This window comes from Tardiphaga robiniae (assembly GCF_013359755.1).
In the GTDB taxonomy this organism is placed as follows: Bacteria; Pseudomonadota; Alphaproteobacteria; order Rhizobiales; family Xanthobacteraceae; genus Tardiphaga; species Tardiphaga robiniae.
The window spans coordinates 1-54,400 of record NZ_JABMCJ010000091.1 but is presented as its reverse complement, the minus strand read 5'-3'; the positions used below and the strand labels follow the sequence as shown (position 1 = coordinate 54,400).

Genomic DNA, 54,400 nt, shown 5'->3' with positions numbered 1-54,400 from the left:
ACCACAACCGCCTGATCGGCAGTGTCGAAGGCGTCGACGGCATCAAGACCGGCTACACCCGCGCCTCCGGCTTCAACCTCGTCTCGTCGATGAAGCGCGGCAACCGCCATCTGGTCGGCGTCGTGCTTGGCGGCCGCAGCGGCGGCGCCCGTGACGCCGCCATGCGCAACCTGCTTGCCGAGAACCTGGACAAGGGCGCCACCCGCCGCACCGTGGCCGCGATCACCGAGCGCAATCCGTCCGAATCCGCAACCGAGGTCGCCGAAGCCGAGGCTCAGGCGCGTCCGATCGACACCAAACAGGTCAACGGCGCCATTCAGGTGGCTGCTGCAACGCCGGTGGCCGCTGAACCGCTCTCCGAGCCCCCGGCTCGTCCCGCTGCGCCAGCGGCGCGCCCGTCGGTCTTCGCCGCCGCCACCGCAGCGCTGCCCCCGGCAGCGCCGATGCCGCAGCCCCGCAAGCCCGAGCCCGGCCCGCTCAACAGCGGCGTCATCCAGTCCGAGCCCATCTCGACCATTCCAGGCTCGTCAGAGCCGATGAAGCCGGTTCGGGTCCGTACCGTTCAGGTCAAGTCCGGTCAGTACAAGCTGGCCTCCGCCGGCGGCGAGCAGCCCGCCCCTCCCGCCGCCACGAATGCCATCACGGCGCGCTCTGAGCCCACCGCCCGCTCGCCCGAGACCACCAATTCGCTCTATGCCCGCTCGGAGATGCCGCGTCAGCCGGCGGGCTTCGGGACCGGCAATGGGCTTCTCGGCGTCTTGCCGGCCCAGGGAAGCGCTCAGGGCGGCACCCAGATGGCCTATGCCGACCCTGCCCCGCGTAACGTGCCAGCCCCTCAGGCTCCCGCTCCGCAGACGGTACAACAGGGCGGCGCTATCAAACCCGCCGCGATCCACACCGGCTGGATCATTCAGGTCGGCGCACTGGAGAGCGAGAGCGAAGCACGGATCCGCCTCGACGCCGCGCGTGAACAAGCCCGCGGCCTGCTCGGCAAGGCCGACCCGTTCACTGAAGCCGTCGTCGGCAAGGGCGACAGGAAACTCTACCGCGCCCGCTTCGCCGGCCTCGACCGCGAAAAAGCCGAAGCCGTCTGCAAGACGCTGAAGCGTTCCGAGATTTCCTGCATCACTATCAAGAACTGATCGATTGATACCGTCGGATACGCATCGGATACGCAAATGGCCGGGACATTGTCCCGGCCATTTTGCTTTTGGTCACCATAAATCCCCGTGGTGACAACTTCTCGTCAAGACTTAGCCAGTACAAAATACAGACGGGGATTGATCGACCACGCCGGGCAACGGTGGGCGATGGGGCGTTCTCAGAGAAACGGAAGCTGCTCGCAGTTGTAGCGTAAAAGCGTGCTGGAGTTAGCTGCGATGCGTGCGAAGCAGAGTGTCCTTGGCCTCGTTGACTCGGGCCGCCAGGTACGTCGAGCCCCCCTGGTCGGGATGCAGTTTCTTCATGAGGGATCGGTGCGCGCGGCTGATCTCGTCGCGGGTCGCACCCGGCTTCACGCCAAGGATCTGATAAGCCTCCTCTTCCGTCATTTTACTGCTCGACGCCGGGCGGTCGTGCCGCCCTGCCGTATCGCCCTGCGCGTTCTGACGCCAGGCGGGAAACCGGCGGTCAAGATAACTTTCAAGTAACGCCACGCTCTCCGCGTCGAAGCCGGCCATCATCGCCGCCAGTTGCGGCAGGTCGAATGCATCGAGCGATTGCCCGGCATAGGGGCCGGCGACGATCTTTCCGCTGAGCTGGCCACTGTCATGATCGAGGGTCATGTCGAGAAACGCCGAGCGGACCTGCGAGGTCTGGCCGGACGATTTGGTCCCGCCCCCGAACATGCCGCCGATATTGCTGAAGCCCGCGGTGCCGAACGGCGCCCAGCCCAAGAGGCCCGCCCCGAAGATTCCGAGCGGGATCGCCACCGCCAGCTCGCCCTTGATCCCGGTGAACGCCGCCACCGCCAGCGCCAGCACACCGCCGGCCAGTTTGATGCCGCGCGCCAGCAGCGCCGGGTTGGCCGAGCGGAACATCTGCAGCAGCATGTAGAGCACAAAGACGGCGAGCGCGCCGGCGATCAAAGTAGGCATGAGGGATAGATAGTCGGTTGCCGCGATCCGCGAAACGGTTTTGCAGACCGTTTATCGCATCTGGCCGAGCAGCTTTGCCGCACCCGGTGCCGACGCCGCCAGCCGTGTCAGCGCCTCACGTCCGCCCGCGGCATAGGCGGCTACCGCACGCAGCAATTCGCGGAGCTGCGCAGCGGCTCCCGGATCGAACCGGCACCAGGCGCCACCGGTCAGCCGGGCAATCTCGCGAAATGCCTGTTCGGCCGCCGGGTCTTGCCCTTCCTGGAACATGAAGACCGGTACTTTCAGCAGGCCGAGCTCGCCGGCACGTGCACAGAGCTCGTCAACGGACTCCTCCATGGCGTCGCCCACGAACACCAATGCACGCACGCCTGAGGCCACCGCCTCGCGCCGCGTCTCCGACAGCACCTTGCCGATCTGGGTCTGACCGCCCTGGCAAGCGATCTTGCCCATCAGCCGCGCCAATTGTGCGGTGTCCGAAATCCAGCCGGTCGCGCGGCACTCACTGAGACCACGGAAATAGACGAGACGGATATCGAGACTGCCGATCGACGCCGCCTCGCGAAACATGTCGGCCTGCAGCGTGCAGGCCATATCCCAGGTCGGCTGCCGGCTCATGGTGGCATCGAGTGCGAACACCAGCCGCCCACGCCCGCCCGCTGCATGCGGCGCCATGGCCTTCGCTTTTGCTACAAATGCTGCGATGTCAGCCGACGCCGACGGCTGCGCCAGCGCATCGGTTTTCGATTTGGGGATCGTGGGATCGCTGGCCATTTGAACTCGCGCTTGCTGCAAGCTTCATGTGGCGAGCATAGGCCGCGCGGTCAACCGCGCAGCGCGGAACTCAATTCACGCTCGGCGTATACTGCGCGATCTTGTTCGGGTCAGCCGCATTGCTCTGCTGCGCAGGCTGCTCGATGATCTTCGGCTTGCCGGTGACCGGCGACAGCTTGCTGTCGTCGTCGAGGAACTTGTCGAGCAGCCCCTGAATCTTGGTCTTCAGCGTTTCCGGACCGCGATCGCTCATGTCGGTGTGCTGCGCGCCGGTGTTGACGACCGTGATACCGGCCTTCTCGCAGATCTCGTCATCCGGCACGACACCGGGATCCGGCTTGAACACCGTATCGTGCGAACGGAACGACAGGATCTTGAATTTGCCATCGGTCATGAACGGCACGCGCAGATTATCCAGCGTCACGACCTTCTTGACGTCATCCGGGAATTCCTTGGCGTAGAACATCGAGATGTCGCCGCCGTTGGAATGACCGACCAGCGTCAGATGATCGTAGTCGGAGTTCGGCTGAATCTTCTTCAGCTCTTTCACCGCGTATTTGATGTTCTGAACGCCCCGCTCATAGACCGGCAGACGGCCGACATAGAGCTCGCCGACCTTGGTCACGAGCGGAGCGTCGGTATCGAGATCGTGCTGGATGCTGACGGCCATATAGCCGCGCGCCGCAAACACGTTTGCCAGGAACGAGTATTCGGTGAACTTGACGGTGTTACCGTGATTGAGAACCGCAACAGGCAGAGTGATCATGCCGGCATTGGCCTGCATTTCCTTGTCGCGGCGAACGGCGATGTCGACCTGCACAGGACGATTACGCGACGCGTCGAAGAACGTCAGCGTCTCATGCCGAATAGCCCACTTCGACGCGGTGAAGTACGCGGCGGTGGTCAGCACGCAAACCGAAAGCAGAATGAGAAGTCCGCGTTTCATGTTCGTCCCTGATCGGCCAGCTAGAGATAGGTCTCAGCCGGCTACAGCACTTATGGGCCGGAATGGCCTCAAGCGGCTGCTTCAACAGCATATATGTCACAGCCCGGTGACAGAAAGGCTAAATATTGTGAATTCCGAGCCATGTTATTGTGCGCCGCACCCGTTTCTTGTGCAGTTGCTAAAGAAAGCCATGGTCGAATTGAGCGATTTTGAACAAGTTTCGCAAGGGATCGGAATTTCAAAAACGTCCTGTTTTCAACGACAAATCAACTGTCGAACGGGTGACTCGTTCCCCGGTAAAAGAAAATGATACCTGTGGTATCAGCGTGAAGTTGAGTGCGGGATCGTTCATAGCCTGCCGAACGCGCAGCGCTGGCTTTGCACCGTGAACGCGACTCAGTTGCCAAGGATGTCGTGAACGTCGAGCGGCTTGTCGACCTGGGCAAACCACTCGGCGCGGTTGGCGGCGCGGCGACGGCCACGCTCATCGAGCGGCAGCTTCAACTTGCGCAGCAGTTCGATGACTTCCTCGCGCGCCGTGACATGGCCCATGCTCGGGCGACGCCCGAGCGTGGCTTCGTTGAGATCGTCGAGCGCCGTCAGGCCACGCGGGAAGAACTCACGATACATCACGCGCTCGGCGAGACCGTCGATGGCGCGGAAACCGAGCTGCAGCGAAAGTTGATCAAGGACGCCGGCGACCAGCATCTTGTTGCGCGAGCCGAGCACCGAGAGCCGGTTGCGCACCACGATCCAGTCGGTGGTGGAGCCATCGTGCTGACGGCGCTTGCGCCGGGCTTCGCGCGCCATCTTCGAATAGTGGCTCTCGCCGGTCACCTTGTAGCTTGTAGCATCGACGGCGCCGAGCACGTCGAAGTCGAGAAAGCTGTCATTGATCGGCGTCACCAGCGTATCGGCCATCGAATGCGCCAGACGCATCAGATAGGTATCGCTGCCAGGCGTGTCGATGACGATGAAATGGTGGGTACGTTCTACCGCGCTCACCGCGGTCATGAACTGATCGAGTTCGAAGGCTTCGTTGTCGGCGATCTGCATCGTCTCGCCGAGCTTGACGCAGCTATGGGTCGGCACTTCCAGCGCAAGTCCGGCGCTCTGCGCCCAGGCTGCGCGGTTGGCGATATAGCGCGTGAAGCTCTGCTGGCGACTGTCGAGATCGATGGTGGCGACGCGCTGACCGGCCTTCAGTAGCGCCACAGCAATATGAAGCGCGGTGGTCGATTTGCCCGACCCGCCCTTCTCATTGCCGAGCACGATCACATGCGCCGTGCCGGACTGCCCCTGGGTGGTTTGCATCAACATCGCGCGATCCTTCGATCATCTTCAAATCGCGAGGCGTGGCAAGGGTCAAGCTAAATACAGCGGCATCCTGCTCTGCGGGCGATCAGCCGCGCTTAATCATGAATCCCGGCGGCCGGTTGAGGCATCAGGACACCCGGCAGCCTGGTATCGTGAGGCTTGGGTGATCCCGCGAGCTTTGATAAGCAGGGCGCGCACGCCTTCATCCGCCGCAGCCAACAACAAGAACGAGCCGCAATGCCCCGCACCCCGATCGTCGCCCGCACCCTGCCCGCCCTCCGCAAGGCGCTCGACGGCCTGCGGGCACGCAAGGCGACCATCGGCCTGGTGCCGACCATGGGAGCGCTGCATGACGGCCACGTCTCCCTGGTGCGCCTCGCCCAGCGCCGCGCCAGCAAGGTCGTGGTATCGATTTTCGTCAATCCAACGCAGTTCGCCCCGACCGAGGACTTCGGCTCTTATCCGCGGACCTGGAAGAGCGACGTCGCCAAACTCACCGAAGCCGGCGTCGACCTGATCTGGAATCCCGACGCCAAGGTGATGTATCCGGAAGGCTTCGCAACGAAGATCACGACCGGAGGCCCGGCCACCGCCGACCTCGAAGATCGCTTCCGCCCGCATTTCTTCGGCGGCGTCGCGACAGTCGTCGGCAAGCTGTTCACGCAGGTGCGACCGGACATGGCGTTCTTCGGCGAGAAGGACTACCAGCAGCTCAAGGTCGTGACGCGCATGGCACGGGATCTCGATCTCGGCGTCAAGGTGACCGGCGCCACCACGGTGCGCGAACGCGACGGTCTCGCGATGTCGTCGCGTAACGTCTATCTCTCGCCGGAAGACCGCACCACGGCGCCGGTGCTTTACAAGGCGATGAAGGAAACCGCCAAGCGGCTGAAGGCGGGCGATGACCTTGAAGCCGCCATGGCCGGTGGCGCCGCGATGATCACCGCGGCGGGCTTCGCACTCGACTATTTCGAAGCGCGCCATGCGGAGTCACTGGCGCCAATGACCTCGATGAAAGACGGTCCGGTGCGACTGCTGGTGGCCGCAAGGATCGGCAAGACGCGGCTGATCGACAATATCGGGGTGTGAGGCTTTCGTCCTGACTCGTCATTCCGGGCCTTTGTCCTCGCTCGTCATTCCGGGGCACACGGAGGCGGCGGAGCCGCTGAAGTGCGAACCCGGAATCCCGGTGTGTTTTGCGCGATCAGAGACTCGCATGCCGAGATTCCGGGTTCGCGTGCGCGAAGGTGCGCCCGCGCCCCGGAATGACGGTTTGGGGCGGGCGCAGAGGCACCAAACATTTTTTCCTATCTCCCGTTGACATAATCCCTATATTGATTATATTCCCCTACGTCCTGCCCCACCGAGAGGGGCGATCGCGATCGTCACGTTCGCGGGGTGGGATGCGGTGGACGCCGGAGATGCGGCGTTACGCGGTTCATGGGTGACGTCTGTCTTCGGGCAGGACGGATCTGCGCCAGCACTGCCACTGGCAAGGAGACGGCCGACCTTGGGATGGAAAGATCCCTGGACAGTGTGACGGACGACCAAAGTCAAAACGTGTCCGGCCTATTCGCTTGAGGCTCCCTTCCCATCGCCTTGGGACTTTAATTTGGTGATCGGATCGTTCGCTGAGGCAAAGTGCAAGCAACCGAAAAAACACCGCAGGCGGAACGCTGGGCACTTGCTCGGCGCCTCCGAAAGTCCTGATGCATTCACTTGCGGAAGACCGCATTCGCATCAGGCCCAAGGGTGCAACGGGCACCCGGCGTTCCGCACGCCCTCTCACAAGGGGCGGGAATGCAAGAGACGACGGCGCCCCCGCGCCGCAAACAATGGGGTGATGACGCATGTCTGAAGAGCAGTGGCTGTTTGACATTCGAAGAAGCTGAGACGCGCAGGCGGGCGCGATATCCCTCCCCCAAGCGGCTACGCCGCGCTAGGGGGAGGGAAAAGCAAGAGCCCTACTCCGCCGCGATCTGCCGCGGCGCCGGTGGTGGATTGGCGAGGTCCTTGGCGAGTTCGGCATAGCGCGCCTTCGCCGCCACGACCGAGGCTTCCTTCACCGGGCCGTAACCGCGAATGCTGTCGGGCAGCGAGAGAAGCTGCACGGCCGTATCCACAGTGAGCGGCGACAGCAGGTTCAAGACCGTCGCGACGTCCTTCTCGTAGCCCGCGATCAGATCGCGCTCCAGTCTGCGGTCGGCGCTGTAGCCGAACACGTCAAACGGCGTGCCGCGCAAGGTGCGCAGCTTCGCCAGAATGCGAAACAGCGGCAGCATCCAGGCGCCGAAAGCGCGCTTCTTCGGGCGCCCCGACGCATCCGTACCCGGCAGCATCGGCGGCGCGAGATTGAAGCTGATCTTGACGTCACCCTCGAACTGATCGCGCAGCTGCTTCTCGAACTTGCCGTCGGTATAGAGCCGCGCGACCTCGTATTCATCCTTGTAGGCGAGTAGCTTGGCATAGTTGATCGCTACCGCGCGCGGCAGTTCATCGTCATAGCCACCACGCATGGCGGCCTCACGGACCAGATCGACCATCGCCTGATAGCGCTCGGCGAGCTTGCCGTTCTGATAGTCCGTCAGCAATCCGCTGCGATGAGCGACGATCTCGTCGAGGCTCATCTCATCCAGCGTCTTTGGCGCGATGGTCTCATCGGCACCCTTGAGCATATCGGCGAGCCGTGCCGGATCGGCGGCGGCAAGACGGCCAAGCTGGAACGCCAGCATGTTCATCTTGATCGAGACGCCATTGAGTTCGATAGCCTGCTCGATCGACGCTGCCTGCAGCGGCAGCAGCCCCTGCTGATAGGCAAAGCCCATCATCATCATGTTGGTGGCGATGGAATCGCCGAGCAGTGCTTCGGCCGCCTTGGTGAAATCGAGGAACGTCGATTCCTTGCGCAGCGACATTTCCAGCACGTTGTTGACCTTGCGGGACTGGAAATTGAAGTCGCGGTTGCGCACGAAATCCGCGATCGGGATCAGATGGGTGTTGACGATGCCAGTGGTGCGCGAGCTCTCGCAAAGCGAGATCGTATCCTTGGCGATGGCCACCACTTCATCGGCTGCGATCAGGACATCCGCCGTGCCAGTGACGATGCGCGAGCAGGTCACGTCCCCCGTGTCGTTGGCGAGACGCACATGGCTGAGCACCGCGCCGCCCTTCTGCGCGAGGCCAGACATGTCGAGGATCATCGAGGCTTTGCCCTCGATATGCGCGGCCATGCCAAGTAGTGCACCGATAGTCAGCACGCCGGTGCCACCGACGCCGCCGACGGCGACATTATAGGGCTTGTCGAGCGTTGGCCGCGTGGCGGGCTCCGGCAATGCACCGATGGCGCCGAGTTCGACGGGCGCCTTGCGCTTCAGCTTGCCGCCATCAACCGTGACGAAGGACGGGCAGAAGCCCTTGAGGCACGAATAGTCCTTGTTGCAGGACGACTGGTTGATGGTGCGCTTGCGACCCAATGGGGTCTCCAGCGGCTCCACCGAAATGCAGTTCGACTGCACCGAGCAATCGCCGCAGCCTTCGCAGACGGCCGGGTTGATGAGCACGCGGCGCTGCGGATCTTCCAGAATGCCCTTCTTGCGGCGGCGACGCTTCTCGGCCGCGCAGGTCTGCACGAACACGATGGCCGAGCAGCCCGGCACGTCGCGTAGCGTCTTCATCACGTTGTCGAGTTCGTCGCGATGCGCCAGCTTCACGCCCGGCGCAATGGTGTTGGCGGGATAGGCATCGGGATTCTCGGACACGAGATAGATCTCGCGGATGCCCTCGCTGTGGAGCTGGAACGTGATTTTCTGCGGCGACAGGTCACCGTCATGGTGCTGACCACCGGTCATCGCCACGGCATCGTTGTAGAGGATCTTGTAGGTGATGTTGGCCTTGGAGGCGATCGACTGACGGATCGCCAGAGAGCCGGAATGGAAGTATGTGCCATCGCCGAGATTGGCGAAGATATGCTTCTCCTTGGTGAACGGCGCAATGCCGGTCCATGGCACGCCCTCACCGCCCATATGGGTGAAGGTCTCGGTGGAGCGATCCATCCACAGCGACATGAAGTGGCAGCCAATGCCGGCCAGCGCACGCGAGCCCTCCGGGACCTTGGTCGAAGTATTGTGCGGGCAGCCCGAGCAGAAATACGGTGTGCGCGTGATCGGCACGACGTTCTGGACTTGCGAGGCCTCGCGGCCGTGAAACCAGTCGGCCTTGGCGCGCAGCAGTGCCGCGATCTCCGGATCGATCTCCATCGCCAGCAGGCGATCCACCAGCGAGGTCGCGACCTTGGCGACGCTCAGTTCTTCGGCGAATGGCAGGAAGCGATGATCGTGGGAATCCATCTTGCCGACGATGCGTGGCCGCACATCGTCGCGCCAGTTGAACAGCTCCTGCTTGACCTGGTTCTCGACGATCTCGCGGCGCTCTTCGACGATGAAGATCTCTTCGAGGCCCACCGCGAACTTGCGCACGCCTTCCGGCTCCAGCGGCCACGGCATGCCGATCTTGTACAGCCGCAGACCAATCTTCGCGGCCACCTCTTCGGTAATGCCGAGCTCGCGCAGTGCCTGGCGCACGTCTTCATAGCTCTTGCCGGAGGCCATGATACCGAAGCGCGCATTTGGCGAGTCCATGGTAACGCGGTTGATATTGTTGGCCCGGGCAAAGGCGATGGCGGCGAAGCCCTTGTAGTCCTGCAAGCGGCGATCCTGCACATAGCGGTCGTCCGGCCAGCGCAGGTTCAGACCATCCGGCGGCAGTTCGAAATCGGTGGGAATATTGAACGGCGTCATTTCGTCGTTGAGGTTGATCTCCGCCGTGGTCTCCACGGTTTCGGTGATCACCTTCATGCCAACCCAGCAGCCGGAATAGCGCGACATCGCGATACCGAGCAGACCCATCTCGATCATCTCGTGGATGCTCGAAGGATAAAGATAAGGCATCAGCGCCGATATGAACGCATGGTCGGACTGATGCGGAACGGTCGACGACTTGGCGCCGTGATCGTCGCCGGCGAGACAGAGCACGCCACCGAATTTCGCGGAGCCGGCAGCATTGCCGTGACGGAAGACGTCACCGCAGCGATCGACGCCAGGGCCCTTGCCGTACCAGATGCCGACCACGCCATCATATTCGGCGCCGGGCGAGAGATTGAGCTGCTGGGTGCCCCAGATCGCGGTGGCTGCGAGATCTTCGTTGACGCCGGGCTGGAATTTGACGCCGTATTGATCGAGATGTTTTCGCGCGGCCACGAGCTGCTGGTCGTAGCCGCCGAGCGGCGAGCCGCGATAGCCGGTCACAAAGGCTGCGGTGTTCAGACCCGCCGCGCGGTCCCTGCGGACCTGCGCCATCGGCAGTCGCACCAGCGCCTGAATGCCGGTCAGGAAGATGTGGCCGGAGCCCTGGGTGTATTTCTGATCGAGACTGATCGCGCCTTGATTAATTCCCATTCCCACCCTCGTCACTGCGGCCTCTGAGCTGTCGCCCGGGGCTATCGCCCCGGACTGTGTCGTCCGGCCTGCTCGCGCCTATTATCTGGGGTCGTTCGACTCCCTTAGAAACAGTCTATGTTGGATTTTGAACGGGACGCACCACAATTCTGGGCAATGGAGCCCCGCGTCCAAAGAACGCAATTTCGTGATGAATGCGGCCGGTAGGCTTGTCACGTTGTGTCGCCGCAAAGGCCTTTGGCGCAAGGACGTAACGGCTTCACGCTGCAGTGCGATGCAGCACAAACTGCCAAAGGAGGCTCAGGCCTCGCCCGGGAATATCTCGCTGATGATCCTCATCAGATCGGCCTCGCGGAACGGCTTGCGCAGATAGGCGTGAAAACGCCCTGCCCGGTCGCGCACGACATGCTCCAGCAACGAGGTCATGACGACCACCGGAATTCCGCTCAGCCGCTCGTCCTGCCCCATCGCTGCGATCAGGCCGGCGCCGTCGAGGAACGGCATCATGAAATCGGTTAGCACGAGATCGGGCGTGTCCCGATGCAGAATGTCGAGCGCCTCACGGCCGTTGCCGGCTACGAGGACATTGAAGGCATATTCGCTCAACAGGACTTCGAGCCAGTCGGCGATCGCCCATTCGTCCTCGACAATCAGGACAGTTCGCACCGCTATTCTCCAGTCAACTTAAGATCCGTCGATGGAGTTGGTGCAGGTCCCTGACTAGAAATGTCCCTGAGGATGCGCTCCGCACTCTGGAAATCGGCATCAAGAACGATGCCGCCGTCGAGAATTTCAAAGCGGCGCATGCGCATATCGGTCCGGCGGTCACGCGATTTCAGAATGGTCATCAGACGATGGTTTTCCGAGCGCAGGGCTGCGAGATGCAGCGCGATGATGTTCTCAGCAACCGCGGAGAGACCCGTCTGGTTGACACCCTTGAGCGGCTGCCCGGGTGTCATGCCAGCGTGATCGGTTTCTGCCGTCGCCAGCGTGGTAACACCGAGTGCGCGCAACTCGTTGCACAGCGCCGACAAAAAAGAGCCGATGCGCTCCTTTTCGTCGGTGAGCTTCGAGAAGCCTTCGATGCCATCGATCACCAGACGGCGCACGCCGTTCTGCCTGATGGTCGAGAGCAGCTCGGTTGCGACCTCGTCGAGCACCGCTTCTGTCTGCGGGCGCCACATCAGCGTGACCTTTTCGCCCCGCGCCTTCAGCGGCAGCTTGAGGCTGTCGGCCTTGATCCGCAGCGCCATCGGATTCTCGTGAAACCCGAACAGCATCGCCGGTTCATTGGCGGGACCGCCGGTCAGGAACTGGAGGCCTGCGGTGGTCTTGCCCGACCCGGAAGGTCCGAGCACGACGGTCACCGAATGCGTATCGACGCCGCCGCCGAGCATCTTGTCGACGCCGCCGATACCGACCGAGACCATCGGACCATCGGCGCTGTCCCAAACGCTCGGTGTCTCCAGCAGCGCCTCGATACGCGGATAGATGGCGTGGCCGTTCTCGGTGATGCGATAGGAGTGCTTGCCGCCCATGAACCAGGTGCCACGCAGTTTATGGACCTGCAGCGAACGCTCGGCACGGCGGCCGTGCAACGAGGTCTGCAGCTCGATCAGACCGTCCACCATCGTATGCTCAGGCGGATGCGCATCGGCGTCGAAGGCGCTGGTCAGAAGGAACATGGTGCAGTTGCTGAAGGCGGCCTGGGTCTGCAATTCGTGGATGAACTTCTTCAGCTCAAGCTCGGAGCGCGCCTTTTCGTGCACGGTGATGAGACCATCGAGCACGAGGATGCTGGCCTTGCGCGTGCGAACCTCGCGGCGGACCACGTCCAGCAGTCCGCGCAGCCCGTCGTCTTCCAGCGTCTTGAAGGCGCCGACATAGGACATGCGGTCGGGAATTGCTGCTTCATCGAAGAAGGTCATCCGCCGCATGTGTCCGATCATGCGGGCGTGGCTTTCGGCAAGCAGCGTGATGTAAAGCGCGTTCCGCCCCTGCGCGGCCTGCGCGAAACAGATCTGGTTGCCCAAAATCGTCTTTCCGGCGCCCGGGGCGCCCTGAATGATGTAGATGCCGCCGTCGAAAACGCCCCCGCCCAGGATCGCATCGAGACCCGGTACGCCGGTTGCAAACCGGCCGTTATCGCCACTCATTCCGAAACTGCCCCTAACGTGTCACCTATGCCGGTGAGATGTTGGAACGCGTCGGGGAGCGATGGGTTCCAAAGCTTTTTCAGAAATATTTCGAAACGCTGCCTCTCAGCAACGCAGCATCCCGCTAATAGCGCACCCGAAACGGAACATCGGCCTTTACGGGCCATTGCTGTCCGGTCACCCTGACAACATCAGGCATGGAGGACGGAAATGGATCAGAAGCTGAATACCTGGACGTCGCAGCCTGAACTCGCCGGCAGCGATATGGTGCCGACGAATGACGGTTCTTATCATCCGGATTGCGGCGAAGAGCATGATCACAAGCCGACCAAGGCCATCATCGGCGTGGGGCTACTCGTGGTGCTGAGTTTCCTGCTCTATGAATTCAACGGCAAAGTGTCCAAAACACACACGTCAGCGACCCCGCCCGCGCAGCACCAGAGCTTCGCGGCTAACCGCTAGGCTTCGGCAGCTTCGTCCGCAATAGCGCTTTCAGTCTCGGGCACGACGACCCGAAACTGGAAGCCATGCAGACCGATGGTCGGAACGATACCGAAATGGTCTGTGCCGAAGACTTTGACCCGATGCTGCAGTTCGTCTTTCTCAATGCTTACCGGGATATCGCAGATCTGCTCATAGGCCTTACGTGTGTGACGCGTGCTGCCCCAGCGCAGCGCCCGCTCGATCAGCGGCTCCGGCTGTGTGGCCAGAACGCGTGCCATCCGCCAGAAAGTCTGCACCAGCTTCGTATAGGCAATCTCTTCCAGACCCGCGACACTGATATCCGCCGGAATTGGGAACGCCTCGACATCCACGATCGGTCCGGCATCGACACGTGCAATCATGCGATGGACCGTGCAGCCGAAGTCGGTCGCATGATCGTAGAGCGCAAAATGTGCCGGGGCCCAGCCGGGATATTGCGGCGGACCCGGATGGAAATTGTAGGCGCCAAAGCCAAGCTGATCGAGCACCGCGCCGGGGACTATCACGCCGGTGGTGAACGAAATCATCCGCGCCCGGCGCAGCCAGTCGGGCTCGATCGCCGCCAGATCTTCAGCTGTGAAAACAGGAAGGACCGTAAGGGCCGGATTGTGACCACGGAGCAAAGTTGTGAAGACCGAGTGCTCAGCAGGACCCGTCAGGAGGATAATCGTATCGAACATTCGGGCTGCCACGCGCTTCTGCGAATCAATAATCGCCTCAGCGTCGCAGCCAGGCCTTAACATCTGATGAGCAGACCCGATCACGCTGCATTGCCACATAGGATGAGGCTCTGGAATGGCACAATCTCTGGAACATGCACCTCATCTGACGATTGTCTTGCCGCACAGGAGGACCCCATGGCGAACATTCCCAATCCCAATGATCCGTATCGTCCAAATCCCGCTGATGACATCCGCAATCCTGCGCGGCTCGACAATGAGCTGCAGGCCGATCCTGAACTCGCGGAAGGGCCAGCCAGTGGTAGCCGCATGGCTATTTATGCACTTGGCATTGTGGTCTTGCTCGGCGCCGTCTTCTACGGCCTGAACAATACATCGATGAATCCGGGCGACGCGACGAAGACCGCATCCCAATCCGCCCCGGCGACGCAGGACAGTACGCCAAAGGCGCCGGCGCCAACCAACAACGTCGCGGATTCCTATTCGAAGCCGCCGGTAGCTCCCGGCGTGCGGGACGTGACACCGACCAACAATCAGCCCGGTCTCACCACCGGTGCGGCACCTGCGCGACCGCAAGCCCCGCAATCGGCTCCGACCGGCACCGAGATCGACAGCTCGAAGGGCGGCGCGCCGAAGTAACGGCGCGACGGGCAGACAAAGCTGCGGACAGCAGTGTCCGCGGCTTTGTCGCGCGTGGACTATGCGGTTACCTGCCGCAGGAATGTGCGCTCTTCCGCCAGGATGAACTGGTGCTCCTCGGCCGACGCGAAATTCGCGACGCCGTCAGCGTCAGTGCGCAGTCTGGCGCGGTAGGCCTCATAGGCCGCGAGACTTGGAAACGAGATCAGGCCGAATGCGATGTTGTTCGTTCCTTCATGCGGCATCCAATAGCCCTGCAGATCACCACCGCATTTGGGAATAATCGTCAGCCAGCGCTTGGCATAGGCCTCGAACAATGTGCGTTTGAACGGATCGATCTGATAGCGAATGAAGACAGTGATCGTCATGGCGGCTCCCTCTGCAGATGCCTGGATATAGCCGCTTGCTCGACCGCAATACTTTGATTAGCGTCGAAGTATGAAAGCAGGCCCCGACATCGCCATGGTCGCCGCACTTGTTGGCGACCCTGCACGCGCCAATATGCTGACGGCGCTGATGACAGGCCGTGCGCTGACCGCGAGTGAGCTCGCCCAGGAAGCCGGGATTACGGCGCCAACCGCGAGCTCACACCTCTCCAAGCTCGAAGCCGGTGGCCTGATCGAGCCGGAAAAACAAGGGCGCCATCGCTATTATCGCCTCACCGGCCCCGATGTCGCCGGTGTGCTGGAAGGTCTGGCCGGCCTGGCAGCCCGTGCGGGCCATCTCCGCGTTCGCACCGGGCCGAAAGAACCCGCATTGCGCCGCGCGCGGATTTGCTACGACCATCTCGCCGGCGATCTCGGCGTGCAGATGCTCGACAGTATGCGGGCACAAAAGCTGATCCGGCAGACCGAGCGGGTCATCGAACTCACGACCCAGGGCAGCCGGTTCGTTGCTGAAGAATTGAGGATTGATCCGGCGACGCTGACTCATCCGCGCCGGCCGGTCTGCAAGGCCTGCCTCGACTGGAGCGAGCGCCGCCACCATCTGGCCGGGACACTTGGCGCCGCCATCATGATCTCATTTACTGCCATGAAATGGGCGGCTAGAGACCCCTCGCCCGGTAGCCGCGTGGTGCATTTCACCCGCAGCGGCGAGAAGCGCTTCGAGGCATTGTTCGGCACCACCGGCGACGCCATCCGGAAAACGTGAAGACGCCGGCTTACCTTCGCCGCAATGCAGCCCGAAACCGCGCCGGACCTTTCTTCTCCCGGAGTCTTCTCAATGAACCGCCTGCTGCTCGCCGCGCTGATTGCCACATTACCGCTCACTTCGTCACAGGCGGCTGAGCCTCCCGCAGCGCGCGAGCCCTATGGTATCGGTCTCGAAGGTTTCCCCTATCCCTACCCCGTCAACATGCTGCCGCTGGTCAATGACGGCGAGCAGCTGCGCATGGCCTATATGGACGTGCCATCGACCAAGCCCAACGGGCGCACTGTCGTGCTGCTGCACGGCCGTAACTTCCCTTCGAGCTACTGGGCGCCGGTGATCGGCACATTGAACGAGGCCGGTTACCGCGTCGTGGTCCCCGACCAGATCGGCTTCGGCAAATCGTCGAAGCCATCAGGCGATCTGCATTTCGACACCCTCGCCCGTAACACCGTCGCGCTGATGGATCACCTTGGAATTTCCAAATTCGACATCGTTGCGCATTCCCTCGGCGGCATGTTGAGCGTCCGTATCGCGCGCGCTTATCCCGATCGCATCGATCACCTGCTGCTCGCGGCGCCGATCGGACTTGAGGACTATCGGCTCTTTGTGCCACCGACACCAACCGAAAAGATTCTGGAGAACGAAGACAAGCTGACGGCGGAAGGTTACCGCAAACAGCTCGAAGTGAACTATTCGCTGAAGATGCAGCCCGACCAGGTAACGCCCTTCATCGACGCGCGCTTCAACATCAAGGGGTCGCCGGAATATCCGCGCTGGCTGCGCGCCTTCGTCAGTTCGGCGCAGCTCATTTATCGCGAGCCCGTGGTCCACGAAATTCCGCTGATCGCCCTGCCGACCCTGTTCATCATGGGCGCCGACGATCACAACGCACCGGGCAAGCCGAATGCGCCGGAAGCGTTGCGGCCAAAGATGGGCCAGAACGCCGATCTCGCCAAGGCGCTGGCGGCGAAGATGCCGAACGCGAAGGCCGAGGTGCTTCCGGACGCGGGCCATATCGTGTTTCTCGATGCACCGGCCAAATTCAACGAATTGATGCTGGGCTTCCTCGCGGCGAAGTAGCAACTGCCGCGCCCTGCTACGCGGATATCCCGAAACATTCATGCTGTATTCAGATCGAATCGGCTTAATCGTGCTGTGCAGCGTTGATCCCCAGCAATTTTCTTGCCCGTAAGAGTCCTGCAGCGGGTGATGCGATGCCATCATTATTCTCTGCGCCGCATCGCGGCACCATCGAGGGAGAACACGAATGAAGACGATCTTTGCGGCAGCCTTGTTTGCCGTTAGCGTCGGGGGCATCGGTGCCGCCAGCGCAATGCCTCTGGCTCCGCTGAGCGCTGCAGACACGGCAGGCGTGATCCAGGTCGCTCAGGGCTGCGGCCCCGGCTATGCCCGTGGTCCCTATGGCGGTTGCCGCCCGATGTTCCGCGGCCCGCCGCCGCGCGGCCCGGGTTACTGCCCCCCCGGCTTTTTCCGCAATCCCTACGGCCGCTGCATCCGCCGCTGGTGATCGCTGCACAATCCTAACGACGAAGACCCCGCCACTGGCGGGGTTTTTTGTTGCCCACGCGCCGGTTACAGCCGTCACACGAAGATGACAGAATGGCACTTCGCTATTCTGGAGATCGTCATGTCGCGCGCTTTGCGTCGTCTCATACTGGCCGGGCTGCTCGGCCTCTCATCGCTGACGACCGGCCGCGCCGACACCATCGCACTGCCCGAGCCACAGCTCGGCCCGCGGCCGTTCTATCTTGTCGACAAGATGAAAGACGGCCCGCTGAAGGCAAAGCTCAGCACCTGCACCGGGCCGTTTCGCAGGAGCGACTTCTCAATCGCCCATCGCGGCGCGCCGCTGCAATTTCCCGAACATACAAGGGAGTCCTATCTCGCTGCGGCGCGCATGGGCGCAGGCGTGATCGAATGTGATGTAACGTTCACCAGGGATCGCCAACTGGTCTGCCGGCATTCGCAATGCGACCTGCACACGACAACGAACATCCTGTCGGTGCCGGCGCTGGCGAACAAGTGCACGCAACCTTTCAGCCCTGCCGATCCCGCCACCGGCAAGAAGGCATCGGCGAAATGCTGTACCAGCGACATCACGCTGTCGGAGTTCAGGACGCTGACGGCGAAGATGGATGCCGCCAACACCTCTGCCACGACCATCGCTGATTATCAGAACGGCACGCCGCGCTGGCGCACCGACCTTTATGCCAGCTCGGGCACGCTGATGACCCACGCGGAAAGCATCGCACTGATCAAGAGCCTCGGCGCCAAATTCACGCCGGAGCTGAAGGCTCCAGAGGTGCCGATGCCGTTCGACGGCGATTACAGCCAGGAGAAATACGCGACCCAGATGCTCGACGAGTATCGCGCCGCAGGCATTCCGCCTGGCGACGTATTTGCCCAGAGCTTTGATCTCAACGACATCAAGTTCTGGATCCGCACCGCGCCGGAATTCGGCGCGCAGGCGGTCTATCTCGACGGCCGCTATGAAACACCGGGTTTCGATCACATGCGCGCGGAAACGTGGAAACCGTCGATGGCCGAACTCAAGGCTGCCGGCGTCAAGATTCTCGCGCCGCCGATCTACATGCTGCTGACGCTTGATGGCACCAACAAGATCGTGCCCTCCCCTTATGCCAAGGCAGCGCGCGACGCCGGGCTCGATCTGATCACCTGGTCGCTGGAGCGCGACGGGCCGCTCGCAAACGGCGGCGGTTTTTTCCATCGCTCGGTCAAACCCGCCATCGACCGCGACGGCGACACGCTAACGGTGCTCGATGTCCTGGCGAAAGACGTCGGCGTGCGCGGTGTGTTTTCCGACTGGCCGGCGACGACCACGTTCTATGCGAGCTGCATGGGGCTGCGCTGACGCAGAGCGCTATTTGGCGTCGCTGTCATAGACGAATTTCGGCATTTCCAGCTTCAGCCGGATTGCCAGCAGGCGGAACGCCAGTCCGGTCACGGCCGCAACGAGCGTCACCAGATCGGGACTGAATCCGTATTTAATGCCGCCGATATACAGAAGCCCCGTGACGATCGACACGCTGGCATAGAGCTCGGCGCGAAACAGCAGCGGCACGTCGTTGCACAGCACATCGCGAATAACGCCGCCGACGCAGCCGGTGATCATGCCGGCCACCACAACGATCAGCAGCGGCTGATCCATGGCGAGGGCGATGTTGCAGCCCATGATGGTGAAGACCACGAGGCCGATGGCATCGAGCACCAGAAACAGCGCGTGAAAACGATGCACGACCCGTGCGAGCCCGATGGTCAGCAGCGCAGCGCCGCCGGTCAGCAGCAGGAGATACGGGCTCTTCACCCACCACAGCGGGTAGTGCCCGAGCAGCATGTCGCGCACCGAACCACCGCCCAGTGCAGTGATGCAACCGAGCATGGCGACGCCGAGCCAGTCCATCTTGCGCCGCCCGGCCGCCAGCGCAGCCGTCATCGCCTCGGCAACGAGCGCGATCATGGCGAGCGGAAACAGCAGGGCTTCGGTATGGGGCATGGGACTCGTCGGTAGCGGATGACGGCGACCTGTAACACAAATCCGTGCATGCGGTGACCGGCGGCGGACAAATCCCCGCCATCTTCCTGAGCCTCCATCACAACCTCACAGCAGGAGGTGTCATGACCCGTCTGTTTCTCACCCTCCCCATTCTGCTCATGGCTGGCGCGGCCATGGCGGAGGACGCGCGGCTGTCGATGCCCTATTACGGCAGCGCCACTATGAATGCCGATGACAGCCTGGTGCTGCATTTCACCCGCACGGTGGACGGCAAACCGGCTGACGGCTCGCAGACCTTTGCCCCCGGCGATCGCAGCTATGACAACGTGCGTCGCCACCTGAGCGGCATTGAACCCGGCCAGACCAAACCGCTGACGCCCTGGAGAGACTGAGCGTCAGCACAAACGGGCTTGCCCTACCAGTACCGGCGGCGCCAGTACCGACGACGGACCCGATAACGGCGACGCCAGCCCCAATGCCGGCGGCGATAACCCCAGAAACGACGCCGACGCCAGCCGCGGCGACGCCACTGGACTTGCTCAGGCTGGAGACGATCGACGTCGTCCTGCGACGCCACCGCGGCTTGAGGTTCTGTGTCCGGTTTGTGGTTATCGAGCGGATTGGCCGGCAGCAGCGGCGCGGCCTGAGCCTGCGTGATGGCCTGAGCGGCCAAGCCGACGCCCGCGGCAAAGCCGAAGGCGATCTTCAGAAAATGACGGCGTTCCATCGCGATCCCTCCTGATATCCGTGAGAGCATCAGGATCGGACCAGCGGCATGAATGGAAACTGAATGTGCGTGGGAACTCACACATTCGGCATCTCGCCGTTATCGAAAGCCTGCGGCCAGTCCGACGACCTGACCATCGAGGCCGTTGAAACCATGATATCCCCGCGCCTCGCACGGATCGCCTTCGTTGCGTCCGCCGCTCAGCCACGCCACGCGGGCGCGCCCGGCCGACCATTTGACGAAGGGATCGACGCCGGCCGGCGCGGTAAACTTGCAGCCGTCATTGCGATGATGGATGACCAGCGTGCGCGGCAATGCCGAGGGCGAGCCGATGATCGACATGACATTGCTGCCGCCACCCGACTCCGCACTGAGAAAGCCCGAGGTCAGCACCAGCGCATCCGGCCGCGCACCGCGCGCGATACCCTCGGCGGCACGCTGCGTGCCACGGCTGGTGGCCACCACCGTCACCGGACGCTTGATCGCGGCCATGTATTGCACTGCGCTGGAGAGATCGGTGCCGGCATCCATCACCAGCACCGCAAGCCCACGCGCGGCATAGGCGCTGCGCGTGCGCACCAGTTGGTTGCCCTTCAGCCCGTTGATCTCACCGTGCTCGCCCGGACTGATCGCCCCACTGCCGCCCGGCATCAGGATCACGCTCGCGCGCGGCGATGCGGGCTTGATGAGCACGGCGCGGGAGCCACCGATGGTGACGGTTTCGTCGGCCTGCGCCGACGTGCCATTCACGTCCATTAGTGTAAGCACCGCGGCGGCACAGCCAATCAAGAGCCGATATTTCATCATGGACGCCCCCCCCGATGCGGTCTGCTCATTGTTCCGGCCACTGTAGCCCGGATGAGTGAAGCGACATCCGACATTTTCTGAAATATCCGCGTATCGCTGCACTCACGTGGGCTACCGGCTAAATCGCAAAAGTACCGAACTGCGGTATCGCAACATCCTCAAAGCAGAGATTGATAATTACGCGCCCATATTCAGTTGTTGGCGCAGTCTGCACCATCGGGGTATCATCGCCAAAGTGGCCAGCATCAATAATCTGATCAATCAGACCAATATCCATGATGCGGCGCATAACCGGATCCCAATCAGGCAATACCATTGTAGAATTGAGCAGCGCTGCAACCTGTTGCGATTTTTCTTCAAACCGCGAACAGATCTTGAGTTCATCCACCGCTAGAAGATTTCGATGAATACGATCATTGGTCTGAATTGCATGGAGCATTGGCTCTGTGAGTTCGGAAATCACCCTTGCACATTGAGCTTTGTAGATCGCATGTCGCGGCATGTTAGCCAGCAAAGCGACAGCTCGGGCAAGTATCTCAGCAACCCTTTCATTTGTCTCCGAAACCAGACTGCGTAGAGCCGAATCAGCCGCGATTTGGTGTGTTCCATCAGAACTGAACGGCGAGTTCGTCATCGACTCAAGTTGTTCGACACGACCAGCCAGTTCTTCAAGAAACCGTAGCGTAATTTTCTGATTTGCCAGATTGACGGATGCCTTTGCACGCTCATTTGCGGCGTCAACGAATACCTGTCCAAAATCAAGCGCAAGTGAAGCAAGCGGAATCGACGAAAGACCGGCTTTAACTACAAGCAAGCCAATCTTCTGAATGGCCACCTCTGAAGGTGTAGAAGGATTGAGCTTTTCGATATGCTTCACTTGCCCCGCCCTTGTAACCCACTCGCCTTATTGTCGCGAACTAAGATGTGTCCCTCTACAACGGCATGTTGTCGTGCTTCTTCATCGGCACTTCCAGATGCTTGTCCTTCAGCATCGCCAGCGCGCGGGCGATGCGCTTGCGGGTGGAGTGCGGCATGATCACGTCGTCGATATAGCCGCGCTCGGCGGCGACGAAGGGCGACAGGAAGCGGTCTTCATATTCCTTGGTGCGCGCGGCGATCTTGTCGGCGTCGCCGATATCCTGACGGAAGATGATTTCCACGGCGCCCTTGGCGCCCATGACGGCGATCTGTGCCGTCGGCCAAGCATAGTTCATGTCGGCGCCGATTTCCTTCGAGGCCATCACGTCGAAGGCGCCGCCATAGGCCTTGCGGGTGATCACGGTCACCAGGGGGACGGTGCATTGGCTGTAGGCGAACAGCAGCTTGGCGCCGTGCTTGATGAGGCCACCATATTCCTGCGCGGTGCCCGGCAGGAAGCCTGGCACGTCGACGAAAGTCACGATCGGAATATTGAAGGCGTCGCAGAAGCGCACGAAACGCGCCGCCTTGCGCGAAGCGTCACTGTCGAGCACGCCGGCCAGCACCATCGGCTGGTTGGCGACGAAGCCCACTGTCTTGCCGGCAATGCGACCGAAGCCAGTGACGATGTTCTTGGCGAAGGTCTCGGCGATCTCGAAGAAATCGCCCTCGTCCACGACTTTCAGGATCAGCTCCTTCATGTCGTAGGGCTTGTTCGGATTGTCGGGGATCAGCGTGTCGAGCGACAGGTCTTGGCGCTCGATGTCGTCGAAGCTCGGCCATTCCGGCACGCCTTCGGTGTTGTTGGCCGGCAAGAAGTCGATCAGCCGGCGCATCTGCAAGAGCGTCTCGACGTCGTTCTCGAACGCGCCGTCGGCGATCGAGGATTTCGTCGCATGCACGCTGGCGCCGCCGAGTTCTTCGGCGGTGACCACCTCGTTGGTCACGGTCTTCACCACGTCGGGACCGGTGACGAACATATAGCTGGTGTTCTTCACCATGAAGATGAAGTCGGTCATGGCCGGCGAATAGACGTCACCGCCGGCGCAGGGTCCCATGATGACGGAGATCTGCGGGATCACGCCGGATGCTTGGACGTTGCGGCGGAACACATAGGAATAACCCGCAAGGGCTGCGACGCCTTCCTGGATGCGCGCGCCACCGGCGTCATAGAGGCCGATGATCGGCGCCCGCGCCTTCATCGCCATGTCCTGCAGCTTGGTGATCTTGAGCGCGTGGGTCTCGGACAGCGAGCCACCGAACACGGTAAAATCCTTGGCGAAGACGAAGGTCTTGCGGCCGTTGACGGTGCCCCAGCCAGTGACGACGCCGTCACCGGGAATCTTGGACTTTTCCATGCCAAATTCCACGGAGCGGTGTTCGACGAACATGTCGAATTCCTCGAAGGACCCCTTGTCGAGCAAAAGCTCGATGCGCTCGCGGGCGGTCAGCTTGCCCTTGCTGTGCTGCGACTCGATGCGCGTCTCGCCGCCGCCCAGTTTGGCGCCTGCACGACGCGCTTCGAGGGTGTCCAGGATGTCTTTCATGTGCTCCAGCCCGTCAATGTCACGTGTTATCGCCCGCGGCAGCCGCAGGGTTTGGGCGAGGTTCTAGCATGGGGTTTTCGGCGGTGGAAACGCCCATCAGGAAGGGTTGAATCCCCCAAAATCGCATGGCGCCGGCGACGATCCTGCCTATATCGGGTCAGACAAGGGAGAGCGCCGGATGACCAATATCGTGATCAATGAAAATAGTGGCGCAGCCACGGGTGGCGTGCGTGACCTGCTGCGCTGGGAAGGCGTGGCGCTGTTTGTCGGAATGACGCTGTTCTACTGGATATCGGGTGGGCCCTGGCAGATCTATGCCCTGTTTTTCTTCGTCCCGGACCTCAGCATGCTGGCCTATCTGGCCGGCCCACGGATCGGCGCAGGGGTCTATAATCTGGTGCATGCGACCATCGCGCCGCTGCTGCTCGCGCTCGCCGGTATCGCCACCGCAGAGCCAATCGCCGGTTCGATCGCACTGGTCTGGTTCGCCCATATCGGCTTCGATCGCGCGCTTGGCTACGGCCTCAAATACGACGCCGGTTTCCGCTTCACGCATCTCGGCCGCATCGGCAAGGATGCGACCGCACCGGCCACGGCGGAAAACCCGACCACCGGCAACCCGATCAAGGCTGCCTGACGCGCGGCCTCACGGCTCGCCGGGCTTGAACGGCGCCTCCTTGCCGGGCGGCGTGCTCTCTTCCGCCATCGCCAGCAACATCGCCACCATCACGTAGTTGCCGGCCACGGCCGTGAGATCGACGATCTGCTGATCGTTGAAGATCTTCTTGGCGCGCGCATAGGTCGCGTCGGAGACCTTGTGCGTGTTCGTCAGCTCGGTGACGAAGTCGTACACCGTCGCCTCGTCCTCAGCCATGTTGGCGGGCCGCTTGTTGGCCTTGAGATCGGCGATGATCTCCGGCGACAATCCCGCTTTCTGCGCGAGTGGCGCATGCGCGAACCATTCGACCTGCGAGCGCCATTGCCGCCCGATGATGATGATCGCGAATTCGTTGAGCTTGACCGGAACGGACGTGTCCCAGCGCAGATAGGCGAACAGATCGAACAGCTTTTGCCCGAGCACCGGGCTGCGCATCATCGGATTATAGGGACCGGCGAGACCCACGCTCGAGACCTTCATCACCTGCTCGCCGAGCGGCTTCTGCCTGGCGTCGAGCTGATCCATGGTGAGCTGCGGAAAGCGCGGCTCCTTGCTGGTGGCAGGCTGGGCAAACATGGTGGCGGCAAACCAGCCGCTGACCGCCGCAAGCGCGAGCGACGACAGTCCGATGGACGACATCCAGAGCGATGGGGACTTCATGATTTCCTCCGTGAGCTTTTTTCTTGTTCACGAAGGCTAGTTCAACGGGCATGACAGCGCCAGTTCCGGAGCGTCCCAGAACGATCGCCTCGCCCCGCAGACCGCGCGGAGCTCAGTGACCGCTCATCACCAGCGTCTTGACAGGAAGCAACAACGCCTGGATCCGCAGCAACATCGCGTGGACAACCCCAACGGCATCGACGGCATGAAGCGCCAGCCACTTGAAAGAACCGATCCCCTTCGCAGCGATGGCATCATGATTGCTGGTATAGGCATTGACGATACAACTGCTGCCAGGCGTCACGCCGTCGAGACCGCCCTGATAGATTGGCTCCAGGAATGTGAGGATGGTACCCGGCGCGCGGACTTGCTGCGCTTCCACCAACTGCTCGCCGCCGCGAAACTGACCGGCCGCGATATAGTTCTGGACGCCGGTCACTACCATCGGGATGACGATCCACGGCTTCGAAATACAGGTCGCCTCGGCAACCATGCCCACCTTCATCACCTGCGCTTCGATTTGCCCGAATCCTGCAGAGAGCACGCGGCCCGCATTCTCCGGAATGAGAATGCCCGCCGATCGCATGACGGGATTGACGACATCGCCAACGCGAAGCGTGAACTGCTCGACGCGCCCGTCCACGCCTGCGCGAATGAACGTCTTGTCGAGATCGACTTGCGCCTCCGCGAGTGCCGCCTGCGCGCTGGCCTTCTCCGCCGGCAGCAGCGCGGAGATACGCGTCATCGCGGATTGTCGCGCGGCCATGGCCGCATCAAGCGCCCCCTGGCGGCCGGTCAGCAGCACCTCGAGTTTTTCGATGTCGCGTTGCGGCACCATGCCGGGATTGCGCTTCTGCAACTCACGCTTGGTATCGAGTTCGTCCGAGGTCTGCTGATAGGAACCCTTGGCCTCCTGCGCCTGCCCTTCGGCCTTCAGAATATCGGCCTGCGCTGCCAGCATGGCGGCATCGACCTCGGCAATCTTGCGCCGCGCGGTCTCCATCGACGCTTCCTGCTTGGCGTTGTCGAGACGAAATATCACATCGCCCTTCCTGACCGGCGCGCTGAACTGAACGTGCACCTCCGCCACCCGTCCATTGACCTCGGGCAGGATCGGCACGGTCCGATAGAACAAGGTCGCACTTGTCGTCGATGGATGAAAATAGAAGATCACCGTGATCAGAGCGACCGTCAGCATCACGCAGGCCGTGATTCCCCATCTGAGTTCGAACCACACCGAATAGAACGTGATCTCCCGGCCCAGGCGCTTGCCTTGTGCGTAGCGGCGATAGAGATAGTCCGGAAAAACCGTCAGCAGCGAGCAGAGGAGAAGTTCAAGCATGACCGTGCCCTCCGGCTTCGCCGGGACGGCTCGATGTTTCTGCCGTGACAGGGAGCGGTGGTGGTTCACCGGACAGCTCGGTGGTTTCGCTGGTAGCATCGCCGTCGGCAATCTTCCGCACCGATCCTGCGATACTGCGCAGCGGCGTGCTGAAATCCGGCAGATCGATCATCGCCAGCAACAGCCCGATTATCCAGAACAGATGGTTGTGGGTGAACAACGCGATCAAACCCAACACGGCCACGATTTCAAACTGCAGCTTCTGCGACTTGTGCGCCATGCGCTCCGGCATGCTGTGCAAGCGCAGATACAGATTGCCGACCATCATGATGGAGCCGATCAGAACGATTCCGACCACAACCATGAGCGTGTCAGTCTCGCCGGGAGCGGTAATGAAGCCAGGCAGATGATGCGGAGCGTTCGGATGCAGCGTCTCACTCACGTGATCCCCCATTCCAACAGCGTCAGGCGAGCACTAGCCTCTCCCGGGTTTCATAGTTGCACAAAGCTGGAACTTGGCAAGCATCAGCTTGTGCGCGACAGGAAATGCGCTGCAACAAATCTACATTCATGCCGGGCGGACTGAGGGTTGATAGCTCGCGGATGCGAGATCACCAGCCTCGAAAGGTCAGCGCAGAACAGTTCAACGATCTGACATGTATCGCGGCCGAATGACGAGGCTAGTGTGCGCGGCCCGACAGCCTGAGCACGAAGACCAGCACTTCCGCGACAGCCTTGTAGAGCTCGGCTGGAATCTCATCACCTATTTCGACATTCGAGAGTGCCCCGGCGAGTACCTCATTTTCCTCGATGGGAATATCGTGGGCCTTGGCGACCTCGATGATCTTCTCACCGATCGCGCCCTTGCCTTTCGCGGTGACAACAGGCGCGCCGGTCTTGTCGTAATGCAGCGCGACGGCGAGCGATCTTTTGGGCTGCACGATCATAGCGCGCGATCCAGAAAATGCCCCGCCGATGCCGGCGCGGGCTGCATCGGTGCACCCTCGCGGACCACGATGTCGCCCGGCTGCAGATTGGCGCGGATCAGCGCCTGATTGAGCTGCGCCGTACCGGCCTGCAATTGCAGCGCTGTCGCCGGACGCTCGGCCCACATCCGCACCGACGTCTTGTCGCCGGTCAGCGAGACCAGCGCATGAACCGGGCCGGCGGGCTCAACATCGAGTGAAAAGCGCGCACGCCAGACTTGCTTGGCCGCTTCAGCCTCGCTGCCATTGCCGCCATCACGCGAAATCTCGAACTGCGCCATGGCGGTGCCGTTCGGTACAGCAAACGGAATTTCAAAACTCCAGCGCGGCGATGCCTGATCGAGCCGCGGCGCTGCAAGACCGTCCGCACGATCCGGCAAGGATGCCACCTGCAGCAGGGTCTGGCGCGCCAGCGCCGCATCGGTATCCGCGAGCAGATGATGCACGGTGGTGCCCAGCGGCGCATTTGCCGGGAGTGTCGGCAAAGCCATCGGCTGTGCCGTCGGCAGCCCGCCGCGTAACGGCGGCGGCGGAAGGGTGTTGCGCGCGATGTTCGTTTCGGCACCCGGCTGGCCCGCTGGCGCCTTCGTAGCGGGCAGCAGATCCATCATCATGCTGTCGTCGAACACCAGCGATGCTGCGCTTCCCATGCCCTTCGGAGCCGTCTGCAGCGCTTCCCGAAGCAGGTTGAGCGCTGCGCCATTGATAGCCAAGCGTGCAGCCGCTTCGGGAGCTTTTGCCACGGCCGGTGCGGTCTGAGCCACAACATCGAGCACGGGCTCGTCTGCGGCGAGAAGTCCAGCCTGCTGCAGCGGATCGTTCTTGATGCCCGTCTTGGGCAGCATGACCATTGTCGCTGCAGCGGCCTGCGCCTGCTGTGTCGTGATCTGCGCCGCTGCATTGGGGAGCGCGTTTGCCAATGTCGATGCTGGCTGCTCCGGCGTAGCGACCGGCGTCGCTGCATTCGCCGTCGCTGGCGTTGTGCTCTGGGTCGGACTCGCGGTGGCGAGCGTCGTCGCCAACGCCTGGCGCAACACAATCAATGCCGCCTTCATATCGGGCAGCCCGCCTTGCGGCAGCGATCCCTTGGCCAGCGATGATTCCAGAAACAGGCCGGAATTCTGGAACGCCGATTTGACTTCCTCGCCGGTGAGCTGGGCGTCGAGCGGCGGACGTTGCGCCAGCACCTGCGCGACCGCCTGCTGCAACTGCTGCGGCAACCCCTTCAGCGAGGTGGCGGCTCCGAGATTGGCAAACAGCGTGGCAAGGCTCGCCTGCTGCGTCACGGCGCTTTGCGTGGCGGTGGAGACCGCCTGTGCTTCCAGCGATGTCAGCTGGATCTTGGAGGTCGCGATGGCATTGGCGAGATTGATTGGCAAATCCGGCGCGAGGGTCACGTTGCCGGAGGACACGCCGCCCGCCTGCCCTGCACCCGCAGTCTGCGGCGTCACGATGGCAAGCTGGACGTTGCCGTTGTCCGTCTTCGACACTGCGAATTGCAGCACCTGCCCGGCCTGCAACGGCACCTGCGATTGCACGTCGATCGTGCTGTGCCCGATGGCGATACGGACCTGATTGTCTGGCGAGACCGACAGCACGCGGCCGGCAATCACGCTGCCGGGCTGAAACGCGACTTCGCTCGCCACGCCCTGCGCGGAGACAACCGGTAAGATCGAATTGACGGGAGTCGGCATGGTGAGCGGCACCGGACAATGGTGCAGCTACGCTAGTTAACGGTCGTTAACTTCCGATTAACCCGCTGACGGCGTGACCGCCTTCAGCACCAGCACGGCAGCCTTGAAATCCACCTGCCGCGCCGCCCGTCGCGCTGCGACCTCCTCGTCGAGGCCCCACTTCTCGATATTCCAGTCCTCGTCGACAAAGGCAGCGGTCCAGACCTGATCGGCATTCAGATGGCCATGGAGCAGTGCGAGCGCGAGCAGCGCCGAACCGGTGATCGTGGTCACCAGATGCAGCGCGGCAACCGCCCATGGATCGCTCGGCAGCGCCGCGCGGGCAGATGCGACGGCCTGTTCGGGCTGGCTGACATGCACGATGCCCTCGGCCAGAATGAAATGCGCGCCGAGATCATCGGCAGCCCAGAACAAGACAGGGTCCCATGCCGCAGCCTCGCGCGCGATAAGCGCCTCGGGATAGCCGGCGCGATAGAACAGCAGATCCGTGCTGAAGTATTTGGCGATATCGTCAGCCACCGCCTGGGTCTGCGCCTTATCGCGGATCGCATCGATCACGCTATTGGCTAGGCGCGTCACCGGCATGCTCGTGGGGTCGATGACATCCTGCTGCGCGTCCCATTCCGCAACCATGACCTCGGCAATGGCTGATGTAGGAACGACCAGCGGATGGCGCGATGGCGTGCGTACGGTCTTGTCGTCGAGCATGATGGCAAAGCCATCCGGCGTCTCGCTCATCCCAACGGTCTTGTAGAAACGCTTGCGCTGTGGACCTCGCGTCGACCGTCGCACCGCCTCTTGCGGATCGAGCTGCGACTGGCCGTACACTTCGTCAAACAATTCACGCATCGAGGGTCTCAATTCCTGTTCGCCAGCCGTCAATTTACGCGACAGACGGGCGCCACGCGAGACCAAATCGCTCGTGTCAGCGATTGGCACAGGCCCGCGAATAGGTCGCACGATCATTCGGGCCGAGACCCGCAGCGGCCCCGTCCTGAAGGCAGTCGGTGATGCGATCACTGAAGGAGCGCCGCGCCTGCGGCACATTCTGTTGTCGTGGCAGATCGCCGAGTTGCGGCACGACAGGTACTTCTATCCGCGGCGGTGGCGGTGCGGGCGGCAGTGGCGTGATCAAGGCCGGGTTGCCGGGCACTCCGATAACCTGCGCGACCGCAGGCGCAGCAGAGAGCGCCGCCGCAACGGCGACCAACAGAGCGAATGGGATGGAGCGATGTCTCATTGGTCTCATGTTGTCACGATCCCGCATCACATCAAGTGTCAGCGCCGGACAATGTGATCCGCTGCCGAATGACGGCGTTCCCATCCGGCGCGCTCGAGTTCCGGCCGATCGTCGTCGATCTCCGGATAACCGATGCAGAAATAGCCGATCAACCGCCAGTCACGAGGTATATCGAGTGTCACGGCAATCGCGGCAGGATCGAGGATCGAGACCCAGCCCATGCCGATGCCTTCAGCGCGCGCGGCGAGCCACATGGTTGCGATCGCCGTCACCACCGAATAGTCCGCCATCTCCGGCATGGTGCGGCGGCCAAGGCCGTGGCCGACATCCGTCGCGTGGTCTGCAAATACCGCGAGGTGGCATGGCGCTTCGCGCAGACCAGCGAGCTTGAGCGTCGCATAGCTCTGCGCGAGTTCGCCGGTATAGGCGCTCAACGCCTCGGCATTGCAGGCGCTGAAATTCTCCAGCACGGCCTGACGACGTGACGCATCGTCGACGATGACAAAGCGCCATGGCTGGCTCAGGCCCACCGAAGGCGCGAGGCACGCAGTATCGAGCAGGCGATCGAGAAAGTCCGCCGGCAGTGGATCGGACTTGAAGCGCCTGATATCGCGACGCCATACGAACAGATCATGCAGACGCGCGCGAAACGCCGCGTCGAAATCGGGCACGTCGGCGGTTGCCGACGTCGCGCACGGGATGTCGTCGGAGCCCGACAACGCCCTACTCTTCCGGTGCGTTCTCGATCGGATCGAACCGGTCGTGTTCGAGACCGAGCAAGTTCCACGATTGGAGCATATGCGGCGGCAGCGGCGCCGTCGCGTCGATCACGCCGCCACGCGGATGCGGGATCACGATGCGGCGCGCCAGCAGATGCAGACGCTTCTGAATGCCGCCCGGCAACTGCCAGTTCTCGATGTTGAAATATTTCGGGTCGCCGACGATCGCGTGGCCGATATGCGCCATATGCGCGCGCAACTGATGCGTACGCCCCGTCACCGGCTTCAGCGACACCCAGGCGAGTTTCTGCGCCGAGGTCTCCACCACGGCGTAATAGGTCACCGCGTGGCTTGCGCCCTCGTCGCCATGCTTGGCGACGCGCATGATGGTGTCTTCCTCGTTCTCTTCCTTGGCCAGATAGGTCGAGATGCGTCCCTGCTTGGGCTTCGGTACGCCGGCAACCAGCGCCCAATAGATTTTTCGCGCAGAGCGTTCGCGGAACGCGCCGGTGAGTTTGGTGGCGGCGAAGCGCGTTTTGGCGATCAACAGGCAGCCCGACGTTTCACGGTCGAGACGGTGCACCAGGCGCGGCTTCTGTCCCTTGGCGTCGCGCATCACTTCCAGCATCATGTCGACGTGACGTGTCATGCCCGAGCCGCCCTGCACGGCAAGGCCGGCAGGTTTGTTCAGCACCATGACGTCGGCGTCCTCGTAGATCGTCATCTCCTTGAGCGCCTGCAGAGTCTTGTTGGCAGCCTCCGAGAGTTCACCGACGACCTTCGGCGCATCGAGCTTCAGCGGCGGAATGCGGACGGTCTGTCCCTCTTCCAGCCTATCCTTGCTGTCAGCACGCTTGCCGTTCACGCGCAGCTCGCCTTTGCGGACGATGCGCTGGATATGGGAGAATGACAGGCCGGGGAAATGCGCTTCGAGAAAGCGATCGACGCGCATCCCGTTCTCATCAGGCGTGACGATGACGTTCTGCACGGCGGTGGGCAGCGGCGCTGGCGCAACTTCCGGCTTCGCCGGTTCTTCATCGAGATAAGGCGCGGGCATCCGCGGCTCACGCAGCGGCGCGTTGCCATAACGCGGCGCGGCCTTGCCGCCCGGACGCGAACCGGAAGGACGCGAGCTTGGTGGACGCTTGCCGGCCGGACGCACGGAGCGCTGCGGCGCATCGAAGCGCTCGCTTCGCTCGGCACGCTGAGGGCGTTCGGATCGCTCGGACCGCTCCGGCCGCTCGGCCCACTCCGAGCGTTCACCGGCGCGCGCACGCGGCGGACGCGCACTCATCGGGCGATCGCTGCTCACGCGGCCAGCCTTGCCAAATGACGGCCGCTCGCCCTTCGACGGGGCGGCTTTGGAGGTAGCGCCCTTCGGCGCGGCGCCCTTGCCACGCGGCGCCTTGCTGCGCTCACCACCGGGACCACGCTTGGCGAGAGGCTTCTTGTCGCGACGGCTCATGATTGTCTCTCGTTCCTCAGTCTGGTCCAGTAATCCAGCCGCTTGCGAATCTCGCGTTCGAACCCGCGCTCAGGCGGATCATAGAAGGTCTGACGCCCCAAGGCTTCCGGGAAATAGTCTTGGCCGGAGAAAGCTTCGGGCGCGTCGTGGTCGTATTGGTACCCGTCGCCATAGCCTTCGGACTTCATCAGCTTGGTCGGCGAGTTCAGGATGTGCTTCGGCGGCAGCAGCGAGCCGCCCTCTTTCGCGGTCCGCATCGCGGCCTTGTAGGCCATATAGGCAGCATTCGATTTCGGCGCGGTGGCGATGTAGATCACCGCCTGCGCGATGGCGAGTTCGCCTTCGGGATGGCCGAGGAAATCATAGGCATCCTTGGCGGCATTGCAGATCACCAGCGCCTGCGGATCGGCAAGACCGATGTCCTCCACGGCCATCCGCACCACGCGGCGCGCCAGGAACAGCGGATCCTCGCCGGCGTCTAACATCCGGCACAGGTAATACAGCGCCGCGTCGGGATCGCTGCCGCGCACCGACTTATGGAGCGCCGAGATCAGATTGTAGTGACCATCGGCCGACTTGTCGTAGATCGGCGCACGGCGTTGCAGGATGTCCTGCAACTGCGCGGCGTTGAACACTTCATTGGTCCGCGCGGCGCGCCAGACTTCTTCCACCAAAGTCAGCGCGGCGCGGCCATCGCCATCGGCCATGCGTACCAGCACCGCACGTGCCTCGGCGTCGAGCGGCAGCGCGCGGCCTTCGACCTTCTCCGCATGCGCGAACAGTTTCTCGATGGCGGCCGCATCCAGCGACTGGAACACCAGCACACGCGCGCGCGACAACAGAGCGGCGTTGAGCTCGAAGGATGGGTTCTCGGTAGTGGCACCGACGAGCACCACGGTGCCGTCCTCCATCACAGGCAAGAATGAATCCTGCTGTGCTTTGTTGAAGCGATGCACCTCGTCGACGAACAGCAGCGTACCCTTGCCCATCTCGCGGCGGGCACGCGCGGCTTCGAACACTTTCTTCAGATCGGCAACACCGGAGAACACCGCAGATATCTGCTCGAATTGAAGCTCCGTTGCGTCCGCAAGCAGCCGCGCGACGGTGGTCTTTCCGGTGCCTGGCGGTCCCCAGAACACCAACGAACCCAGCGTACGCGTTTCCAGCATGCGCGTCAGCGCACCATCAGGACCGAGGATGTGATCCTGCCCGACCACGTCGGACAGCACACGCGGCCGCAGCCGCTCCGGCAGCGGACGCGGCGCGTCCTGCTCCAGCCCGGCTGCGGCAAACAGGTTTGCGGACAGAGTGGGTTGTTTCGGGCTCATCCGCCGAGTGTAACGTTGATCTGCTGACCGCCGCGCACCACCACGATGCGCCACAGCCGCGCGCCGTCGCGCGTCACCTTGTCGAGATCGCTGGTCTTGCCGATCTTGGTGCCGTTGACCGCGATGATGAGATCGCCCTTCTGGAAGCCGACGCCAGCCGCAGTGGCCGAGTCGGTCAGCTCCGTAATGACGACGCCTTCGGTGCTGGAATCCAGCCGCAACTCGTCGGCAACAGCCGGCGAGATATTGGCGACCTTGGCGCCCTGGAATGGCGAACGCGCCGTCAGCGTGATCTCATCGCGGCCCGTGTCAGGCGCAGCCTCGAGCGCAACGGTCAACTTCACCGGCTTGCCACTGCGTTGCGCATCGAGCTGCGCAGTGCCGCCGAGCGGGCGCGTCGCGAAGCGATATTCGAACGCGTTCGGATCCTCGATGGTCTGGCCATCGATGGCGGTCACGAGATCGGAGACCTTGAGGCCTGCTTTCGCCGCCGGACTGTTCGCCGTGACATTGACGACCAGCGCGCCGGATGGCGTCTTAAGACCGAGCGTCTCGGCGATCTCGGGCGTGATGTTCTGCAGCCGCGCGCCGAGCCACGGACGCTTCACGGCCTTGCCGCCTGATTTGGCGGAGGCCACGACGACGCGCACCATATTCGCCGGGATCGCAAAGCCGATACCCTGCGAACCGCCGGAGCGCGAGAAAATCGCGGTGTTCACGCCGACCAGCTTGCCGGTCATATCGACCAGCGCGCCACCGGAATTGCCGGGATTGATCGCAGCATCGGTCTGGATGAAGAACTGATAGTCGGTGATGCCGACCTGCGTGCGCGCAAGTGCCGACACGATACCGTGGGTCACGGTCTGGCCAACGCCAAACGGATTGCCGATGGCGAGCACGACGTCACCAACCAGCAGATCGTCGGAGTTGGAGAAATCCAGCGTCGGGAATTTCTCCTTGCTGTCCTTGATGCGCAGCACCGCCAGATCGGTACGGCTGTCCTTCAATACGATCTCAGCCTCGAACTCGCGCTTGTCCGCCAGTGACACCTTCACCTGGTCGGCGCCTTCGATGACGTGGTTGTTCGTAACGACGAGGCCCGATGCGTCGACCATCACACCCGAACCGAGCGAACGCTGCATCTGCTCCGGCTGCATGCCCTGGCCGCCGAAGAAGCGGCGGAACACCGGATCGTCCAGCAACGGATTGCGATTCTGCACCGTCTTGGCCGCATAGACATTCACCACGGCCGGCTGCACCCGCTGCACGATCGGCGCGTAGGACAGCTTCATTTCCGTGGGCGAAGTCGGGACCCGGCGATCTTGTGCAAGAGCCGGCGCGAGTGCGGACGACAGGACAATAGCGCACAGAGCGGAAGCGGTCGCCGCGTTGCGGAAAAATGGGATCATCGGGGCCTCTTTGAGGAAATCGCGGCGAATATAGGCTGCTGAGCGGGGCAATAGAAGGGCGGGAACTAGCTTGCGTCCGCCGGCACATCCTTGTTCTCCGCCGGCGCTTTTTTGCGCGGCTGGGGCGATGCGGCAGCGACCGACTTCTGGCGCATCTTGTGCGCGTCACCCCACGCCTTGAGGGCATCGATGACCGGGCGCAATCCGAGCCCGGTTTCCGACAGTGCATATTCGACCCGCGGCGGGACCTCGGCATAGACCGTCCGAACGATCAGCCCATCCTCTTCGAGCGCGCGCAGCTGTTTGGTCAGCATGCGCTGGGTGATCCGCGGCATCAGCTTGCGCAGTTCGCCGAAACGCAGCCTGCCCTGCTGCAGATGGTACAGGATCACGCCCTTCCATTTGCCGTCGATCAGATCGAGCGTCACCTCGACCGGACAGCCCGGCCCATTGCCGAAATCACGCCGTTTCATCACAAATACCCAATAGTATCCATTCGGTGACTATATCCCTGAAATGACAGTACTTGCAATTATTGTCGCCTCGGGACACCTCTTCGGGACATTCCCGCCAGGAGCATGGAGCGCACCCAATGAAGGCAGTCGGCTACACCAAATCCCTCCCGATCGACGCCGCTGACGCGCTGGTCGATTTCGAGGCTCCGAAGCCCGAACCGACCGGTCGCGACATCCGCGTATCGGTAAAGGCGATCTCGGCCAATCCCGTCGATTTCAAGGTGCGCAAGCGCGCGGCGCCGCCGACCGGCGAAACCAAGATCCTCGGCTATGACGCTGCCGGTGTCGTCGATGCTGTCGGCCCCGATGTGACGATGTTCAAGCCGGGCGACGAGGTGTTCTATGCCGGCTCGATCCAGCGCCAGGGCACCAATGCAGAGTTCCATCTGGTCGATGAGCGCATTGTCGGCCGCAAGCCCTCCTCGCTTTCCTTCGCACAGTCTGCGGCGTTGCCGCTCACCGCGATCACCGCCTGGGAACTGCTTTTCGATCGGCTCGGCGTCGCGCCGGGCAAGAGCCTCGATCCACGCACGCTGCTCATCATGGGCGGTGCCGGCGGTGTCGGCTCGATCCTCGTCCAGCTCGCACGCCGCCTCACCGGCCTCACCGTTGTGGCAACGGCATCGCGGCCCGAGACGATCAAGTGGTGCCAGGATCTCGGCGCACATGCGGTGATCGATCACAGCAAGCCGCTGAAGGAGCAGATCGACGCATTGAAACTGCCGCCGGTCTCACTCGTCGCCAGCCTCACGGGGACGGAACAGCACTACAAGGCGCTTGCCGACCTGATCGCACCGCAGGGCAAGTTGGGGCTGATCGACGATCCCGTTGAATTCAACATGTCCGCGTTCAAGGGCAAGGCCGTCTCGGTGCACTGGGAATCCATGTTCACGCGATCGTCATTCCAGACGCCTGACATGATCGCGCAGCATTACCTCCTCAACGACGTCGCAGATCTCATCGACAAGGGCGTGCTGCGCACCACGCTCGACAAGACCTTCGGCACCATCAATGCCGCGAATCTCAAGCGCGCGCATGCGCTGCTCGAATCCGGCAAGTCGCACGGCAAGATCGTGCTCGAAGGCTGGTGATCACGGAACTGCTACCCACGAAATTCCCGCCTGGAGACACCTACGATAACAGAGCGCATCCATGGATGCGCTCTTCTCATATAATAGCTAATTAAGATAGCTAATTATCTAAATCGCTTGTGATCGAAAAGCGACACCGCGGTGTCGTTCACTACAATGCGATGCGGGTTTTACAGAACTGTCGCAAAGCTTGCCTAATTTGCCCGCGAGCTCAACGGTAGCTCGCTTGTTAAATGTGAACGGCGCCTGGCGAGAGCCTCCGGACGTTCTCTTTCGCAAGATCACAAACACAGATCCATACGCGTCCATCACCTGCGGAGCAATTCGCGGGGCGTATCGGATTTTGTCTTCTACAGGGGTACTCCATGTCTTTCACGACACACAAAATCCTGGGCACACTCGGCGTGATCGGCGCGCTGGCCGCAGGCCCGGCGCATGCGCAGTCATCAAATGATGAGATCGCCGTATTGAAAGCGCAGCTCCGCGCGCTGGAAAAGAAGCTCGATAACGTTCAGAAGCAGGCCAACACCACGCAAAAGCAGACGGAATCGGTCAAGCAGAATTTTGCGAATGCCAACGCTGCCATGCACAAGAAGGCTGTGCCCTTCATCAACGCGAACCTGACGATGCCCGGCAACCGTCCGACCTTCTGCACCGACGACGGTCTGAACTGCATCGCCATCACCGGCCGTCTGCACCTCGACACCGCCGCCTATTCGTTCTCGCCGAAGTCCGCCGGCACTAGTCCCCAGAGCGTGAATGACGGCATCAACGCCCGTCGTGCCCGCCTCGGCCTGATCGGCACCTTCAACAAGGATTGGGAATACGGCGTGATTGTCGATGCCGGCGGTACCACCGATGGCGACGTCACTCTCAACAACGCCTATGTCGCCTATAAGGGCGTCAAGGGCCTGTTGATCCAGGGCGGTTACATCGACGTCCCTTATACGCTGGACGAAGCGACCAGCTCGAACAACATCATGTTCATGGAACGCGCAGCTTCGCAGGTTCTCGCGACCAGCCTCGCGGCGGGCGACAACCGCGCAGCGTTCGGTGGTCAGGTATTCGGCGATCAATACTGGGTCGGCGCTTACGTGACCGGTCCGACGACTGGTCTCAACGTCAATCACAGCCAGCCGCAGCCGCTCGGTGCCACCTTCCGCGCCGTCGGCCTGCCGATCAACAACGAAGTCGGCACCGTCCTCGTCGGCTTCGACGCGCTGTATCTCGCCCAGACCGGTGGTGTGACCAACAACACGCTCGGCATGTCCGATCGCATCGAAGTTCGCGTCGATCCGGCGACTAACGCATTGCTTAACACCGGCACCATGAACTTCGTGAACAATGTCCGTGTGCTGAGCGGTGAAGCCGCCGTCAAGTTCGGCAGCTTCATGGCGTCGGGCGAATACTTCGACTACAACATCCAGCGCAGCAACGGTCTGTCCGACCTGAGCTTCAATGGCGGTTACGGCCAGGCCAGCTACGTCATCACCGGCGAACAGCACAAGTACAACACATCGGCCGGTGCGTTCGGCGGCATCAACCCGGCTCGCCCGGTCAACTTCGCAACCGGCGATCTCGGTGCGTGGGAACTGGCGGTGCGCTACAGCTATGCCAGCCTGAATGACGGCGTCATTCGCGGCGGTGAGCTGAAGAACACCACGGTTGGCGTAAATTGGTATGTGAACCAGAACATGCGCTTCATGTTCAACTGGATCCACGGCACCGTCGACAAGTTCGCCGTCAACAGCAACGTGAACACCGGTGCCGACTATGACGCGTTCGCGATGCGCACTCAGGTGGCCTTCTAAGCGCACGCATCGTCTCCGCGGTCTCGCGGCATGACGTCCTCAACGAATAAAGGCGGCGCTTCGGCGCCGCCTTTTATCTTTGCGGGGCGTAGGCTTATGCGATGGTCTGGACGATCCCGCCTTCCGCGCGCAACGCTGCGCCGTTGGTGACCGATGCCTCCTTCGACGAGACATAGACGACCATGTTCGCGATCTCCTCGACGGTCGCAAAACGCTGGATCAGCGACGTCGAACGGTGCTGCTTGACGAAGTTGGAAGCAGCCTCTTCGACCGATTGCCCATTCTGTTTGGCGAGATCCTTGACGAAGGTCTCCACGCCTTCCGACATGGTCGGTCCGGGCAGCACGGAATTGACCGTCACAGCCGTGCCCTTGGTGAGCTCCGCGAGGCCACGCGAGATCGCGAGCTGCGCTGTCTTCGTCATGCCGTAGTGGATCATCTCGCCGGGAATGTTCAGTCCGGATTCCGATGAGATGAAAACGATACGGCCCCAGTTGCGCTTCAGCATACTCTGCATGTAGGCGCGCGACAGACGGATGCCCGACATCACATTGACCTCGAAGAAGCGCGTCCAGTCCTCGTCGGGAATGTCGAAGAAACCCTTGGGCTCGAAGATGCCGGCATTGTTGATGAGGATATCGACCTCGGGGAGTGCCGAGGCGAGCGCGTTGCAGCCCTCCGCTGTCGACACGTCCGCAGCGACGCCTGTCACCTTGGCCCCGGGCACGGCCTTGGTGATCGCGGCGATTGCCGCGTCCACCTTGCCCTGACTGCGGCCATTCACAACAACCTGAGCGCCAGTGGCGGCCAGGCCCTTGGCAATGGCGTGACCAATGCCCGAGGTCGAGCCCGTCACGAGTGCCGTCTTGCCCGTCAGATCGATCTTCATATGCGTACTCCCGTTTGAATGACGGAGCTGATATCGGAACGCGGATTGAAAGATGCAACTGCATCCAAAAGACGAAAGCACAACAAAAAAGCGGCGCACAAGGCGCCGCTTTCCCTAAATTCTGATGTGAAGTGGCTTACGCCGCTTCGGACGCGCCCTGCACCGGACCCGAATCCTTGCCCTTGGCGTCTTCGTCGCGATCGACGAATTCGATCAGCGCCATCGGGGCGTTGTCGCCGTAGCGGAAGCCGGCCTTGATGATGCGGGTGTAGCCACCCTGACGATCAGCGTAGCGCTTGGCCAGCACGTCGAACAGCTTGCGAACCTGATCCTGATCCTTCATCTCGCTGATAGCCTGGCGACGCATGTGGAGGCCGCCCTTCTTGCCAAGGGTGACGAGCTTCTCCACGATCGGGCGGAGCTCCTTGGCCTTCGGAAGCGTGGTGATGATCTGCTCGTGCTTGATCAGCGACGCGCACATGTTGGCGAACATCGCCTTGCGATGTTCTGCGGTGCGGTTGAGCTTGCGATGAACCTTGCCGTGACGCATTGGAATATTCCTTATATTTCAGTTTGCCGCGACGGTTCGTCGGACATCATGTTGCAGGTGGGCTGCCTGCGTTCGCCCATAACGACATGGCCGGGACAACCCGGCCACGCCGCTCGTGATGCTCAGTAGTGATCTTCGAAGCGCTTGGCCAACTCGTCGATATTTTCCGGCGGCCAACCGGGCACTTCCATGCCGAGGTGCAGACCCATCTGGGCGAGCACTTCCTTGATTTCGTTCAGCGACTTGCGGCCGAAGTTCGGAGTGCGGAGCATTTCTGCTTCCGACTTCTGAACGAGGTCGCCGATGTAAACGATGTTGTCGTTCTTCAGGCAGTTTGCCGAACGCACCGAGAGCTCGAGTTCGTCGACCTTCTTGAGGAAAGCCGGGTTGAAAGCGAGATCCGGAATGACTTCCTGAGCAACTTCCTTGCGGGGCTCTTCGAAGTTCACGAACACGTTGAGCTGGTCCTGCAGGATGCGCGCGGCGTAAGCGACCGCGTCATCCGGCGTCAGCGCGCCGTTGGTCTCGATGGTCATCGTCAGCTTGTCGTAATCGAGGATCTGGCCCTCACGGGTGTTCTCGACCTTGTACGACACCTTGCGAACCGGCGAGTACAGGCTGTCGATCGGGATCAGGCCGATCGGCGCGTCTTCCGGACGGTTATGCTCGGCAGCGACGTAGCCCTTGCCGCCGGCAACGGTAAATTCCATGCGGATCTCGGCGCCCTCGTCGAGGGTGCAGATCTGTAGGTCGGGATTGAGAACGGTCACATCGCCGACAGTCTGAATGTCGCCGGCGGTCACGACGCCCGGGCCCTGCTTCTTCACGACCATGCGCTTCGGGCCTTCGCCCAGCATCTTGATCGAGATGTCCTTCACGTTCAGCACGATGTCGGTGACGTCTTCACGCACGCCGGCAATCGAGGAGAATTCATGCAGCACGCCGTCGATGTGCACCGACTGCACGGCAGCGCCCTGCAGCGAGGACAGCAGGATGCGGCGGAGTGCGTTACCGAGGGTCTGGCCGAAACCACGCTCGAGCGGTTCGGCGACCAGGGTCGCAAAACGGGTTGGATCGCTGCCAGGGGTTACCTGCAGCTTGTTCGGCCGGATAAGTTCTTGCCAATTTTTCTGGATCGTCACTGTGTCACCCATGCCATCAAACTCACTGGCGTTGGAGATCGCGGATCAGTCCGCGTAAGTCGCATCGCAAAAGCGATCGCGGGCAGCCGAGCCACCCGCGATCAAAAAGTATCAAACGCGCCGACGCTTGCGCGGGCGGCAACCGTTATGCGGGATCGAGGTCACGTCGCGGATCGAGGTGACCGTGAAGCCCGCGGCCTGCAGAGCGCGGAGAGCCGATTCACGACCCGAACCCGGACCGCCGACTTCGACTTCCAGCGTGCGCATGCCGTGTTCCTGCGCCTTCTTCGACACGTCTTCAGCAGCAACCTGCGCTGCGTACGGGGTCGACTTGCGCGAGCCCTTGAAGCCCATCGTGCCAGCCGACGACCAGGCAATCGTGTTGCCCTGCGCGTCGGTGATGGTGATGGTCGTGTTGTTGAACGACGAATTCACGTGCGCGATGCCCGATGCAATGTTCTTGCGCTCGCGGCGACGAATACGTCCGGCTTCCTTTGCCATCTCTAACCTTTCTGAGGATCTCAACGCCGCCGTAATGCCAGCGGCTACACCAAAAAATAATTGCAGAAGCGGATGATCATCCGCTTCCGCAAACTCGTATTCGAAAGCTTACTTCTTCTTGCCGGCGATCGACTTGGCCGGACCCTTGCGGGTACGCGCATTGGTATGCGTGCGCTGGCCACGAACCGGCAGACCGCGACGATGACGCAGGCCGCGATAGCAGCCGAGGTCCATCAGACGCTTGATGTTCATGCCCGTCTCACGACGAAGATCGCCCTCGACCAGATAGTCGCGGTCGATGACTTCGCGGATCTGCAGAACTTCCGCGTCGCTGAGCTGATTGACGCGGCGTTCCGGAGTGATCTTTACCTTCTCGATGATATCGGCGGCGTTCTTCTGGCCGATGCCATGAATGTACTGCAGCGCGATCAGCACGCGCTTGTTGGTCGGGATGTTTACACCGGCGATACGGGCCACAACTTCTCTCCTGTCACCAGTCCATCACGAACCGGCATTATCATCATTTGTCGGGCGGGTATTCACAAACGCGAACACGACGCCCGTCCCCTGGATTTCAGTGGGGCCCGGCATCGTTGGAATCTTCCGACTGGATGAGGGCCTTATTAAAGTATTCGACTTCGTTTCGTCAACCTGCTCTAGCGTTTGACGCGCTTTTTGCCGGCTTTCTTGGCCACTTTACCGGCCTTCTTGGCCGGCTTTTTGGCCGACTTGCTGGTTTTGGCCTTCGAAGCCGATTTTACAGCCTTTTTGGCTGTTTTTACCGCCTTTTTGACCGTTTTCTTGACAGTCTTCTTTACGGCTTTCTTGGCCGCCTTTGCCTTCTTGGCGACCTTTACCGGCGCCTTCTTGGCCTTCTTGACGGCCTTCACAGCTTTTTTGGCCGATTTGGCCGCTTTCTTGGCCGGAGCAGATCCACGCTTGGCGGCAGCAGCCTTCTTGGCGGGCTTGCGGGCCGGCTTCTTCGCCGACTCATCGGCGGCGAGAATCGCTGCCAGCACGCGGTTGATCTCAGCGGTTACCTCTTCGATGGTCATCATGCCATCGATGGTCACCAGCTTCCGCTTCTCCGAATAATAATGCACCAGCGGCTCGGTCGACGTGCGGTAGCTCGCCAGGCGCTTCGAAAGTACTTCCGGCGTATCGTCGATGCGCACGGTCTCGCCGCGCTCCATCATCTGCGCGACACGGGCTTCGACACGCTGCAACAGCGCGCTCTCATTGACGCGGAGCTCAACGGCAGCATCGAGATGAAGCCCCTTGGACTTCAGCAGCGCATCCAGCGCTTCGGCCTGCGGCACGGTACGCGGGAAGCCGTCCAGGATGAAGCCGTTGGCGGCATCCGGCAGCTCGATGCGATCCGAGATGATCCCGATCACAATATCATCGGGCACCAGGCCACCAGCGGCCATGATGTCCTTGGCCTTGAGGCCAACTTCGGTCTCGGCGGCCACGGCAGCACGCAGCATGTCACCGGTGGACAGCTGAACGATGTTGTGACGCTCGACAAGACGATGTGCCTGAGTTCCCTTGCCCGCCCCCGGCGGCCCGAGAAGAATCAACCTCATTTGCGCCGGCCCCTCAGCTTCGACTTGCGGATCAAACCTTCATACTGGTGCGCCAGCAGATAGCCCTGCACCTGCGCCACAGTATCCATGGTGACACTGACCACGATCAGCAGCGACGTGCCGCCGAAGTAGAACGGCACCGAGGCGTAGGAAATCAGGATCTCGGGGATCAAGCAGACCACGGCGAGATAGGCAGCGCCGAGCACAGTGATGCGCGAGAGCACATAGTCGATGTATTCCGCGGTCCGCTCACCCGGGCGAATGCCTGGGATGAAGCCGCCATGCTTCTTCAGATTGTCGGCAGTCTCGGTCGGGTTGAACACGATCGCCGTATAGAAGAACGCGAAGAACACGATCAGCGACACATACATGATCAGGAACAGCGGACGACCATGGCTGAGCTGCGTGGTCAGCCACTGGAACCACTCCGGCCCCTTGCCTGCGTTGAAGCTTGCGATGGTCGCCGGCAGCAACAGCAGCGATGACGCGAAGATCGGCGGGATCACGCCTGAGGTGTTGAGCTTCAGCGGCAGATGCGAGGACTGGCCCTCGAACATCTTGTTGCCGACCTGGCGCTTCGGATACTGGATCAGCAGGCGGCGCTGGGCGCGCTCCATGAACACGATGAAGGCGATCACGACCACGGCCATCACGATGACGACCAGGATCAGACCGGTCGACAGTGCGCCCTGACGACCCAGTTCGAGCATATTGGCGATCGCCGACGGGAGCTCTGCCACGATGCCGGCCAGAATGATCAGCGAGATGCCGTTGCCGATGCCGCGCGAGGTGATCTGCTCACCCAGCCACATCAGGAACATCGTGCCGCCGGTCAGCGTGACCGAGGTCGAGATCAGGAAGAACATGCCGGGCTCGCTGACGACATTGCCTGCGCCCTGCAGACCCGCCGCAATGGCATAGGACTGGAATGCAGCGAGGATGACAGTCAGGTAACGGGTATACTGGTTCAGCGTCTTGCGGCCCGCCTCACCCTCTTTCTTGAGAGCTTCGAGCTGGGGCGACACGGTGGTCAGCAGCTGAATGATAATCGATGCCGAAATATACGGCATGATGTTCAGCGCAAAAATCGCCATGCGGTTGATGCCGCCGCCCGCGAACATGTTGAACATGCCGAGGATGCCGCCGGCCTGCTGCTTGAACACCTGCTCCCACGCGGCCGGATCGATGCCGGGCAGCGGAATATAGGTGCCGAGCCGATAAACAAGCAGCGCACCCAGTGTGAACCAGATGCGCTTCTTCAGTTCATCGGCCTTGCCGAGGGCCGAAAAGTTGAGGTTTGCTGCTAATTGCTCTGCTGCAGAGACCATGTTTGGCTTTCTCCCGCGCCCCTTTCGCCATCATGCCCCGAAAGAGCGGGGCATGCAGCGGAGGCCGGACATTATTTGGTGCTCGGCATTGATAAAATCTACTGCCACATCACGCAAGGCCGCCCACAGACGCAGGCGATGCCGCAGATGTTACGCAGCTTCGCCGTCGGCCTTCTTCGGCGCGATGATCTTCACCGAACCGCCAGCCTTCTCGATGGCTTCGATCGCCGTCTTGGTGGCGCCGTGCACTTCGATGTTGATCTTGGCCTTGATCTCGCCACGGCCGAGAACACGCACACCAGCCTTCGAGCGGCGCAGAACGCCAGCCTTCACCAGCGATTCAGCATTGATCACGGCCTTGATGTCGATGGTCTTCGCATCGATCGCGTCCTGGAGGCGGTCCAGGTTGATCTCGGCGTAATCGAGACGGAAGATGTTGTTGAAGCCGCGCTTCGGCAGACGACGATGCAACGGCATCTGGCCGCCCTCGAAGCCCTTGATACGGACGCCCGAACGTGCGGTCTGGCCCTTGCCGCCGCGGCCCGCGGTCTTGCCCTTGCCGGAGCCGATGCCACGGCCGACGCGCATACGCTTCTTACGGGAGCCGGCGTTATCGGCGATATCGCTGAGCTTCATCGTTCTTTTCCCTGTTTCGCCCTGTCTTCCCGAGGCTTACCGGCAGATCCGGACCTCGAAGGTCAACAGTGTCATCCCTGCGGCAACCTGGCGGCCGCAGTGAGACGACGTGAACTTACTTATCCTCGACCACGCGGACGAGGTGCTGCACTTTGGTGATCATGCCGCGAACTTCAGGAGTGTCCTGCAATTCGCTGACGCGACCGATCTTGTTGAGCTTGAGGCCGATCAGCGTAGAGCGCTGCGAGTGGTGCCGGCGAATTGCGCTGGCGACCTGCTCGACCTTGATCATCTTTGCGGCCTTGGCCATCGTGATAACTCCAAAAAGTCTTTTTAGAGGGCATGATCCTTATCAGAAAAGCGGAGATCCACTTTTCCGAATCATGCCTGTTATTCGGCAACCAGCTCGGCGTCACCGCCAACGCGGCGCGACTGCAGGGTGGACACCTTGATGTTGCGGCGAGCAGCAACCGAACGCGGCGAATCCTGATGCTTCAGCGCGTCGAAAGTGGCGCGAACCATGTTGTAGGGATTCGATGAACCGATCGACTTGGCCACCACGTCCTGGATGCCCAGCGTTTCGAACACAGCGCGCATCGGACCGCCAGCGATGATGCCGGTACCAGCCGGAGCAGCACGCAGATACACACGACCCGCGCCATGACGGCCAGCGATGTCGTGATGCAGCGTGCGACCTTCGCGCAGAGCGACGCGCGTCAGGTTGCGCTTGGCCGACTCGGTTGCCTTGCGGATTGCTTCCGGAACTTCACGGGCCTTACCGTGACCGAACCCGACCCTGCCCTTCTGATCGCCAATGACGACCAGAGCTGCAAAGCCGAAGCGCTTACCGCCCTTGACGACCTTCGCCACACGATTGATGTGGACGAGCTTGTCGACGAACTCACTATCACGCTCTTCCCGGGGGCCCCGGTCGCGTCCGCCGCGTTCGCGTTCACCTGCCATGGTGTTTTCCAATCCTTGCGAAGCTTTCGCTTCTAACCCTGTGTCCGTTCAAATCTGCAACTTGCAAATCAACGAAAGTGAAATCGCTTAGAAGCTGAGCCCGCCTTCGCGAGCTGCATCTGCCAGCGCCTTGACGCGGCCGTGGTACAGATACTGACCACGGTCGAACACCACTTCCTTGACGCCATTCTTGACCGCACGCTCTGCCAGCAGCTTGCCGACAGCCTGCGCCGCATCGACGTCCGCACCGGTCTTGCCGGTTTCGCGCATCGCCTTCTCCAGCGACGACGCGGAAGCGAGCGTCTCGCCCTTCAGGTCGTCGATGACCTGCGCGTAGATGTGCTTCGACGAACGGAAGATCGACAGGCGCGGACGGCCATTGGCAGTCCGGCGGAGCGAGAGCCGCACGCGTTGCTTGCGCCGGGCATTCGTAATCTTGAGTTTCGACATGACCGGCTCCGTTACTTCTTCTTGCCTTCCTTGCGGAAGATAAACTCGTCGGAATAACGTACGCCCTTGCCCTTATAGGGCTCTGGCGGACGATAGCTGCGGATCTCCGCTGCTACCTGACCGACGCGCTGCGAGTCGTTGCCGGCGACGTTGATCTCGGTCGGCTTCGGCACCGTGATGGTGATGCCTTCCGGGATCGCGTAGACGACATCGTGGCTGTAACCGAGCGCCAGCTGCAGGTTCTTGCCCTGCAGGGCCGCACGATAACCGACGCCGGTGATCTCGAGCTTCTTCTCGAAACCCTTGGTAACGCCTTCGAGCAGATTCGCGATCTGCGCGCGAGCGGTACCGTACAGTGCACGGGCGCGGTTGGTTTCGACGCGAGGAGCAACCTTGATTGCGCCCTCTTCCATCTTCACCACCACGTCGTCGTGCACGACGAACTGAAGAGCGCCCTTGGGGCCCTTCATCTTGACGGTCTGGCCTTCGACGGACGCGGTAACTCCCGCGGTCACCGCCACTGGCTTCTTGCCAACTCGTGACATGACTGATCCTTCCTCAGAACACCGTGAAGAGAACTTCACCGCCCACATTCGCGTCGCGCGCGTCGTGGTCGGCCATAATTCCCTTGGGCGTCGACAAAACGGAGATACCGAGGCCGTTCTTCACGCGCGGCAGGTTCTTCACCGAGACGTAAACGCGACGTCCTGGCTTCGAAACACGCTCGATTTCGCGGATGACCGGTTCGCCATCGAAATACTTGAGTTCAATCTCGAGTTCCGAACGGCCCGACGAATGCTCGACGCTGGCGAAGCCACGGATGTAGCCTTCGTTCTTCAGCACTTCGAGCACGTTGGCGCGCATCTTGGAGCCCGGGGTCGAAACCTTGGACTTGGTACGCATCTGCGCATTGCGGATACGGGTGATGAGATCGCTGATTGGATCGTGGGTCGACATGTTCCGCCCCCCTTACCAGCTGGACTTCACGAGCCCGGGAACCAGGCCCTTCGAGCCCAATTCACGCAGCGCGATACGGCTGAGCTTGTTGATACGATAGACCGAATGCGGACGACCGGTGATTTCGCAACGGTTCATGATCCGAACGGGCGATGAATTGCGCGGAAGCTCGGCGAGCTTCAGCGTTGCGGCGAACCGCTCTTCCATCGGCTTGGTCTTGTCGGCGATGATGGCCTTGAGACGCGCGCGCTTCGGCGCAGCGTTCGCGGACATCTTCTTCCGACGGTTGTTCTTCTCGATCGAACTCTTCTTTGCCATGCTTGGCTCCTGGGTTACCGCGTTTGAGAAGCTTTTCAGCTACTCACTGCCGGAACGGGAAATTGAAAGCGGTCAACAAAGCGCGGGCCTCGTCGTCGGTGCGCGCAGTGGTGCACACCGTGATGTCCATGCCCAGCGGCGTATCCCCGGCCTTGTCGAAATCGATTTCCGGGAAAATGATGTGCTCTTTGAGACCGAGCGAGTAGTTGCCACGGCCGTCGAAGCTCTTGGCGTTCAGGCCACGGAAATCTCGCACGCGCGGCAGAGCGACGTTCACCAGACGATCGATGAACTCGTACATCTTCGTCTTGCGGAGAGTCACCTTGGCGCCGATCGGCTGGTTTTCACGCAGCTTGAAGGTCGCGATAGCAACGCGCGAATAGGTCACGATGGCCTTCTGACCGGCGATCAGCGACAGGTCGCCGGCAGCGGTTTCGGCCTTCTTGCGGTCGTTCACAGCTTCGCCAACGCCCATGTTCAGGACGATCTTGTCGAGGCGCGGAACCTGCATGACGTTTTCGTAGCCGAACTGTTCAGTCAGCTTGGCACGAATGGACTTGTCGTATTCGACGCGCAGGCGCGGAATGTAGACGGTCTCAGACATCGATCTCTGCTCCCGAACGCTTGGCGATACGCACCTTGGTGCCATCAGCCTGGATCTTGAAACCAACGCGAGTCGGCTTGCCGTCCTTGCCGACGATCGCGATGTTGGACAGTTGGATCGGCGCCTCTTTCGAGATGATGCCGCCTTCCTGTGCCTGGGTCTGCTTCTGGTGACGCTTGACCAGGTTGACGCCGCGAACCAGCGCCTTGCCCTCGGTCGGGCGCACTTCAAACACTTCGCCGGTACGGCCCTTGTCGCGACCGTTCAGCACGATGACCTTGTCACCCTTGCGAATTTTGGCAGCCATTACAGCACCTCCGGCGCAAGCGAGATGATCTTCATGTGGTTCTTGGCGCGCAGCTCACGCGGCACGGGCCCGAAGATACGGGTACCGATCGGCTCGGACTGATTGTTGATCAGCACGGCAGCGTTGCGATCGAAGCGGATGACGGAGCCATCCGGGCGGCGAATGTCCTTGCGGACGCGCACGACGACCGCCTTCATGACGTCGCCCTTCTTAACCTTCCCGCGTGGGATGGCTTCCTTGATCGATACGACAATTACGTCGCCAACGGATGCATAACGGCGCTTGGATCCACCAATCACCTTAATGCACATGACACGGCGTGCGCCTGAATTATCGGCCACGTCGAGGTTGGTCTGCATCTGAATCATTGATGCACCTCGTCCTCTGTTTATGCGCTAATGCGCGATTTTTAGGCAGTCTTCTTCTGTTCGCCCCGGACAACCGTCCAGTGCTTCAGCTTCGACATCGGCTTGCTCTCTTCGATCCACACCATGTCGCCCGGCTTGAACTCGTTGTTCTCGTCGTGGGCATGGTAATTTTTCGAACGGCGAATGGTCTTCTTGTAGATCGGGTGCGTAAAGCGACGGTCAACGCGAACAACAACCGTCTTGGCTTGCTTGTCGCTGACGACCACGCCCTGCAGAGTACGTTTCGGCATGTTCGGCCCCTTACTTCGACTTACCGTCGCGCTTCTGCGCGGCGATGGTCTTGATTCGTGCAATATCACGACGCGCCTCACGAAGGCGAGAGGTGTTTTCCAGCTGCCCGGTGGCGCGCTGGAAGCGCAGGTTGAAACGCTCCTTCTTCAGATTGAGGACGGCGTCGTCCATCTGATCGGGGCTCATTGCGCGGATATCGCTGGTTTTCATTTCGGCCATGGCTCTACTCCGCAATGCGCGTAACGAAACGCGTCTTGATCGGCAGCTTGGCGGCAGCGAGGGTCATCGCTTCCTTGGCAATCTGCGTGGTGACACCGTCGATCTCGAAGATCACTCGGCCTGGCTTGACGCGCGCAACCCACAGTTCCGGGGTACCCTTGCCGGAGCCCATTCGGACTTCAGCGGGCTTCTTCGAAACCGGAAGATCCGGGAACACCCGGATCCAGACGCGGCCGGCACGCTTCATGTGACGGGTCAGCGCGCGACGGGCAGCTTCGATCTGACGCGCGGTCAGACGTTCCGGCGCCATTGCCTTCAGGCCGAACTGACCGAAAGCCAGCGTGGCGCCCGAAGTCGCAACGCCGTGGATCCGGCCCTTATGCGCCTTCCGGAACTTGGTCTTCTTTGGTTGCATCATGGCTTACGCCCTCAAACCTTCTAATTAAACGCTCAAGCGGCGTCGCGACGCGGCCGGGAATTGTCACCCTCGGCCATGCGCTTGTCCTGAGCCATCGGATCGTGCTCGAGGATTTCGCCCTTGAAGATCCAGACCTTGACGCCGCAGGTGCCGAACGTCGTGAACGCGGTGGCTACGCCGTAATCGATATCCGCACGCAGCGTATGCAGCGGCACGCGACCTTCGCGATACCATTCCATACGCGCGATTTCCGCACCGCCCAGACGACCCGAGCAGTTGATACGAATGCCTTCGGCGCCGAGACGCATTGCCGACTGCACTGCCCGCTTCATCGCACGGCGGAACGCAACGCGGCGCTCGAGCTGCTGCGCGATCGACTCGGCGACCAGGGTCGCATCGAGCTCCGGCTTGCGGATTTCGACGATGTTGATCACCACGTCCGACGAGGTGATGTCGGCAACCTTCTTGCGAAGCTTGTCGATGTCAGCGCCCTTCTTGCCGATGACAACACCCGGACGAGCCGACTGAATAGTCACACGGCACTTCTTGTGCGGGCGCTCGATGATGATCTTGGCGACGGCAGCCTGCTTGAGCTCCTTGTGCAGGATCTCGCGGATCTTGACGTCTTCGTGCAACAACTTGCCGTATTCGTTCTTGCCGGCATACCAACGTGAATCCCACGTACGGTTGATGCCAAGACGCAGACCGATTGGATTGATCTTCTGACCCATCTTATTCTCCTGCGCCTGCTTACGCTGCTGCTTCTGCTTCGACCTGACGAACGACAATCGTCAGCTGCGCAAACGGTTTAAAGATACGGCCCGAACGGCCACGGCCGCGCGGACTGAAACGCTTCATCACGATGCCCTTGCCGACATGCGCCTCGGAGACGATCAGTGCGTCAACGTCGAGGTCATGGTTGTTCTCGGCGTTAGCGATCGCCGATTCCAGGCACTTCTTCACGTCGACCGCGATCCGCTTGCGCGAGAACTGCAGGTCGGCGAGTGCAGCCGAAGCCTTGCGGCCGCGGATCATCTGCGCAACCAGGTTCAGCTTCTGCGGGCTCACGCGCAACATGCGGGCGATCGCCTTGGCCTCGTTATCCGGGAGGCTCCGTTCGCGCTTTGGCTTGCTCATGACTTAGTCCTCAGCCCTTCTTGGCTTTCTTGTCGCCGGCGTGGCCATGGAAGGTACGGGTCGGCGAGAACTCGCCGAACTTGTGACCAACCATTTCCTCGTTCACAGCGACAGGTACATGCTTCTGGCCGTTGTAAACGCCGAAGGTGAGACCCACGAACTGCGGCAAGATCGTCGAGCGACGGCTCCAGATCTTGATCACATCATGACGACCAGACGAACGAGCGGCATCTGCCTTCTTGAGCAGCGAACCCTCGACGAACGGGCCTTTCCAGACTGAACGAACCATGTCCGGCGATCCTTACTTCTTCCGCTTGTGGCGGCTGATGAGAATGAACTTGTTGGTCGACTTGTTCGACCGGGTCTTCTTGCCCTTGGTCGGCTTGCCCCAGGGCGTAACCGGGTGACGACCACCCGAGGTACGACCTTCACCACCACCGTGCGGATGGTCGATCGGGTTCATGACGACGCCGCGGTTATGCGGACGCCAGCCGAGCCAGCGGGTACGACCGGCCTTGCCGATCGAGATGTTCATGTGATCCGGGTTCGACACAGCGCCGATGGTGGCGGTGCAACGACCATGAACCAGGCGCTGTTCGCCCGAGTTCAGACGGATGATCACGTAATCATGGTCACGACCGACGAGCTGGGCATAGGTGCCAGCGGAACGAGCGATCTGGCCGCCCTTCCCGATCTTCATCTCGACGTTGTGGATGATCGTGCCGATCGGCATGTTGCCGAGCGGCATGACATTGCCCGGCTTCACGTCGACATAGCTGCCGGCGATGACGGTATCGCCAACGGCCAGACGCTGCGGCGCCAGGATATAAGCCTGCTCGCCATCGGTGTACTTGATCAACGCGATGAACGCGGTGCGGTTCGGATCGTATTCCAGACGCTCGACCACGGCCGGAACGTCGACCTTGGAACGCTTGAAGTCGACGATACGATAGGACTTCTTGTGGCCACCGCCACGGAAGCGCACCGTGATGCGACCGGTGTTGTTACGACCGCCAGCCGAGTGCTTGCCTTCGGTCAGAGCCTTGACAGGCTTGCCCTTGTACAGCGCGGAACGATCCACCATGACCAGCTGACGCTGGCCGGGTGTCGTTGGGTTGAATGTCTTAAGTGCCATCGTTGATCGCCCTTACAGTCCGGTCGTAACGTCGATGCGGTGGCCCTCTTCGAGGGTCACGATCGCACGCTTGACGTTCGACTGTGAACCGAGGTTGCCACGGAAGATCTTCGTCTTGCCCTTGCGAACCAGCGTGTTCACGCTCTTTACCTTGACGTCGAACAGCTTTTCGACGGCTTCCTTGATCTGCGGCTTGGTGGCCTTGCCGTCGACCTTGAAAACAACCTTGTTGAATTCAGAAGCGACAGTGGCCTTTTCCGTTACCACAGGGGCGACGATCACGTCGTAATGGCGCGGGTCGATGTTCTTCATTTGAAGCGCGCCTCCAACGCATCAAGCGCCGCCTTGGTCAGAACCAGCTTCTGACGACGCAGAATGTCATAGACGTTGATGCCCTGGATCGGCAGCACGTCGATGTTCGGAATATTGCGGGCCGCCTGAGCGAAACCGACATGAACCTCGGCGCCATCGATGATCAGCGCGTTGGTCAGGCCGAGACCCGTGAAGTGACCGAGCAGAGCCTTGGTCTTGGCGGCTTCCAGGTTGGCGTTCTCGATCACGATCAAGCCGCCGTCCTTGGCCTTCGCCGACAGAGCATGCTTCAGCGCGAGTGCACGGACCTTCTTCGGCAGATCGAACGCATGGGAGCGAACGACCGGACCGAAGGCACGACCACCGCCGCGGAACTGCGGAACGCGAGCCGAACCGTGACGAGCACCGCCGGTGCCCTTCTGCTTGTACATCTTCTTGCCGGTGCGCCAGATTTCGGCGCGACCCTTGGCCTTGTGGTTGCCCGACTGGCGCTTTGCGAGCTGCCAGTTGACGCAACGCTGGATGATATCGGCGCGCGGGTCGAGACCGAAGATGGCATCCGACAGCTCGATCGAGCCGGCGTCCTTGCCCTCAAGCGTGGTGACGTTCAGTTTCATCTCACGCTCCTTCCTGCTCGGCCGCAGGTGCTTCAACGGTCGCACCCTCTCCTGCCAGCTTGAACTTGCCGGGCTTCGGCGCGTCCTTCGGCAGAGCCTTCTTCACCGCATCGCGAACCGAAATCCAACCGCCCTTGGAGCCGGGAACGGCACCTTCGACGAGGATCAGGCCGCGCTCGACATCAAGCTGCACGACGCGCAGGTTGAGCGTGGTGATACGATCGACACCCATGTGACCGGGCATCTTCTTGTTCTTGAAGGTCTTGCCGGGATCCTGACGACCACCGGTCGAACCGATCGAACGATGCGAAACCGACACACCGTGCGTGGCGCGAAGACCGCCGAAATTCCAGCGCTTCATACCACCGGCGAAGCCCTTACCGACCGAGGTGCCGGTGACGTCGACGAACTGGCCAACCACGAAGTGGTCTGCCTGGATCTCGGCGCCGACCGGGATCAGCGCGTCTTCCGACACGCGGAATTCCGCGACCTTCCGCTTGGGTTCAACCTTGGCGACCGCGAACTGGCCGCGTTCAGCCTTGGGCAAATACACGGTCTTGCGCGAGCCCGATCCGAGCTGCAGCGCGACGTAACCGTTCTTCTCGCTGGTGAGGTGGCCAACCACCTGGCAGTTACCCAGCTTGAGCACGGTCACAGGGATATGTTCACCGGCGTCTGTGAAGACCCGGGTCATCCCGACCTTTTGTGCGATCACTCCGGAGCGCATCGGCGTGCTTCCTGTTCTTTCTGTCCGTTTGACCGGACGGGACCTAAATACTTAGAGCTTGATCTCGACGTCGACACCGGCGGCCAGGTCGAGCTTCATCAAAGCATCGACTGTCTGCGGGGTCGGATCGACGATATCGAGAAGACGCTTATGGGTGCGCATCTCGAACTGCTCGCGGCTCTTCTTGTCGACGTGCGGCGAACGGTTGACCGTGAACTTCTCGATGCGCGTCGGCAGCGGGATGGGTCCACGGACCTGTGCACCCGTGCGCTTCGCGGTGCTTACGATCTCACGGGTCGATGCATCGAGGATACGATGATCGAACGCCTTGAGACGAATGCGGATATTCTGGCCGTTCATTGCCGTGTCTTTCTTTGAAAGCGAATGGTTGTTGCGAGTAGCGAGTAGCGAGACCCGCTACTCACGACTTCCTGTTCGCGTCCTTACTCGATGATGCTAGCGACGACGCCTGCACCGACGGTGCGGCCGCCTTCACGGATGGCGAAGCGCAGCTTTTCTTCCATGGCGATCGGCACGATCAGGTGCACTTCCATGGCGATGTTGTCGCCCGGCATCACCATTTCGGTGCCTTCCGGCAGATGCACAACACCGGTCACGTCGGTGGTGCGGAAGTAAAACTGCGGACGGTAGTTGGTGAAGAACGGCGTGTGACGGCCACCCTCTTCCTTGGTCAGGATGTAAGCCTCGGCCTTGAACTTGGTGTGCGGCTTCACCGAACCCGGCTTGCACAGCACCTGGCCGCGCTCGACGTCTTCACGCTTGGTGCCGCGCAGCAG

Annotated in this window: 67 protein-coding genes (1 of these 67 cut by a window edge); 12 read left to right on the top strand and 55 right to left on the bottom strand. The window is 61.6% G+C overall.

Annotated elements, in window-relative coordinates:
• Positions 1–1,142 carry the 3' portion of a D-alanyl-D-alanine carboxypeptidase gene (locus tag HP556_RS21325; RefSeq protein ID WP_175368446.1) on the top strand. Its footprint begins 682 nt before the window's first position, so the window shows 1,142 of its 1,824 coding nt (coding positions 683–1,824); its start codon lies off the left edge, out of view; its stop codon occupies positions 1,140–1,142.
• 228 nt (positions 1,143–1,370) lie between these two features.
• On the opposite strand, the gene HP556_RS21320 is transcribed toward HP556_RS21325, so the two are convergent.
• The 4 genes from HP556_RS21320 to HP556_RS21305 form a co-directional block, all read right to left on the bottom strand.
• Entirely contained in the window at positions 1,371–2,096 is a 726-nt protein-coding gene (locus HP556_RS21320) for a DnaJ domain-containing protein (protein WP_175368445.1), read from the bottom strand.
• Positions 2,097–2,147: 51 nt separating this feature from the next.
• Positions 2,148–2,870, bottom strand: coding sequence for a vWA domain-containing protein (locus tag HP556_RS21315; protein WP_093761277.1), 723 nt, complete (start codon positions 2,868–2,870; stop codon positions 2,148–2,150).
• A 70-nt stretch (positions 2,871–2,940) separates the two neighbouring features.
• Positions 2,941–3,816: an alpha/beta fold hydrolase gene (locus tag HP556_RS21310; protein ID WP_093761275.1), complete on the bottom strand. Its 876-nt coding sequence runs from the start codon at positions 3,814–3,816 to the stop codon at positions 2,941–2,943.
• Positions 3,817–4,212: 396 nt separating this feature from the next.
• Positions 4,213–5,136: a division plane positioning ATPase MipZ gene (locus HP556_RS21305; RefSeq protein ID WP_089263721.1), complete on the bottom strand. Its 924-nt coding sequence runs from the start codon at positions 5,134–5,136 to the stop codon at positions 4,213–4,215.
• Between the two features lie 234 nt (positions 5,137–5,370).
• On the opposite strand from HP556_RS21305, the gene panC reads away from it, so the two are divergent.
• Positions 5,371–6,222, top strand: coding sequence for a pantoate--beta-alanine ligase (gene panC / locus HP556_RS21300; RefSeq protein ID WP_175368444.1), 852 nt, complete (start codon positions 5,371–5,373; stop codon positions 6,220–6,222).
• Between the two features lie 875 nt (positions 6,223–7,097).
• Here the strand turns inward: panC and HP556_RS21295 are convergent.
• The 3 genes from HP556_RS21295 to HP556_RS21285 all read right to left on the bottom strand — a co-directional run bounded on the left by HP556_RS21295 (position 7,098) and on the right by HP556_RS21285 (position 12,742).
• Positions 7,098–10,586, bottom strand: a complete 3,489-nt coding sequence (locus HP556_RS21295; RefSeq protein WP_175368443.1) for an indolepyruvate ferredoxin oxidoreductase family protein — start codon at positions 10,584–10,586, stop codon at positions 7,098–7,100.
• Positions 10,587–10,886: 300 nt separating this feature from the next.
• Positions 10,887–11,252: a response regulator gene (locus HP556_RS21290; RefSeq protein ID WP_175368442.1), complete on the bottom strand. Its 366-nt coding sequence runs from the start codon at positions 11,250–11,252 to the stop codon at positions 10,887–10,889.
• A gap of 2 nt (positions 11,253–11,254) precedes the next feature.
• Positions 11,255–12,742, bottom strand: a complete 1,488-nt coding sequence (locus HP556_RS21285; protein WP_175368441.1) for an RAD55 family ATPase — start codon at positions 12,740–12,742, stop codon at positions 11,255–11,257.
• A 210-nt stretch (positions 12,743–12,952) separates the two neighbouring features.
• On the opposite strand from HP556_RS21285, the gene HP556_RS21280 reads away from it, so the two are divergent.
• Positions 12,953–13,204 carry a hypothetical protein gene (locus tag HP556_RS21280; RefSeq protein WP_175368440.1) on the top strand — a complete coding sequence of 84 codons (252 nt, stop codon included), beginning with the start codon at positions 12,953–12,955 and terminating at the stop codon, positions 13,202–13,204.
• On the opposite strand, the gene HP556_RS21275 is transcribed toward HP556_RS21280, so the two are convergent.
• On the bottom strand, positions 13,201–14,004 hold the full coding sequence (locus HP556_RS21275) for a formyltransferase family protein (protein WP_246297844.1): 804 nt from the start codon (positions 14,002–14,004) through the stop codon (positions 13,201–13,203). The genes HP556_RS21280 and HP556_RS21275 overlap by 4 nt on opposite strands.
• 78 nt (positions 14,005–14,082) lie before the next feature.
• Here HP556_RS21275 and HP556_RS21270 point away from each other — a divergent pair, with 78 nt between their 5' ends.
• Entirely contained in the window at positions 14,083–14,544 is a 462-nt protein-coding gene (locus HP556_RS21270; RefSeq protein WP_175368439.1) for a hypothetical protein, read from the top strand.
• A gap of 59 nt (positions 14,545–14,603) precedes the next feature.
• Here HP556_RS21270 and HP556_RS21265 read toward each other — a convergent pair whose 3' ends face one another.
• Positions 14,604–14,912, bottom strand: coding sequence for an NIPSNAP family protein (locus HP556_RS21265; protein WP_093761259.1), 309 nt, complete (start codon positions 14,910–14,912; stop codon positions 14,604–14,606).
• A gap of 70 nt (positions 14,913–14,982) precedes the next feature.
• Between HP556_RS21265 and HP556_RS21260 the strand changes: the two genes are divergently transcribed.
• From HP556_RS21260 to HP556_RS21245, 4 genes are all read left to right on the top strand, one after another.
• Positions 14,983–15,696, top strand: coding sequence for an ArsR/SmtB family transcription factor (locus HP556_RS21260; RefSeq protein ID WP_175368438.1), 714 nt, complete (start codon positions 14,983–14,985; stop codon positions 15,694–15,696).
• Positions 15,697–15,768: 72 nt separating this feature from the next.
• Positions 15,769–16,776, top strand: coding sequence for an alpha/beta fold hydrolase (locus HP556_RS21255; RefSeq protein WP_175368437.1), 1,008 nt, complete (start codon positions 15,769–15,771; stop codon positions 16,774–16,776).
• A gap of 187 nt (positions 16,777–16,963) precedes the next feature.
• Positions 16,964–17,224: a GCG_CRPN prefix-to-repeats domain-containing protein gene (locus tag HP556_RS21250; RefSeq protein ID WP_089268198.1), complete on the top strand. Its 261-nt coding sequence runs from the start codon at positions 16,964–16,966 to the stop codon at positions 17,222–17,224.
• A gap of 120 nt (positions 17,225–17,344) precedes the next feature.
• Positions 17,345–18,589, top strand: a complete 1,245-nt coding sequence (locus HP556_RS21245; RefSeq protein WP_175368436.1) for a glycerophosphodiester phosphodiesterase family protein — start codon at positions 17,345–17,347, stop codon at positions 18,587–18,589.
• Positions 18,590–18,598: 9 nt separating this feature from the next.
• On the opposite strand, the gene HP556_RS21240 is transcribed toward HP556_RS21245, so the two are convergent.
• The gene (locus tag HP556_RS21240; RefSeq protein WP_175368435.1) at positions 18,599–19,231 is read right to left on the bottom strand and encodes a trimeric intracellular cation channel family protein; all 633 of its coding nucleotides are present in this window, start codon (positions 19,229–19,231) and stop codon (positions 18,599–18,601) included.
• A gap of 122 nt (positions 19,232–19,353) precedes the next feature.
• Between HP556_RS21240 and HP556_RS21235 the strand changes: the two genes are divergently transcribed.
• On the top strand, positions 19,354–19,623 hold the full coding sequence (locus HP556_RS21235; protein ID WP_139212566.1) for a hypothetical protein: 270 nt from the start codon (positions 19,354–19,356) through the stop codon (positions 19,621–19,623).
• Between the two features lie 23 nt (positions 19,624–19,646).
• Here HP556_RS21235 and HP556_RS21230 read toward each other — a convergent pair whose 3' ends face one another.
• The 4 genes from HP556_RS21230 to HP556_RS21215 form a co-directional block, all read right to left on the bottom strand.
• On the bottom strand, positions 19,647–19,958 hold the full coding sequence (locus HP556_RS21230) for a hypothetical protein (RefSeq protein WP_175368434.1): 312 nt from the start codon (positions 19,956–19,958) through the stop codon (positions 19,647–19,649).
• 99 nt (positions 19,959–20,057) lie between these two features.
• Positions 20,058–20,714, bottom strand: coding sequence for an alpha/beta hydrolase (locus HP556_RS21225; protein WP_420878689.1), 657 nt, complete (start codon positions 20,712–20,714; stop codon positions 20,058–20,060).
• A 169-nt stretch (positions 20,715–20,883) separates the two neighbouring features.
• Entirely contained in the window at positions 20,884–21,642 is a 759-nt protein-coding gene (locus HP556_RS21220; protein ID WP_175368432.1) for a hypothetical protein, read from the bottom strand.
• 55 nt (positions 21,643–21,697) lie between these two features.
• A complete protein-coding gene (locus HP556_RS21215; protein WP_089268193.1) occupies positions 21,698–23,230 on the bottom strand; it encodes an acyl-CoA carboxylase subunit beta in 1,533 nt (510 codons plus the stop codon).
• A 178-nt stretch (positions 23,231–23,408) separates the two neighbouring features.
• Between HP556_RS21215 and HP556_RS21210 the strand changes: the two genes are divergently transcribed.
• A complete protein-coding gene (locus HP556_RS21210; RefSeq protein WP_175368431.1) occupies positions 23,409–23,867 on the top strand; it encodes a DUF4260 domain-containing protein in 459 nt (152 codons plus the stop codon).
• Positions 23,868–23,876: 9 nt separating this feature from the next.
• Here HP556_RS21210 and HP556_RS21205 read toward each other — a convergent pair whose 3' ends face one another.
• The 12 genes from HP556_RS21205 to HP556_RS21150 all read right to left on the bottom strand — a co-directional run bounded on the left by HP556_RS21205 (position 23,877) and on the right by HP556_RS21150 (position 35,204).
• On the bottom strand, positions 23,877–24,548 hold the full coding sequence (locus HP556_RS21205; protein ID WP_175368430.1) for a carboxymuconolactone decarboxylase family protein: 672 nt from the start codon (positions 24,546–24,548) through the stop codon (positions 23,877–23,879).
• A gap of 112 nt (positions 24,549–24,660) precedes the next feature.
• Positions 24,661–25,890 carry an HlyD family secretion protein gene (locus tag HP556_RS21200; RefSeq protein ID WP_175368429.1) on the bottom strand — a complete coding sequence of 410 codons (1,230 nt, stop codon included), beginning with the start codon at positions 25,888–25,890 and terminating at the stop codon, positions 24,661–24,663.
• Entirely contained in the window at positions 25,883–26,332 is a 450-nt protein-coding gene (locus HP556_RS21195) for a hypothetical protein (RefSeq protein ID WP_320444588.1), read from the bottom strand. Before HP556_RS21195 ends, HP556_RS21200 begins: the two co-directional genes overlap by 8 nt.
• 238 nt (positions 26,333–26,570) lie before the next feature.
• Positions 26,571–26,837: an EscU/YscU/HrcU family type III secretion system export apparatus switch protein gene (locus tag HP556_RS21190; RefSeq protein WP_093761235.1), complete on the bottom strand. Its 267-nt coding sequence runs from the start codon at positions 26,835–26,837 to the stop codon at positions 26,571–26,573.
• A complete protein-coding gene (fliK, locus tag HP556_RS21185; RefSeq protein ID WP_175368428.1) occupies positions 26,834–28,570 on the bottom strand; it encodes a flagellar hook-length control protein FliK in 1,737 nt (578 codons plus the stop codon). Before fliK ends, HP556_RS21190 begins: the two co-directional genes overlap by 4 nt.
• Positions 28,571–28,627: 57 nt before the next feature.
• Positions 28,628–29,419 carry an ATP12 family chaperone protein gene (locus tag HP556_RS21180; RefSeq protein WP_175368427.1) on the bottom strand — a complete coding sequence of 264 codons (792 nt, stop codon included), beginning with the start codon at positions 29,417–29,419 and terminating at the stop codon, positions 28,628–28,630.
• A 76-nt stretch (positions 29,420–29,495) separates the two neighbouring features.
• Positions 29,496–29,819: a hypothetical protein gene (locus HP556_RS21175; RefSeq protein WP_093761535.1), complete on the bottom strand. Its 324-nt coding sequence runs from the start codon at positions 29,817–29,819 to the stop codon at positions 29,496–29,498.
• Positions 29,820–29,848: 29 nt separating this feature from the next.
• On the bottom strand, positions 29,849–30,481 hold the full coding sequence (gene bluB / locus HP556_RS21170) for a 5,6-dimethylbenzimidazole synthase (protein WP_175368521.1): 633 nt from the start codon (positions 30,479–30,481) through the stop codon (positions 29,849–29,851).
• Positions 30,482–30,533: 52 nt separating this feature from the next.
• The gene (locus HP556_RS21165) at positions 30,534–31,994 is read right to left on the bottom strand and encodes an RluA family pseudouridine synthase (protein ID WP_175368426.1); all 1,461 of its coding nucleotides are present in this window, start codon (positions 31,992–31,994) and stop codon (positions 30,534–30,536) included.
• Positions 31,991–33,322 (bottom strand): replication-associated recombination protein A, encoded by a 1,332-nt coding sequence (locus tag HP556_RS21160; RefSeq protein ID WP_175368425.1) that lies wholly within the window; start codon positions 33,320–33,322, stop codon positions 31,991–31,993. The genes HP556_RS21165 and HP556_RS21160 overlap by 4 nt, the downstream gene beginning before the upstream one ends.
• Positions 33,319–34,731, bottom strand: coding sequence for a DegQ family serine endoprotease (locus tag HP556_RS21155; protein ID WP_175368424.1), 1,413 nt, complete (start codon positions 34,729–34,731; stop codon positions 33,319–33,321). Before HP556_RS21155 ends, HP556_RS21160 begins: the two co-directional genes overlap by 4 nt.
• A gap of 65 nt (positions 34,732–34,796) precedes the next feature.
• Entirely contained in the window at positions 34,797–35,204 is a 408-nt protein-coding gene (locus tag HP556_RS21150) for a winged helix-turn-helix transcriptional regulator (protein ID WP_175368423.1), read from the bottom strand.
• A 119-nt stretch (positions 35,205–35,323) separates the two neighbouring features.
• On the opposite strand from HP556_RS21150, the gene HP556_RS21145 reads away from it, so the two are divergent.
• Both HP556_RS21145 and HP556_RS21140 read left to right on the top strand, forming a co-directional pair.
• Positions 35,324–36,337, top strand: coding sequence for a zinc-binding alcohol dehydrogenase family protein (locus tag HP556_RS21145; protein WP_175368422.1), 1,014 nt, complete (start codon positions 35,324–35,326; stop codon positions 36,335–36,337).
• Between the two features lie 365 nt (positions 36,338–36,702).
• Positions 36,703–38,148, top strand: coding sequence for an OprO/OprP family phosphate-selective porin (locus HP556_RS21140; RefSeq protein ID WP_210269275.1), 1,446 nt, complete (start codon positions 36,703–36,705; stop codon positions 38,146–38,148).
• Between the two features lie 94 nt (positions 38,149–38,242).
• Here HP556_RS21140 and HP556_RS21135 read toward each other — a convergent pair whose 3' ends face one another.
• The 29 genes from HP556_RS21135 to HP556_RS20995 form a co-directional block, all read right to left on the bottom strand.
• On the bottom strand, positions 38,243–39,037 hold the full coding sequence (locus HP556_RS21135) for an SDR family NAD(P)-dependent oxidoreductase (RefSeq protein WP_175368421.1): 795 nt from the start codon (positions 39,035–39,037) through the stop codon (positions 38,243–38,245).
• A gap of 136 nt (positions 39,038–39,173) precedes the next feature.
• On the bottom strand, positions 39,174–39,587 hold the full coding sequence (gene rplQ / locus HP556_RS21130) for a 50S ribosomal protein L17 (RefSeq protein ID WP_089268182.1): 414 nt from the start codon (positions 39,585–39,587) through the stop codon (positions 39,174–39,176).
• 122 nt (positions 39,588–39,709) lie between these two features.
• Positions 39,710–40,741: a DNA-directed RNA polymerase subunit alpha gene (locus HP556_RS21125; RefSeq protein WP_089268181.1), complete on the bottom strand. Its 1,032-nt coding sequence runs from the start codon at positions 40,739–40,741 to the stop codon at positions 39,710–39,712.
• Between the two features lie 99 nt (positions 40,742–40,840).
• Entirely contained in the window at positions 40,841–41,230 is a 390-nt protein-coding gene (gene rpsK, locus HP556_RS21120; protein WP_068731453.1) for a 30S ribosomal protein S11, read from the bottom strand.
• Between the two features lie 108 nt (positions 41,231–41,338).
• A complete protein-coding gene (rpsM, locus tag HP556_RS21115) occupies positions 41,339–41,707 on the bottom strand; it encodes a 30S ribosomal protein S13 (protein WP_068731455.1) in 369 nt (122 codons plus the stop codon).
• Positions 41,708–41,886: 179 nt separating this feature from the next.
• The gene (locus HP556_RS21110; protein ID WP_175368420.1) at positions 41,887–42,816 is read right to left on the bottom strand and encodes an adenylate kinase; all 930 of its coding nucleotides are present in this window, start codon (positions 42,814–42,816) and stop codon (positions 41,887–41,889) included.
• Positions 42,813–44,144, bottom strand: coding sequence for a preprotein translocase subunit SecY (secY, locus tag HP556_RS21105; protein ID WP_089268179.1), 1,332 nt, complete (start codon positions 44,142–44,144; stop codon positions 42,813–42,815). The genes HP556_RS21110 and secY overlap by 4 nt, the downstream gene beginning before the upstream one ends.
• A 150-nt stretch (positions 44,145–44,294) precedes the next feature.
• Positions 44,295–44,780: a 50S ribosomal protein L15 gene (gene rplO, locus HP556_RS21100; protein ID WP_068731461.1), complete on the bottom strand. Its 486-nt coding sequence runs from the start codon at positions 44,778–44,780 to the stop codon at positions 44,295–44,297.
• 115 nt (positions 44,781–44,895) lie between these two features.
• Entirely contained in the window at positions 44,896–45,090 is a 195-nt protein-coding gene (gene rpmD, locus HP556_RS21095; RefSeq protein WP_068731463.1) for a 50S ribosomal protein L30, read from the bottom strand.
• A gap of 80 nt (positions 45,091–45,170) precedes the next feature.
• Positions 45,171–45,743, bottom strand: a complete 573-nt coding sequence (gene rpsE, locus HP556_RS21090; protein WP_068731465.1) for a 30S ribosomal protein S5 — start codon at positions 45,741–45,743, stop codon at positions 45,171–45,173.
• An 87-nt stretch (positions 45,744–45,830) separates the two neighbouring features.
• A complete protein-coding gene (gene rplR / locus HP556_RS21085; RefSeq protein WP_068731467.1) occupies positions 45,831–46,193 on the bottom strand; it encodes a 50S ribosomal protein L18 in 363 nt (120 codons plus the stop codon).
• Between the two features lie 11 nt (positions 46,194–46,204).
• Positions 46,205–46,738 carry a 50S ribosomal protein L6 gene (rplF, locus tag HP556_RS21080; protein ID WP_089268177.1) on the bottom strand — a complete coding sequence of 178 codons (534 nt, stop codon included), beginning with the start codon at positions 46,736–46,738 and terminating at the stop codon, positions 46,205–46,207.
• Between the two features lie 13 nt (positions 46,739–46,751).
• A complete protein-coding gene (rpsH, locus tag HP556_RS21075) occupies positions 46,752–47,150 on the bottom strand; it encodes a 30S ribosomal protein S8 (protein WP_089268176.1) in 399 nt (132 codons plus the stop codon).
• A gap of 12 nt (positions 47,151–47,162) precedes the next feature.
• On the bottom strand, positions 47,163–47,468 hold the full coding sequence (gene rpsN, locus HP556_RS21070) for a 30S ribosomal protein S14 (protein WP_089268175.1): 306 nt from the start codon (positions 47,466–47,468) through the stop codon (positions 47,163–47,165).
• A gap of 43 nt (positions 47,469–47,511) precedes the next feature.
• Positions 47,512–48,072, bottom strand: coding sequence for a 50S ribosomal protein L5 (gene rplE, locus HP556_RS21065; protein WP_089268174.1), 561 nt, complete (start codon positions 48,070–48,072; stop codon positions 47,512–47,514).
• The gene (rplX, locus tag HP556_RS21060) at positions 48,065–48,379 is read right to left on the bottom strand and encodes a 50S ribosomal protein L24 (protein ID WP_068731477.1); all 315 of its coding nucleotides are present in this window, start codon (positions 48,377–48,379) and stop codon (positions 48,065–48,067) included. Before rplX ends, rplE begins: the two co-directional genes overlap by 8 nt.
• Positions 48,379–48,747, bottom strand: coding sequence for a 50S ribosomal protein L14 (rplN, locus tag HP556_RS21055; protein ID WP_068731479.1), 369 nt, complete (start codon positions 48,745–48,747; stop codon positions 48,379–48,381). The genes rplX and rplN overlap by 1 nt, the downstream gene beginning before the upstream one ends.
• Before the next feature lie 41 nt (positions 48,748–48,788).
• On the bottom strand, positions 48,789–49,037 hold the full coding sequence (gene rpsQ, locus HP556_RS21050) for a 30S ribosomal protein S17 (protein WP_089268173.1): 249 nt from the start codon (positions 49,035–49,037) through the stop codon (positions 48,789–48,791).
• Positions 49,038–49,047: 10 nt separating this feature from the next.
• Positions 49,048–49,257, bottom strand: a complete 210-nt coding sequence (gene rpmC, locus HP556_RS21045) for a 50S ribosomal protein L29 (RefSeq protein ID WP_089268172.1) — start codon at positions 49,255–49,257, stop codon at positions 49,048–49,050.
• A gap of 4 nt (positions 49,258–49,261) precedes the next feature.
• Entirely contained in the window at positions 49,262–49,675 is a 414-nt protein-coding gene (rplP, locus tag HP556_RS21040; protein ID WP_089268171.1) for a 50S ribosomal protein L16, read from the bottom strand.
• A 32-nt stretch (positions 49,676–49,707) separates the two neighbouring features.
• On the bottom strand, positions 49,708–50,406 hold the full coding sequence (rpsC, locus tag HP556_RS21035; RefSeq protein ID WP_068731624.1) for a 30S ribosomal protein S3: 699 nt from the start codon (positions 50,404–50,406) through the stop codon (positions 49,708–49,710).
• Between the two features lie 19 nt (positions 50,407–50,425).
• Positions 50,426–50,812, bottom strand: coding sequence for a 50S ribosomal protein L22 (gene rplV, locus HP556_RS21030; protein ID WP_068731486.1), 387 nt, complete (start codon positions 50,810–50,812; stop codon positions 50,426–50,428).
• Positions 50,813–50,822: 10 nt separating this feature from the next.
• Complete coding sequence (gene rpsS, locus HP556_RS21025) at positions 50,823–51,101, bottom strand: 30S ribosomal protein S19 (RefSeq protein WP_089268170.1); 279 nt, start codon at positions 51,099–51,101, stop codon at positions 50,823–50,825.
• Between the two features lie 12 nt (positions 51,102–51,113).
• Entirely contained in the window at positions 51,114–51,947 is an 834-nt protein-coding gene (gene rplB / locus HP556_RS21020) for a 50S ribosomal protein L2 (protein ID WP_068731490.1), read from the bottom strand.
• Positions 51,948–51,959: 12 nt separating this feature from the next.
• Positions 51,960–52,259, bottom strand: coding sequence for a 50S ribosomal protein L23 (locus HP556_RS21015; protein WP_068731492.1), 300 nt, complete (start codon positions 52,257–52,259; stop codon positions 51,960–51,962).
• Complete coding sequence (gene rplD, locus HP556_RS21010; RefSeq protein WP_089268169.1) at positions 52,256–52,876, bottom strand: 50S ribosomal protein L4; 621 nt, start codon at positions 52,874–52,876, stop codon at positions 52,256–52,258. The genes HP556_RS21015 and rplD overlap by 4 nt, the downstream gene beginning before the upstream one ends.
• Before the next feature lies 1 nt (position 52,877).
• A complete protein-coding gene (rplC, locus tag HP556_RS21005; RefSeq protein WP_068731496.1) occupies positions 52,878–53,603 on the bottom strand; it encodes a 50S ribosomal protein L3 in 726 nt (241 codons plus the stop codon).
• Positions 53,604–53,654: 51 nt separating this feature from the next.
• Complete coding sequence (rpsJ, locus tag HP556_RS21000; RefSeq protein ID WP_013166261.1) at positions 53,655–53,963, bottom strand: 30S ribosomal protein S10; 309 nt, start codon at positions 53,961–53,963, stop codon at positions 53,655–53,657.
• A gap of 83 nt (positions 53,964–54,046) precedes the next feature.
• On the bottom strand, positions 54,047–54,400 hold a 354-nt coding region (locus HP556_RS20995; RefSeq protein WP_478136351.1), incomplete at its 5' end, for an EF-Tu C-terminal domain-related protein.

Excerpts from the sequence above, each read along its gene's own strand:
- HP556_RS21320 (WP_175368445.1), bottom strand. The coding sequence starts at position 2,096 with ATGCCTACTTTGATCGCCGGCGCGCTCGCCGTCTTTGTGCTCTACATG.
- HP556_RS21315 (WP_093761277.1), bottom strand. The coding sequence starts at position 2,870 with ATGGCCAGCGATCCCACGATCCCCAAATCGAAAACCGATGCGCTGGCG.
- HP556_RS21310 (WP_093761275.1), bottom strand. The coding sequence starts at position 3,816 with ATGAAACGCGGACTTCTCATTCTGCTTTCGGTTTGCGTGCTGACCACC.
- HP556_RS21305 (WP_089263721.1), bottom strand. The coding sequence starts at position 5,136 with ATGTTGATGCAAACCACCCAGGGGCAGTCCGGCACGGCGCATGTGATC.
- panC (WP_175368444.1), top strand. The coding sequence starts at position 5,371 with ATGCCCCGCACCCCGATCGTCGCCCGCACCCTGCCCGCCCTCCGCAAG.
- HP556_RS21295 (WP_175368443.1), bottom strand. The coding sequence starts at position 10,586 with ATGGGAATTAATCAAGGCGCGATCAGTCTCGATCAGAAATACACCCAG.
- HP556_RS21285 (WP_175368441.1), bottom strand. The coding sequence starts at position 12,742 with ATGAGTGGCGATAACGGCCGGTTTGCAACCGGCGTACCGGGTCTCGAT.
- HP556_RS21280 (WP_175368440.1), top strand. The coding sequence starts at position 12,953 with ATGGATCAGAAGCTGAATACCTGGACGTCGCAGCCTGAACTCGCCGGC.
- HP556_RS21275 (WP_246297844.1), bottom strand. The coding sequence starts at position 14,004 with ATGTGGCAATGCAGCGTGATCGGGTCTGCTCATCAGATGTTAAGGCCT.
- HP556_RS21270 (WP_175368439.1), top strand. The coding sequence starts at position 14,083 with ATGGCGAACATTCCCAATCCCAATGATCCGTATCGTCCAAATCCCGCT.
- HP556_RS21265 (WP_093761259.1), bottom strand. The coding sequence starts at position 14,912 with ATGACGATCACTGTCTTCATTCGCTATCAGATCGATCCGTTCAAACGC.
- HP556_RS21260 (WP_175368438.1), top strand. The coding sequence starts at position 14,983 with ATGAAAGCAGGCCCCGACATCGCCATGGTCGCCGCACTTGTTGGCGAC.
- HP556_RS21255 (WP_175368437.1), top strand. The coding sequence starts at position 15,769 with ATGAACCGCCTGCTGCTCGCCGCGCTGATTGCCACATTACCGCTCACT.
- HP556_RS21250 (WP_089268198.1), top strand. The coding sequence starts at position 16,964 with ATGAAGACGATCTTTGCGGCAGCCTTGTTTGCCGTTAGCGTCGGGGGC.
- HP556_RS21245 (WP_175368436.1), top strand. The coding sequence starts at position 17,345 with ATGTCGCGCGCTTTGCGTCGTCTCATACTGGCCGGGCTGCTCGGCCTC.
- HP556_RS21240 (WP_175368435.1), bottom strand. The coding sequence starts at position 19,231 with ATGCCCCATACCGAAGCCCTGCTGTTTCCGCTCGCCATGATCGCGCTC.
- HP556_RS21235 (WP_139212566.1), top strand. The coding sequence starts at position 19,354 with ATGACCCGTCTGTTTCTCACCCTCCCCATTCTGCTCATGGCTGGCGCG.
- HP556_RS21230 (WP_175368434.1), bottom strand. The coding sequence starts at position 19,958 with ATGGAACGCCGTCATTTTCTGAAGATCGCCTTCGGCTTTGCCGCGGGC.
- HP556_RS21225 (WP_420878689.1), bottom strand. The coding sequence starts at position 20,714 with ATGGACGTGAATGGCACGTCGGCGCAGGCCGACGAAACCGTCACCATC.
- HP556_RS21215 (WP_089268193.1), bottom strand. The coding sequence starts at position 23,230 with ATGAAAGACATCCTGGACACCCTCGAAGCGCGTCGTGCAGGCGCCAAA.
- HP556_RS21210 (WP_175368431.1), top strand. The coding sequence starts at position 23,409 with ATGACCAATATCGTGATCAATGAAAATAGTGGCGCAGCCACGGGTGGC.
- HP556_RS21205 (WP_175368430.1), bottom strand. The coding sequence starts at position 24,548 with ATGAAGTCCCCATCGCTCTGGATGTCGTCCATCGGACTGTCGTCGCTC.
- HP556_RS21200 (WP_175368429.1), bottom strand. The coding sequence starts at position 25,890 with ATGCTTGAACTTCTCCTCTGCTCGCTGCTGACGGTTTTTCCGGACTAT.
- HP556_RS21190 (WP_093761235.1), bottom strand. The coding sequence starts at position 26,837 with ATGATCGTGCAGCCCAAAAGATCGCTCGCCGTCGCGCTGCATTACGAC.
- fliK (WP_175368428.1), bottom strand. The coding sequence starts at position 28,570 with ATGCCGACTCCCGTCAATTCGATCTTACCGGTTGTCTCCGCGCAGGGC.
- HP556_RS21180 (WP_175368427.1), bottom strand. The coding sequence starts at position 29,419 with ATGCGTGAATTGTTTGACGAAGTGTACGGCCAGTCGCAGCTCGATCCG.
- HP556_RS21175 (WP_093761535.1), bottom strand. The coding sequence starts at position 29,819 with ATGAGACCAATGAGACATCGCTCCATCCCATTCGCTCTGTTGGTCGCC.
- HP556_RS21165 (WP_175368426.1), bottom strand. The coding sequence starts at position 31,994 with ATGAGCCGTCGCGACAAGAAGCCTCTCGCCAAGCGTGGTCCCGGTGGT.
- HP556_RS21160 (WP_175368425.1), bottom strand. The coding sequence starts at position 33,322 with ATGAGCCCGAAACAACCCACTCTGTCCGCAAACCTGTTTGCCGCAGCC.
- HP556_RS21155 (WP_175368424.1), bottom strand. The coding sequence starts at position 34,731 with ATGATCCCATTTTTCCGCAACGCGGCGACCGCTTCCGCTCTGTGCGCT.
- HP556_RS21150 (WP_175368423.1), bottom strand. The coding sequence starts at position 35,204 with ATGAAACGGCGTGATTTCGGCAATGGGCCGGGCTGTCCGGTCGAGGTG.
- HP556_RS21145 (WP_175368422.1), top strand. The coding sequence starts at position 35,324 with ATGAAGGCAGTCGGCTACACCAAATCCCTCCCGATCGACGCCGCTGAC.
- HP556_RS21140 (WP_210269275.1), top strand. The coding sequence starts at position 36,703 with ATGTCTTTCACGACACACAAAATCCTGGGCACACTCGGCGTGATCGGC.
- HP556_RS21135 (WP_175368421.1), bottom strand. The coding sequence starts at position 39,037 with ATGAAGATCGATCTGACGGGCAAGACGGCACTCGTGACGGGCTCGACC.
- rplQ (WP_089268182.1), bottom strand. The coding sequence starts at position 39,587 with ATGCGTCACGGCAAGGTTCATCGCAAGCTCAACCGCACCGCAGAACAT.
- HP556_RS21125 (WP_089268181.1), bottom strand. The coding sequence starts at position 40,741 with ATGGGTGACACAGTGACGATCCAGAAAAATTGGCAAGAACTTATCCGG.
- rpsK (WP_068731453.1), bottom strand. The coding sequence starts at position 41,230 with ATGGCAAAGGAAGCCGGACGTATTCGTCGCCGCGAGCGCAAGAACATT.
- HP556_RS21110 (WP_175368420.1), bottom strand. The coding sequence starts at position 42,816 with ATGAGGTTGATTCTTCTCGGGCCGCCGGGGGCGGGCAAGGGAACTCAG.
- secY (WP_089268179.1), bottom strand. The coding sequence starts at position 44,144 with ATGGTCTCTGCAGCAGAGCAATTAGCAGCAAACCTCAACTTTTCGGCC.
- rplO (WP_068731461.1), bottom strand. The coding sequence starts at position 44,780 with ATGAAGCTCAGCGATATCGCCGATAACGCCGGCTCCCGTAAGAAGCGT.
- rpmD (WP_068731463.1), bottom strand. The coding sequence starts at position 45,090 with ATGGCCAAGGCCGCAAAGATGATCAAGGTCGAGCAGGTCGCCAGCGCA.
- rpsE (WP_068731465.1), bottom strand. The coding sequence starts at position 45,743 with ATGGCAGGTGAACGCGAACGCGGCGGACGCGACCGGGGCCCCCGGGAA.
- rplR (WP_068731467.1), bottom strand. The coding sequence starts at position 46,193 with ATGTCGAAACTCAAGATTACGAATGCCCGGCGCAAGCAACGCGTGCGG.
- rplF (WP_089268177.1), bottom strand. The coding sequence starts at position 46,738 with ATGTCACGAGTTGGCAAGAAGCCAGTGGCGGTGACCGCGGGAGTTACC.
- rpsH (WP_089268176.1), bottom strand. The coding sequence starts at position 47,150 with ATGTCGACCCACGATCCAATCAGCGATCTCATCACCCGTATCCGCAAT.
- rpsN (WP_089268175.1), bottom strand. The coding sequence starts at position 47,468 with ATGGCAAAGAAGAGTTCGATCGAGAAGAACAACCGTCGGAAGAAGATG.
- rplE (WP_089268174.1), bottom strand. The coding sequence starts at position 48,072 with ATGTCTGAGACCGTCTACATTCCGCGCCTGCGCGTCGAATACGACAAG.
- rplX (WP_068731477.1), bottom strand. The coding sequence starts at position 48,379 with ATGGCTGCCAAAATTCGCAAGGGTGACAAGGTCATCGTGCTGAACGGT.
- rplN (WP_068731479.1), bottom strand. The coding sequence starts at position 48,747 with ATGATTCAGATGCAGACCAACCTCGACGTGGCCGATAATTCAGGCGCA.
- rpsQ (WP_089268173.1), bottom strand. The coding sequence starts at position 49,037 with ATGCCGAAACGTACTCTGCAGGGCGTGGTCGTCAGCGACAAGCAAGCC.
- rpmC (WP_089268172.1), bottom strand. The coding sequence starts at position 49,257 with ATGGCCGAAATGAAAACCAGCGATATCCGCGCAATGAGCCCCGATCAG.
- rplP (WP_089268171.1), bottom strand. The coding sequence starts at position 49,675 with ATGATGCAACCAAAGAAGACCAAGTTCCGGAAGGCGCATAAGGGCCGG.
- rpsC (WP_068731624.1), bottom strand. The coding sequence starts at position 50,406 with ATGGGTCAGAAGATCAATCCAATCGGTCTGCGTCTTGGCATCAACCGT.
- rplV (WP_068731486.1), bottom strand. The coding sequence starts at position 50,812 with ATGAGCAAGCCAAAGCGCGAACGGAGCCTCCCGGATAACGAGGCCAAG.
- rpsS (WP_089268170.1), bottom strand. The coding sequence starts at position 51,101 with ATGGTTCGTTCAGTCTGGAAAGGCCCGTTCGTCGAGGGTTCGCTGCTC.
- rplB (WP_068731490.1), bottom strand. The coding sequence starts at position 51,947 with ATGGCACTTAAGACATTCAACCCAACGACACCCGGCCAGCGTCAGCTG.
- HP556_RS21015 (WP_068731492.1), bottom strand. The coding sequence starts at position 52,259 with ATGAAGAACATCGACCCGCGCCATTACGACGTGATCGTCGCCCCTGTG.
- rplD (WP_089268169.1), bottom strand. The coding sequence starts at position 52,876 with ATGAAACTGAACGTCACCACGCTTGAGGGCAAGGACGCCGGCTCGATC.
- rplC (WP_068731496.1), bottom strand. The coding sequence starts at position 53,603 with ATGCGCTCCGGAGTGATCGCACAAAAGGTCGGGATGACCCGGGTCTTC.
- rpsJ (WP_013166261.1), bottom strand. The coding sequence starts at position 53,963 with ATGAACGGCCAGAATATCCGCATTCGTCTCAAGGCGTTCGATCATCGT.